The sequence below is a fragment of the Solwaraspora sp. WMMA2065 genome (assembly GCF_030345075.1).
Classification (GTDB): domain Bacteria; phylum Actinomycetota; class Actinomycetes; order Mycobacteriales; family Micromonosporaceae; genus Micromonospora_E.
Genome location: NZ_CP128361.1, coordinates 6,491,313 through 6,548,569 on the forward strand (window position 1 = coordinate 6,491,313; position 57,257 = coordinate 6,548,569).

Consider the following 57,257-nt stretch of genomic DNA (forward strand, 5'->3'; position numbering starts at 1 on the left):
TGGGAAGAGCACCAGCGCAGAGGAAGGTCCCCTGTCCGGGCCGAGGAAGTGTCACGAGTTCCATGGGCGGGAACGGGATGACCCTGGTGGCGAGGGTCAGCCCGTGCAGGCGGACGGGGACGCCTTCGAGGAGCGGCATCAGCCGGACTCGCCAGGCTCCGGGCTTGGCGGTGGGGATGGTTGCCGGTGGCGGGCCGTCGCGCCACCACCAGATACCGTCGCCGCCGGCCGACGGGCCGGCGCCGATGGGCTGGCAGGAGCAGACGACTCCGGTGCCTTGGTCGACGATCGCCCCCAGTGTGGCGAGGTCAGCGGTGCCGTCGCTGATGACCGACGGTGCTCGGGGAAAGCCGGCAACATCCCAGAGCGTGTCGATGACGGTCTTGTCTTCGAAGAGCCGCCACGAGGGTTGCCTGACGCCGATCCGTTTACGGACGCCGGCGTGCGGCGGATCGAGCGGGTCGGGCAGGACGAGCGTTGCGGTGTTGTCGGGATCGAAGGTGTCTGCCGGCCCGGCGAGCCAGCCGGAGCCGTCGAGCCCGCCGATGGCGTGGTGTTGCCAGGCGAGGTGGCTGGATGCGCCGGGCAGTGTGCGGCGGCGGGTCTCGGGTGGCGCGTCGTCCAGGGCGAGGGCGAGGCACCGGGCTGGGCCGAGCAGATCCTGCCAGGCTGCCGCGTCGTCGGCGCGTCCGCAGACAACGATGACCTTGCCGTCGGGTAGTAGCTGGTTGATCGGTGGTCCGGGTCTGGTCATCGGCGTCGCCGCCATGGTCGGTCTGTTCGGTGCAGGATCAGGTTCGCTGGTGTCTCGTGGACCAGTTCGTAGGTGTCGGAGCCGAGGTGGCGGTGGATGGTGCGGCGGTGCCGGTCGGGGTGGTCGTCGTCGAACTCGACGATGACGATGGCTGGCCGGTGGCGGGTGTGGTCGAAGGAGTCCCAGACGTCGAGTTCGGTGCCTTCGACGTCGATGCTGAGCAGGTCGATCTGGTCGATGTACCACTGGCCGAGGAGGTCTTCCAGGGTGCGGCACGCGACGAGGATCTCTTGGTAGTCCGTACCGCGCCGTTGCAGACCTGACCAGGATGGTTTGTGGGCGTACAGGCCGAATGGCCAGAGGCCGGGGGTGGCGGATACGGCGCACGTGTCCACGGCGCAGCAGCGGCATCGGAGCCGTGGGTGGTTGCGGGGGTCGGCGTCCACGCAGAGTCCGCGCCAGCCGCGGTTCTCGAAGTAGAGGCTGTTGCTGCCGCGTACGCCGTCGCCAGCGCCGATGTCGACGAAGACGCCGTGCGTCGGGAGGTGGTAGTGCTCGGCGAGCCAGCGGTCCTCGCCCCATTGGGAGTGGTACGGCGCGGGTTGGGTGTAGGGCAGCATGTCGTCACCCCCGCCACCGCTGGATCAGGTCCCGTTCGCGGGCGTGGTCGAGCCAGCGCTGTGACCAGCCGCGCCGTAGCGCCTGCCAGCCGAGGGCGTCGGTGATGCTGTCGGGAAAGGGCCGGAGGGTGAGGCCGGCGTCGGTGGCGCGGCTGTTGTTGACCGACATGAGTGCCAGTTCGGGGCTGCTGGCGGGTAGCCACAGTGGGATTTCGGTCCATGGTTGTAGTCGGTGGGTGAGGGCGAAGTCCTCGCCGACCCGGCAGGGGGTGACGGCGCGGCCGGCGCGGGTCAGGACCGTGTCCACCAGGGTCCGGGCGTCGGTTCGGGCGCCGGCGACGTTGACGACGCCGGTGAGTTTATGGTCGACGGCGTCGCGCAGAAAGTGGGCGACGTCGGTGGCGTCGATGAGTTGGATGGCCTGTCGGTCATCCATCGGGACCAGGACGTCGCCGCCGCGCAGGGCGCGTTCCAGCCAGTAGGCGAGGCGGTCGCTGTCGTCGTACCGGCCGATGACCAGGCCGAGGCGGGCGATCAGCAAGGGTCCGTTGATCCGGTCGAGGCGACGCCGGACGTATCGCTCGCAGCGCAGTTTGCGGGTCGCGGATGCACGTACCGGGTGGGAGGCGTCAGCTGGGATCGTGGCTGCTCGTTCGGTCAGACCGTGTCGGCTGGGTGCTCTGCGATACACCCCGCAGGTGGAGAGCAAGGTGTATTGACCGGCGTCGCCGAGCAGGGGCAGCACGGGGCTCAGGTCGTCGACGTCGCGGGCGCTGGTGTCGATGACCGCGTCCCACGGTTCGGCGAGGACGGCGGCGGCTTCGACGGTTGGCGCGCGTCGGTCGGTCAGGACGTGGCGGGCGATTCCGGTGAAGGGTGACGGGGAGCGGCCCCGGTAGAGCACGGTGACGTCGTCTCCGCGTCGGAGGCATTCCTCCACGATGTGCCGGCCGACGAATCGGGTGCCGCCGAGCACGAGGATCTTCATCGCGGCTCCCCGTTGTCCGGGTGGGCGGGGCTGTAGCCGAGCACGAGTAGTCGACGTGGGTGGCCGGAGGTGTTGGGTCCGCTGGCGTGGACCAGGGCGGCGTCCCAGATCAATACCGTGCCGGGTTCGGCGATCAGGGTCAGGGCTGCCTCGTCGGGTGCGGCGGTGTCGGGTACGACGGGTCCCTGATTGGCGGTCGGGATCATCGTGATGGTGTGGCGGTGGCTGCCGGGCCAGACCCGCAGCGCACCGGCCGTTTCGGTGCAGGGGTCGAGGCAGACGGCGGCGGTGAGCACTCGCGGGTAGCCGCAGGTCGCGTAGTAGGCGGCGTCGGTGTGCTTGCGGACCTCTTCACCGAGTACTGGAAGCGTCGCCCACCCGGCGGTGATGTCGACGGTCTGCTTGTACATGAGCTTGTTGTCCATCAGCTTGGGTGGCGCGCCGAGCAGGTCGGCGACGACGCTGCGCAGCGCGAGGCTGTCCGCCATCGCCGTGGCGGCTGGGGACAGGTCGACCACGGGCTTGACCTTGAGGACGTACGGCACACCGCTGGCGAGACGCCACCAGGTGACGCGTGGGTCGAGTGTCCTGCTGGCGACCATCCGGGCAAGCCGGTCCCGGAGAAGCGTGTCGGCCTCGACGCGGAGCTTCTGGATGGTGGCGGGCGGGAACAGGTCCGGCAGGACGAGGTATCCGTGGGAGGCGAACCGGTCGATCTGCTGTGCGGAGACCGCCGGTGCGATCGGAGAGGCCATCAGGCGCCGCCTTTCGTGGCGATCGGGACGAGGAAGTCGCGGCTGGGTTTGGTCCAGTGCGGTGGGGTCTGCTCTGCCGGCATGGTGTGCGGGTAGGCGGTCCATCTCGCGAAGTGCCGGTCGAGGACGGCGCGGCGGGCCGGGCCGATCGAGGTGCCGCTGTGGAAGAAGCTGAACCGGCCGCCCGGGCGGAGGCAGCGCATCGCGACGTGGGCGACGAACTCGGCGAAGTCGGAGTCGGCGTGTCCGTCCGGCGGCCAGGTGTCGTACATGATCGCGTCGAAGGCGTCGGCTGGCAGTGTCACCAGCTGCCACGGGTCGACGAGCACCCGCACCGGCACGTCGAAGGCGTCGACCACCCGTGTGCGCGCCATCAGCGCGACCTCTGGGTGAGGTTCGATCGCCGTGAACGAACCGACCTCACGCTCCAGAAGCTGGGTGGCGAACACGCCGAGGCCGAGCCCGACCTCCAACACGTTGGGGCGGGTGAAACCCTCGGTGAGGCGGGTGACGTGCTCGCGCATCAGGTCGGCCTCGGCGAAGAACATCACGTACTGCGAGCCGATGCGTAGGCCTTCCGCGTCGATCACCGCAGACTGGGCGCGGAGAGCGGCGAGGTGCATCATGTGCGCATCGGACAGTGCCTTCGTGGTCATAGCGGGACTCCGTTGCGGAACCGGGCCAGCGGCTCGGCGGCGAGGAACCGTGAGGCGAAGGTGGCAGCCCCGGCGACGGCACGGCGCACCGCCTCTTCAATTTCGGCCACGGTCGCGGCGTCGACCTCGCGGTCCACTGAAACCAGGACGTGTGCCGGATCGTCGAGCTGGCCGCCGTTGCGGGCAGCGATGGTGACCTCGGCGTACACCGAGGTTTCGGCCAGCACCCGCTCAGCGGCCTCGGCAGCGAGCGCGGTGTAGATCTTGCCGGCGTGGTGAACCGGGTTCTTGCCGGCAGGCGCCTCGCCGCTCGCCGGGCGCAGCGGCTCAATGGCTCCGCTGTACCGGTTGCCTCGCCCGACCGCACCGCAGTCGCCCTTGCCCAGCGACGTGCCGAACGGCGCCAGGTAGCCGCGGCCCGGCACATCCTTCGTGTTGAGATGCAGCGACAGTCCGGTCACGTTCCGGGACCGGGGATCCTGGTCGAGCAGAGACTTCAACTCGGCGGAGACGGTGCTCTGTGCCTCGGCGAGCGCTGTGCGGTACGTCGTCCAGGAGCCGACCAGTTCGGGATGGAACGGCACAGCGGCCGTGACCTCCAGCGCCGACCCGATCCGGACCACCATGACCTTCACATCGGTGCCGGCGCCCGGCACGACCTGCCGGAATCCTTCGCTGGTGAGCCGTCGTTCCAGCCGTATCGCAAGGTCGGCGGCGAGTCCGCGCCGGCCGACGCCGACGCAGACGACGGTGTCGTTGGCGACGGACTCGGTCGCGAGCACGGCGTTGATGTCCAATGCCTCGTCAGGGCGGTAGAACCTCGGGTCGTGGTCAACGGCGGTGCCGCGCGTGTTGTTGATGTGCAGGCGTAGGTGTTCGAGGATGCGGTAGTCGCCGAGTGCGGTCGGGAGGATGTCGAGGACGACTGCCCGAAAGATGTCCTCAACGGGCACCTGCGTGTCACCGACCTGATCGGTGATCTTGCCGAAGAGGTAGCAGTCGGCTGGCTTGAGGATGTCGAAGCCGCCGAAGCGGACGTCGGCTGCGGCACCGACGAGGTTGACCTTGTCGACCCAGTGGTTGGGGATGGCTCCGAACTCGCGCAGGCACCAGGATGAGTAGCGCTGGGAAAAGGCGTCGGCGACCAGGTCGGCGAGGCTGTCCGGGTGGCCGACGCCCTTGCGTTCGGCGACATCGAACGGCTGGTCGTCCGGGTCGACGCAGGCGTGACGAATCGAGATCTGCATGGGGAACGCCCTTCGTTGTCAGCGGTCGTCCGAGTCGACGCCCAGCTCGGGGCGGACCGGAGGATCGACGAGGTAGGACAGGCACTGCGACAGGACCAGCACCCGCTTGGCGGGGCACGGCTCGTTGACGTCGGCAGGCCGGAAGGTGCCGTCGTAGAGATTTCCGTAGCCGGTAGGCACGGAAGCGCATCGGCGTACATCACCGGTGACGGTGACCTTGAACGAGGTGACACCGGCGGTGCACGCCTGGCCTCGGAAGGAGAGCATCCCGTCGAGGTAGGGCCGGTTGAAGACGTACTCGCCGGAGTTGGCCAGCACCAGCGCCTTCTGCTCGTCGGTGTAGCCCTCCGGATAGCGGATGCCCTCGTGGACGCCCTTGAACACCTTGGCTCGGATGTGGTCCACACCCAGCTCACGCAACCGATCCAGATCGGCGGCGAACCGACCGAGCAGCGGCGGATACAGCACGTACAGGGCGGTCACGTCGAATCCGCCGCGTCGCAGGATCAGGTAGTTGCGGGCGTAGGCGTCGAGTTCCAGCCCGCGCAACTCGCGTTCGGGCTGGTGGATCGCGGCGACGATCTTCGCCACCCGGCCAGCCGGGACACGGTCGGCGAATTCCGCGATGTCGTCGGAGGCGAGGTTGGTGTTGATGCTGATGAAGTGGTTGTCGGCCAGCCCTCGGCACAGTTCGACGAACCCGGGGAACATGAACGGCTCCCCACCGGACATGTGCACCAGGCAGACCTTGCCCAGCTCGTCGAAGCGACGGACCACCAGGTCCGGGGTCGGCTCGTCGAGGTGCTTGCGGTTGAGCACGAAACGAATCTGCGGGTGGCAGTACTCGCAGAAGAAGTTGCAGCGGTTCGTCAGGTGCCAGTCGAACTCCCAGTCCCATGGAGGTTTGGTCTGGGTCATCGCCGAAGTGCGCATCAGGTCCTCCGCTCGCCCGTCGAGGTGTTCACCCGCCGGCGCAGCCCTTCTCGGCGGTACGCCGGCGGGGACGCATCCAGCAGACCGCGAACCGGTACCGCCGAGGCAGGGGATGAACGCGTCAAGAGCGTCAACTTGCATTGGCCACAGCGGACACATGATCTGGCGGCTTCGCGGTACCGTCGGTTGACCCCTGCGGAGGAGCCGATGGGATCGCCACCCGACCGCACCAACCAAGCCCTCGCCGCGCACATGGCCGAAGCCGGTCTCACCCCGCGCACTCTCGCTCGGGAGATCAACCGGCGCTTCGGACCCGGCACACTCGCCGAAACCGCGCCCTACCACTGGCGCGACGCCGGCGGCGTCCCACGCCCGCCGCTACCGGCGTTGACCGCCTACGTCATCTCCCGCCGCCTCGGCCGCATCGTGACCGCAGGGGACCTTTGGCACGGGCAGCCCGCCGCCACAGATGGCACGCTGGTGATGGCGGCCAGCACCGGCATGAACGGATCGTGGAACCTCGCGAGCACCATGCTGGTCGCAGAAGACTGGCTGTTGGGAGGGCTCGTGGACAGGCGAATGTTCCTCGCGGTCTCCGGGGCCGCCCTTGCCCAGGCAGTGAACATCTACCTCGACGTACACCTCCCGGCCGGCGGGACCACACTCCCGACCGCGACACCGGACGATCCACTCGTCGAACAGATCGAAGCCAGCGTGCCGCGCCTGCAACTACTCGACGACGAACGCGGCGGCGCGGCCGGCCTCGGCTACGTCGGTGCCCAGGTCCGCGCGGTTCTGCTCGTACTCCGCGACGGTGGCCACACCGACGCCACGAGCCGCCGACTCCTAGTCGCCCTCGCCGACCTCGCCCAACTCGCCGGCTGGAAGGCGTTCGACGCCGGACAGCAAGGGCTTGCCCAGCGGTACTACTTCACCGGCCTGCGCGCCGCGCACGACGCCGGATACCGATCCATGGAAGCGCACATCCTCGCCGACCTGTCATTCCAAGCCGCCTCACTCGGCGACACCGACGACGGCCTACGCCTCGGCAATGCCGCCCGCCGGATCTCCGACCGATCCGCCGCGACCGTCCAGGCGTCCGTGCTGTCCCGCCTCGCGTACGCCCACGCCGCCGCCGGACGCGTCGACCAGTGCGAACGCACCTGGGCCGAGTCCCACGACCAGCTCGCGAAACGGCATCCCAACCGCGACCCGGAGTGGATGTACTACCTCACCCCGAACCACCTCGACTGCCAGGCCGGCTACGCCATGATCCTCGCCGGACGACAAGTAGTGGCCGACGGCCGAGGAACCGACGGGCGAGCCCTGCTCCGTAAAGGCGAAACGCTCCTGCGCACCGGCGCCTACGCCCGCCGACCAGACGTCCCCTACCAGCGACGCGCCCTCTACGAAGGAGCCTGGCTCGCCCTCGGCTACACCGCCCACGGCAAACTCGACGACGCCTGCGCAGTAACCCGAATGGCCATACCCCGGCTCGAACAGGTCCGCTCACCCCGCAGCACCGCACTGCTCAGCACACTCGCGCAGGAACTCCGCCGACGGAAGCGGAACCACAGCGTCGCCGACCTGCTCCCCGACCTTGAGAACGCGCTCGCGCGACAACCCGCCTGACACTACGGTCAAACAATGGCCCGCACCGATCTCGACGCCCTGGTCATCGGCGCCGGCGTCTCCGGCCTCACCACCGCCATCTGCCTCGCCGAAGCCGGCCTACGGGTCAAGATCTGGGCCGCCGAGCCACCCGAGCAGACCACCTCGTACGCCGCCGGGGCAATGTGGGGCCCGTACCTCGTCGAACCCGTCGACCGGGTCCGCGTCTGGAGCGCCCAGACACTGGAGGTCTTGAAGCAGCTCGCCACCGACCCGGCGACCGGGGTACGGCTCGTCTCCGGCATCGAGGCATCCCGCAAGCCCGTCGAACCGCCGGAGTGGGGCAACCAACTCGACGGGTTCCGGATGTGCAAGCCGAGCGAGCTACCGGACGGATTCGCCACCGGCTGGCGGTACACCGTCCCGTTGGTCGACATGCCGGTCTACCTCGGCTACCTGCGACAGCGGCTGGAGGCAGCGGGTGGGGAGATCGCCCTCCGCCGGATCGGCTCCCTCGACGAGGCCGTTCAGGTCGCTCCGCTGATCGTCAACTGTTCCGGAGTGAGCGCCCGTGACCTCGTGCCGGACCCAGAACTCACCTCGATCCGAGGCCAACTCGTCGTCGTCGAGAACCCCGGCATCACCGAGTTTTTCTCTGAAGACACCGTGCTCTCACCGGACCTGCTGCACTTCTACCCGCAGGGCGAGGCTCTCATCCTCGGCGGCACCGCTCAACCTGGCGACTGGAGCCGAGAACCAGATCCAGACACAGCAGCCGCGATCATCGCCCGCTGCGCCGATGTCGAACCACGCCTCCGCAACGCCCAGGTCATCGAGCACCGAGTTGGCCTTCGACCCACCCGGCCGTACGTCCGTGTTGAGGAGCAACAGCTCTACGAGACCCGCGTAATCCACAACTACGGCCACGGCGGAGCCGGCGTGACCGTCTCCTGGGGCTGCGCCTTCGAGATCGCACGTCAGATCTGATGGTCTGATACGAGGCTTGCTTCTGGGAGCGCACCTGTTGGCAACGGTCTCCGTCTGGCGGATGACCAGGTCGACGGCGGCGTATCCGTGGCCCGGCGGGCAGCGGAGCGGGCCGGCAATCGGCGGCGGATGTGGATGTGGACGCGGTACGCAGCTTGGCTGCGTACCCGGAGTACGACGAGGGACGCCGAGACCACCGCGCACCGTACCCAGGTCGCCTAGGCGCCGAGTCGTCCTACCACCGGACGACTGACCGGCGTAGACACGATGACGGTGGGGCGACCCGCGAGATCAACCCGGACCGAGCCGATGCTCGATGGCCCCAACCTCAACCAAGGTCCGCTGCCGGACGTCCACCGATGTCCAGCCGCGCCTAACCATCGGCCCACCGCTGCCACCGGCGGATAACCTCGTTGACCTCCAAACCGTCGCCTCGGCTATGTCCGCCAGGTCCGACCCGGCCAACAGAGCCGCGAATCATGGAAGGGCTGCCAGCTTATCCACCGCCCAGCACCCACGGTGTCGGCCTAGCAGATAGCGGACCGGCACGGCGTGACGGCGACACGCATCGGGTCAGCGCAGCGGGCCGATCCGGGCCTCGATCTCCGCCCGCAGTTCGGTGCCGGCCACCACCGCGCGCGTCGCCTCCAAAGCCGGGGCCAGGAAGATGTCCGGCCCCGGCTGACCGGCCAATGCGCCGACCAGCTTCACCGCCGCCTGGCCGGCCGGCGACGGCCGTAACGGGGCGCGCAGCTGCAGACCGCGTACCGCCGCCAGCAGCTCCACCGCCAGCAGGCTGGTCAGGTTGTCCAGCACGGTACGCAGCTTGCGGGTCGCCGCCCAGCCCATCGACACGTGATCCTCCTGCATTCCGGAGGTGGGCACCGAGTCCACCGAGGCCGGTGCGGCCAGCCGGCGGTTCTCCGCGACGATGCCGGCGGCGGTGTACTGGGCGATCATCAGCCCGGAGTTGACCCCGGCGTCCGGGGACAGGAACGCCGGCAGGCCACGGGACCGGTTGACGTCCAGCAGCCGGTCCACCCGGCGTTCGCTGATCGACCCGACCTCGGCGGCCGCGATGGCCAGGAAGTCGGCGGCGAAGCCGAGTGGCGCGCCGTGGAAGTTGCCGGTCGACTCGACCCGCCCGTCCGGCAGCACCACCGGGTTGTCCACCACCGACCGCAGCTCCCGGCCGGCGACCGTGCCGGCGAACGTCAGCGTGTCCCGGGCCGCGCCGGCGACCTGCGGCGCGCACCGCATCGAGTAGGCGTCCTGCACCGCGTGCATCAGGTCGTCGCGGTGCGAGTCCATCACCGCCGAGCCTTGCAACAGCCGGTGGATGTTGCCGGCCGACACGCCCTGACCGGGATGCGGCCGGATGGTGTGCAGGTCGGCCTGGAACGGCCGGTCCGAGCCGAGCATCGCCTCGATCGCCAACGCGGCCGTCACATCCGCCATGGTGAACAGGTGCCCGGCGTCCTCGACCGCCAGCAGCAGCATGCCGAGCATGCCGTCGGTGCCGTTGATCAGCGCCAGACCCTCCTTGGCGGCCAGCTCCACCGGGGCCAGCCCGGCCCGACGCAACGCCACCGCGCCGTCGACCCGGTCTCCGGTGTCCGGATCCCGCACCCAGCCCTCACCCATCAGCACCAGGGCGCAGTGCGCCAACGGTGCCAGGTCCCCGGAGGCACCGAGCGACCCGTGCTCCGGCACCCACGGGGTGATCCGATGGTTGAGCAGGTCCAGCAGCGCCTGCGCCAGCAGCGGCCGTACCCCGGAACGGCCCAGCGCCAGCGACCGTACCCGCAGCACCAGCATGGCCCGGACCACCTCGTCGGGCATCGGCGCGCCGATCCCGGCCGCGTGCGAGCGGATCAGCGCGTGCTGCAGCTCCGAACGCCGGTCCGGCGCGACGAAACTACTGGCCAGCGCGCCGAACCCGGTGGAGACGCCGTACACCGGGCGGCCGTCGCGTTCGATCGACTCGACGATGTCCCGGCTGCGGGTCATCGCCGCGACCGCGCCGGGGCTCAGCTCGACCCGCGCCCCGTCCCGGGCCACCGCCCGCACCTGGGCTGCGGTCATCCCGTCAGGTCCGATCATCACAGTAGACATGCTGGTGCTCCGTTATGCAGGACATGATGGACCAGTGGCACCCCCGGCCGGTAGGCCAGGTGCAGATGCGACGGTGCGTCGAGCAGCAGCAGGTCGGCGCGGGCACCCGGGCGCAGCACGCCGACGTCGGCGCGACGCAGTGCCCGGGCGCCACCAGCGGTTGCCGCCCAGACCGCCTCCGCCGGGGTCATTCCCATCTCGCGTACCGCCAGCGCGATACAGAACGGCATCGACGTGGTGTACGACGAGCCCGGGTTGCAGTCGGTGGCCAACGCCACCGTCGCACCGGCGTCGAGCAGCCGGCGGGCATCCGGGTACGCCGCCCGGGTGGAGAACTCCGCGCCCGGCAGCAGCGTCGCCACCGTCGCCGATCCGGCCAGCGCCGCCACGTCCGCGTCGGACAGATGAGTGCAGTGGTCGGCGCTGGCCGCCCCCAGCTCCACCGCCACCGCAACCCCAGAGCCGCGCCCCAACTGGTTGGCGTGCACCCGCAGCCCCAGGCCGGCGGCGGCCCCGGCGGCGAGTACCGCGCGGGCCTGGTCGCCGTCGAACGCGCCGCGTTCGCAGAACACGTCCACCCAGCGGGCGTACGGGGCCGCGGCGGTTAGCATGTCACCGGTGACCAGGTCGACGTAGTCGTCCGGGCGGTCGGCGTACTCGGCCGGCACCACATGGGCGCCGAGGAACGTCGTCTCGTCGGTGACCTCCGCCGCCACCCGCAACGACCGGGCCTCGTCGGAGACGCTGAGCCCGTACCCGCTCTTGATCTCGATCGTGGTGCTGCCCTGCCGCAGCGCTTCGCGGCGCAGCCGCCCGACGGTGCCGCGCAGCTCGTCGTCGCTGGCGGCGCGGGTCGCCGCCACCGTGGTCCGGATGCCGCCGCCGTCGTAGCGGACCCCGGCCATCCGGGCGGCGAACTCGCTCGCCCGGTCCCCGGCGAAGACCAGATGCGCGTGGCTGTCCACGAAACCGGGCAGCCCGGCCCGGCCGCCCGCGTCGAGCCGGCAGTCGGCCGCCGGGGCGTCGGCGCTGCGCCCCACCCAGGCGATCCGGTCGCCGTCGACCAGCACCGCCGCGTCGGTGAGCAGCCCCAGCGGGCCGCCGTCGTGGGTCGGATCGTTGGTGACCAGCTCGCCGATGCCGGTCACCAGCAGGGTGCCCGCCGCCGTCGTCATCCGGTCGTCACCGCCCGGATCGCGGCGGCCAGCTCGGCCGGTACGTCGAGGTGCAGATGCCGGCCGTCGGCGACCACCGGCCGGCCGTCGACCACCACGTCGGTGACGTCGGCGGCGGTCGCCGCGAACACCAGGCCGGCCGGGTCGACCCCGGCGGTCCGTACGCTGTCGCACCGGACGGTGACCAGGTCGGCGCGGGCACCTACCGCGATCCGGCCGGCATCGGCCCAGCCCAGCGCGGCGTGCCCCGCCTTGGACGCCATGGTCAGCAGCTCACCGGGGGAGAAGTGTCCCCGCCGTCCGGTGCGCAGCCGCTCATGCGTCTCCACCGCCCGCGCCTCCTCGAACAGGTCGATCACCGCGTGGCTGTCACTGCCCAGGCTCAGCGTGACCCCGGCGGCCGACAGCGGCCCGGCCGGGCCGATCCCGTCGGCCAGGTCCCGTTCGGTCGTCGGGCAGAGACAGACCCCGGCCCCGGCGTCGCCGAGCAGCGCCACGTCGGCGTCGGTCAGATGGGTGGCGTGCACGGCGGTCGTCCTCGGGCCGAGCACCCCGGCGTCGGCCAGCAGCGCGGTCGGGGTGCGGCCGTGCCGGGCCAGACAGGCCTCGTTCTCGGCCGGCTGCTCCGACAGGTGTACGTGCAGCGGGACGCCCCGCTGCGCCGCTGCCCCGGCGACGACCGGCAGCCCGGCGGCCGGTACCGCCCGTACCGAATGGACCGCCGCCCCGGCCCGGACATGGTCGCCCGCCGGTGTCCACGCCTGCGCCCGCCGCGCCCAGGCTGCCGCGTCGGCGTCGCCGAACCGGCGCTGCACCCCGGTCAGCGGTGCCCCGTCCACCCCGGCGGTCAGGTAGCAGGTGTCCAGCAGGGTGAGCCGCACCCCGGCGTCGGCGGCCGCCTGCGCGAGCGCGTCGGCCATCACGTTCGGCTCGGCGTACCGCCGGCCCTGCGGATCGTGGTGCAGGTAGTGGAACTCGCCGACGCAGGTCACCCCGGCGAGCGCCGCCTCGGCGTACACCGCGCGGGCCAGCGCCAGGTAGCTGTCCGGGTCGAGCCGCCCGGCGACCGCGTACATCCGGTCCCGCCAGGACCAGAAGCTGCCCCGGTCGTCGTGGGTCCGCCCGCGCAGCGCCCGGTGGAAGGCGTGCGAGTGGGCGTCGGCCAGGCCGGGCAGGGTCACCCCGGCGAGCCTCGGTACGCCCGGCGGTGCCGCCACCCCGGCGGTGACCGCGGTGAACCGGCCCGCCTCGGCCTCGATCAGCACCCCGGCCGCCGGTGCCGGCCCGCCCAGCCAGGCGTGCTCGGCGTACCACCTTGTTCGGGCCGCACTGGCCGCCGGCACCCGCGTCCGGGCCGCCCGATTCGCCGGCACCCGCGTCCGGGCGGCCCGATCCGCCGGCCGCCTCATTTGCCAGCCAGGTCGGCCAGCGCGGCGGCGAGGGCCCGCACCCCGGTGGCGCAGTCGTGGTCGGTGGCGTGCTCGGTCGGGGCGTGCGACACCCCGGTCGGATTCCGTACGAAGATCATCGCCGTCGGCACGTGTCCGGCCAGGACGCCGGCGTCGTGCCCGGCGGCGGTCGGCAGCACCGGCACCGCGCCGGTCAGCTGCGCACCCACCGCCGTGGCGATCCGGTCGGTCAGGTCCGGGTCGAAGGCGACCGGCGGGCTGTCCGACTCGCGGACCACCGCCACCGACGTACCGTCCGCCTGCGCCCGGGCCGCCGCCTCGGCCCCGACCGCCTCGACCAGTGTGGTCAGGGCGGTGTCGTCGGCGGCCCGCGCGTCCAGCCAGGCGTGCACCTGGGCTGGGATCGCGTTGGTGGCGTTGGGTCGCACCGCGACCCGGCCGATGGTGGCGTGCGCGCCCAGCCGGCGGGCCTGCGCGTCGGCGGCGAGTACGGTGTGCGCGCAGGTCAGCATCGGGTCCCGGCGGTCGACCATCCGGGTGGTGCCGGCGTGGTCGCCGGCACCGGTGAACTCCAGTCGCCACCGGCCGTGCGGCCAGATCATGCTGGCCACCCCGACCGGGGCACCGAGGTCGACCAACGCCCGGCCCTGCTCGACGTGCAACTCGACGAAGACCCCGACCCGGGCCAACCGGTCCGGGTCCGGCCCGGCCGCCGCCGGGTCGGCACCGGCCGCCTGCATCGCCTCGGCCACCGTCACCCCGTCGGAGTCGGTCAGCGCCAGCGCGTACTGCGCCGACACGCCGCCGGTGAGCAGCCGCGATCCGAGGCAGGCCAGGCCGAACCGGCCGCCCTCCTCCTCGACGAACGCGGCGACGGTCACCGGCCGGGCCGGGGTGAAGCCACGCTCCCGCAGTTCGTCGACGGCGAGCAGCGCCGACACGATGCCCAGCGGTCCGTCGTAGCCGCCGCCGTGCGGCACCGAGTCGAAGTGGCTGCCGGTGACCACCGCCGGGCTGGTCGGGTCGACCCCGGACGGTATCCAGTCGGCCCACAGATTGCCGTTGCCGTCGGGGCGCACCGCCAGCCCGCGTCGGCGGGCTTCGGCGGTGAACCACTCCCGGCAGGTCAGCTCCGCCGCCGACCAGGCGTAGCGCAGGTATCCGCCGGTACCCGGATCACGGCCGATGCCGGCCAGCTGCGCCCACATCGCCCGGAACCGTTCGACCAGCGGGTCAGCGGTGCTCACCGGGGCCGGGCCGGTCATCGGCGGCCCATCGGCACCGGCAGGTCATGCGCGGCGGCGACCTGACCGGCCAGCTGGTAGCCGGCGTCGACGTGGCGCAGCACCCCGGTCGCCGGGTCGTTGCGCAGCACCCGCTCGATCTTCTGCCCGGCCAGCGCCGACCCGTCGGCGACGCAGACCTGACCGGCGTGGATCGACCGGCCGATGCCGACCCCGCCGCCGTGGTGGATGCTCACCCAGGACGCGCCGCTGGCCGTGTTGACCAGGGCGTTGAGCAGCGGCCAGTCGGCGATCGCGTCGGAGCCGTCGGCCATCGCCTCGGTCTCCCGGTACGGCGACGCCACCGAACCGCAGTCCAGATGGTCCCGGCCGATCACCACCGGGGCGGCCAGCTCACCGCGGGCCACCATCTCGTTGAACCGCACCCCGGCGAGTTCCCGTTCGCCGTACCCGAGCCAGCAGATCCGGGCCGGCAGCCCCTGGAAGGCGACCCGTTCGCCGGCCAGCCGGATCCAGCGGGCCAGCGCCTCGTTGTCGCCGAACAGGTCGAGGATCGCCCGGTCGGTGGCGGCGATGTCGGCCGGATCGCCGGACAGCGCCGCCCACCGGAACGGACCCTTGCCGGCGCAGAACAGCGGCCGGATGTACGCCGGCACGAAACCGGGGAAGTCGAACGCCCGATCGTAGCCGCCGAGCCGGGCCTCGTCGCGGATCGAGTTGCCGTAGTCGAACACCTCGGCACCGGCGTCGGCAAAGCCGACCATCGCGGCGACGTGCCGGGCCATCGACTCCCGGGCCCGCTGCGTGTACTCCTGCGGTGCCCGGCCGGCGTACGCCGCCGCGTCGGCCAGCTCGACCCCTTCCGGCAGGTAGCTCAGCGGGTCGTGCGCGCTGGTCTGGTCGGTGACGATGTCGATCTCGACGCCGTCGGCGAGCAGCTGCGGCAAGACGGTCGCCGCGTTGCCGACCACGCCGACCGACAGCGCCCGCCGGTCCCGCCGGGCGGCCTGGGCCAAGGTGACCGCCTCGGCCAGCGAGGCGGCGACGGTGTCCAGGTAGCCGGTGGCGACCCGGCGGGCCAGTCGCTGCGGGTCGACGTCGACGATCAGGCACACCCCACCGTTCATGGTGACCGCGAGCGGCTGCGCGCCGCCCATCCCGCCGCAGCCGGCGGTCAGCGTCAGCGTGCCGGCCAGCGACGCGGCACCGACCCGGTCGATCCAGGCCGGCGGCGCGGTGGGGTCGACCGGCGTGGTCGTGGTGCCCGCCGCCAGTTTGGCGGCGACCGCCGCGAACGTCTCGTAGGTGCCCTGCAGGATGCCCTGGGTGCCGATGTAGATCCACGAGCCGGCGGTCATCTGCCCGTACATGGTCAGGCCGAGTTGCTCCAGCCGGCGGAACTCCGGCCAGGTCGCCCAGTCGCCGACCAGGTTCGAGTTGGCCAGCAGCACCCGGGGCGCCCACTCGTGGGTGCGCAGGACGCCGACCGGCCGGCCCGACTGGACCAGCATCGTCTCGTCGTCGGCCAGCTCGTTAAGCGTCGCCACCAGTGCGTGGTAGGACGGCCAGTCCCGGGCCGCCCGGCCGGTGCCGCCGTACACCACCAGGTCGTCGGGGCGTTCGGCGACGTCCGGGTCGAGGTTGTTCATCAGCATCCGCAGCGCGGCCTCCTGCGGCCACCCCTTGGCGGTACGGTTGGCGCCGCGCGCCGCCCGGATCAGCTCAGCCATGTCGCGGTCCCTTCCGGGTGGTCAGCCGATGAAGACATTGCGCTGGGCGGCGGAGCGCTCGAACTGCTCCAGCCGCCGCTGCGCCTCGCCCGGTGCCGCGTCGCAGATCGCCTGCAGCAGGACCATCGCCAACGCCATCGGCGCGGCGTGCAGATCGAACACCAGCTGGTCGCCGACCGGGGCGGGCAGCACCAGGTCGGCGTGTTCGGCGGCCGGGCTCAACAGGGAGTCGGTGATCAGCACCACGGCCAGGCCGACGGCGCGCGCTTCGACCAGCGCGTCGACGGCTTCCCGAGGGTAGCGGGGCAGCACGATGGCCAGCAGCGCGGTCGCGCCGGCTTCCCGGGTCTGTTCCAGGCGCTCCGGCAGCAGGCTGCCGCCGCTGTCCAGCACCCGTACGTCCGGGCGGACCTTGGCGGCGAAGAACCCGAAGTAGGTGGCCAGTGGGGCGGCGGCCCGCAGCCCCAGTACCGGCAGCGGGGTGCTGCCGGCCAGCAGGGTGCCGGCGGCGGTGAGCCGGTCCCGATCGCCGAGCTGGTCGGCGAGCATGCTCAGATGCCGGGCCTCGGCGCGGACCGCGCGCTGCATCTCGTTGTCGGCGGCGTAGGCCCGCCGCCCGCCGCGCCGGGACTCGCCGCGCGGTACGGGCAGGCCGGCAGCGCCGCCGGGCTGGCCGGTGCCTGGTGGGTTGACGGCGAACTCGCGTAGTCGGCGGCGCAGCGCCGGGTAGCCGTCGTAGCCGAGCGCCATCGCGAACCGGGTGACCGACGGCTGACTGACCCGGGCCAGCTCGGCGACCTCGGCGGCGGACAGGAACGCGGCGGATCCGGCGTGCTGCACCAGGCTGTGCGCGATCCGACGTTGGGTGGGGGTGAGGCGGACCCCGGTGAACAGGTCGAGCACCCGTTCGGCCGAAGCGGCCGGGACGACCTCGCTGTCATTCACCCTGACACTGTATGCAATATTTCATTCAGCCGGCAACGGTGGCCGCGCCGGCACCGGCGGCGGCTGTGGTAGAACCAGCGCGTGGAACGCCTGTCGCCGTGTCGCAACCCGGTCCGCACCCGGCCGCCGTCGTGACCGGCGTCCGGGTCGCCGCCCTCCACACGTACCCGGTCAAGGGGTGTCGCCGGCTCGACCACGACGACGCCCGGGTCGAGCCCTGGGGCCTGGCCGGGGACCGACGCTGGATGATCATCGACCCGGACGGGGTCGGCATCACCCAGCGGGAGGCTCCGGCCCTGGTCCACATCCACCCCCGGCCCGTCGCCGGTGGACTCATCCTGCACACCGGCCGGCCGACGCCGGACGTTCCCCCGCCGGTCGCGCCCAGACTGGATGTCCGCGCGCCGGTCGCCGGCCCGCCGGTGCAGGTCCGTGTCTTCCGGGCCAAGACCCCGGTGCCGGCCCGGCTCGCTGCGGCCGCCGCACACGACTGGATCAGTACGCTCATCGGCAGGCCGGCCCGACTGGCCTGGCTGGCCGACCCGGCGGTACGGGCGGTCGACCCTGACCACGGCCGCTCCGGCGACGTGGTCAGCTTCGCCGACGGCTATCCGGTGCTGCTGACCAACGCGGCCTCCCTCGATGCGGTCAACGACTGGCTCGTCGAGTCGGGCGACCCGGCCGCGCCGTTGCCGATGCACCGGTTCCGCCCCAACGTGGTGATCAGTGGAGCGCCGGCCTGGGCCGAGGACGGCTGGCTGGGGCGTCGGATCCGGATCGGCGACGTCACCTTCCGGGTGGCCAAGACCTGCACCCGCTGCGTCGTCACCACCACCGACCAGGACACCGGCGAACGCGGCCAGCAGCCGCTGCGGATCCTCGCCCGACACCATCGTGGCCCGAAGGGTGTCCTGTTCGGGATGAACCTCATCCCGGACGGCACCGGGCGGATCACCGTCGGCGACAACGTGGTGGTTGCGGCCGGTCCCGACTCTTAGGTCTCACTTAGGACCGTTGCCCGGGTACGTCGCAGTACGGCAGCATCGCTGGACGTGACCGACGACGGACCCGCCTTCCATGCCCGCCGGCCTTTCCCGGCCGGCCGGACCCGCTGGCTGGCCGGCGGCGCGTCGGCGGCCGGGGCCGGCCTGCTCGGCCTGCTGCTGGCTGCCCAGGTCGGTGCCAGCCCGGCCTGCGCGGCACCACCCGCCGGCGGCGGCACCAACCAGGGCAAGGCCACTTTCTACGACGCGCAGGGGCAGGGTGGCAACTGTTCGTTCGACAGTGCGCCGGCCGACCGGATGTACGTCGCGCTCGGCCCGGACGAGTACGCCGACGCCGCCGCGTGCGGCGGGTACCTCGACGTCACCGGTCCCCGCGGCACCGTCCGCGTCGTCGTCATGGACCAGTGCCCGGAGTGCGCCGCCGGCCACCTCGACCTGTCCCGGGAGGCGTTCGCCCGGATCGCCGACCCGGTGCGGGGCATCGTCGACGTCAGCTACCGGGCGGTGGTCGACCCGCCGACCGGGCCGCTCGCAGTGCGGGTCAAGGAGGGCGCGTCGCACTGGTGGTTCGCGGTACGGGTCACTGACCACGGCAACCCGCTCGCGACGGTCGAGGCCCGAACCGGATCGGGGTGGCGCGGACTTGTCCGGCACGACTACAACTACTGGCTCGCCGACGACGGACTCGGCCCCGGCCCGTACTCCCTGCGGGTCACCGACGTGTACGGCAACCGGACGACCGTGCCGGGGGTCCAGCTGGCCCCGGGGCGGACCCAGCGGACCGACGTGCGGCTGTACGGCAGCGGATCGGGTTCCAGCTCCGGCTCCCGGTCGGCCGGGTCGTCCTCGGCCGCCGACGGCTCCGGTGACCGGCCGCCGCCGGCGCAGGCCACGGCGGCCGCCGAACCACCGTCGCCAGGTCCAACGCCCACCGGGTCGGCCTCGCCGGGTCCGTCGCCAACCGCCGGTGCAGCGGGTCTCGGCGCGGCCGCCAGCCCGTCGACGGTGCCGGCCGCGGCTGCTGCCGAGTCGCCGTCAGTCTGCGGCTGACCGACCCCCCGTCAGCCTGTCGCCGGCCTGCTGGCTGATGCGCCGCTCAGTTCCCGCCACATGATGATCTCGTCCCGGTCGTCGCCGTCGGCCACCCGCAGCGCGCCCGGCAGCCGGCCCACCTCCCGGTAGCCGCACCGCTGGTAGAACGCGGGCAGCCCGTGCCCGTCGCGGATGGTGACCTGCAGCGCGGAGAGCCCCATCGACCGGCCGACCCGCTCCGCCTCGGCCATCAGAGCCAGCCCGTAGCCGCGCCCTTGCCGGTCAGGCGTGACCACCACCCGCTTGAGTACCCGCCAGTGTTCCTTGAGGTCGAACCGGTTGCTGGTGACGAAGACGAACGCGGCCAGCCCGGCATCGTCGTGGCCGACGAGCAGCCGGTCGATGCCGGCGGCGACCCCGGCGAACGCCGCCTCGGCGGTCGGGCGTACGTCGGCGACGGTCACCGGGGCGACGAAGCCGACCGCGCCACCGGCGTTGGTCGCGTCCGCCCAGACCGCGATGATCCGCTCGCGCAGCTCGTCGTCGAGCGGCGGATCAAGGACGAAGCCCAGCCGTACGTGGAGTGGGTGCATCATTGCGGTGTGTCGACTCCGGGTGGCCTGGGTGACAGGCGTTGTGTAGGGCCGGCGGGACTTGAACCCACACTGGTGCGATCCTAAGTCGCATGCCTCTGCCAATTGGGCTACGGCCCCGAGCGCTCCTAGGTTACGTGCCGAGGACAGGTTAGCCGAATCCCGGTCGGCCGGAGCCGGAGCCGGCGGCGGCTGCCGCGTCAGTCGAGGCCGAGGTCGCGGCGGAGCTTGGCGACGTGGCCGGTGGCCTTGACGTTGTACAGCGCTCTGGTGATCCGCCCCTCGGCGTCGATCACGAAGGTCGACCGGATCACCCCGGTGACCGTCCTGCCGTACAACTGCTTCTCGCCGTAGGCGCCGTACGCGGTGAGCACGGCCTTGTCCGGGTCGGACAGCAGCGGGAAGGTGAGCCCGTCCCGCTCGCGGAACTTGGCGAGTTTCTCCGGTTTGTCGGGAGAGATACCGACCACCTCGTAGCCGGCGGCCTGCAGCCCGGCGAGCGAGTCGCGGAAATCACATGCCTGCTTGGTGCAGCCCGGGGTCATCGCCGACGGGTACGCGTACAGCACCACGTTGCGCCCGCGGAGCTCCTTGAGGGACAACTGGTCGCCGCTGTCGGTCCGTAAGGTGAATTCCGGGGCGGAATCGCCCGGCGCGAGGCGGACCGGCCCGTCGGTGGCAGCTGAGGTCATGGCGGGAGCCTACTCCCGCCGCTACCGGTCGGGTTGGGCCGCCAACCGTGATCAGTTGCATCCTCTATGCAAGAGCAGCGATGGCGAAATAGGCTGGCCGCGCCACCAACGGACTGCCCAGCCGGGAGGAACCACGTGGACCCCCTCGCACTCCACATCCAGAACGGGGTGCTCAACGGCCCCGTAGCGATCAGCTGCGCCGTCCTTGCCGCCGTGGCCTTCGGGTACTGCGTCGTCCGCGGCCGTCGGGACCTCGACGACCGGCTCGCCCCGATGGCCGGCCTGGTCGCCGCGTTCATCTTCGCCGTCCAGATGCTCAACTTCCCGGTGCTGCCCGGAGTCAGCGGGCACCTGCTCGGCGGCGCGCTGGCCGCGCTGCTGGTCGGCCCATGGGTCGGCGCACTCTGCGTCTCGATCGTGCTGATCGTGCAGGCACTGCTGTTCGCCGACGGCGGGGTCACCGCGATCGGCCCGAACGTCACCAACATGGCGCTGGTCGGCACCGCCGCCGCGTACGGACTGATCTTCGTCCTGCTACGGGTGCTGCCACGCACGCCGACCGGGCTGGCGGTCACCGCCTTCGTCGCGTCGGTGGTCAGCGTTGTCGCAGCCGCGTTGAGCTTCGTGCTGCAGTACGCCATCGGCGGCACCACCGCGCTGCAGGACTTCGGCCTCGGCCAGGTGCTGGCCCTGATGACCGGTACCCACGTCCTGATCGGCGTCGGTGAAGGGCTGATCGCCGCGGTCACCGTGCTGACCGTCGCCCGGACCCGGCCCGACCTGGTGTACGCCCTGCGCGGCCTGCGCCGCCCGACCAGCCCGACCCCTGACCCGACCGGCCCGACCACCAGCCATTCCGTTTCCGCCGGAGGTGCCGCATGAAGCGCAACACCGGTTTCATCCTGGCCGGCCTGTTCGTCTCGCTGCTGCTGGCCGGCGTGGTCAGCAATTTCGCCTCCGGCTCGCCCGACGGGCTGGACTCGGCGTCGACCCAGGGCTGCGAACTCGACGGCGAGGAGATCGTCGGCGGGGCCTGCATGGGCTCCGGCGCGCAGGACCACGAGCTGGCCGACAGCCCGTTCGCCGACTACGGCCTGACCGCCGTGGACAACGGTTTCATCGGTACGGCGGTCGCCGGCGTCGTCGGGGTGCTGCTCACCTTCGCGGTCGCCGGTGGGCTGTTCTGGCTGACCCGCAGCCGCCGGCCGGCCGGCGAGGCACTGGCCGCCCGGGCGCCGGCCGGCGGACCGAAGAGCTGACCAGCGGTGGGAGCCGGGCACGCGCAGTTGCTGCACCTGGAGCGGGACAGCCCGGTGCACCGGCTCCCGCCGGAGACGAAGATCGCCGCGATGCTGGCGTTCACCCTGGTGGTGGTGGCCACCCCGCGCGAGCGGCTGTGGGCCTTCGGCGGCTATCTGCTGCTGGTCGTGGCGGTCGCCGTCGTCGCCCGGGTGCCGGCGGGCTGGCTGGCCCGGCGGTCGCTGATCGAGGTCCCGTTCGTGGCCTTCGCGTTCGCGCTACCGCTGCTGGCCGGCGGTGAACGGATCCCGCTCGCCGGTCTGAGCCTGTCCGTCGAGGGCCTCTACGGCGGCTGGAACATCCTGGCCAAGGCCACCCTCGGGGTGCTCGCGTCACTGCTGCTGGCGGCCACCACCACCAGCCGCGAACTGCTGGTCGGGCTGGACCGGCTGCGCTGCCCGTCGATCGTCACCCAGATCGCCACGTTCATGCTGCGCTACGTCAACGTGCTGGTCGACGAGGCCCGACGGATGCGGATCGCCCGGATCTCCCGGGGCGACGACCCGCGCTTCCTCTGGCAGGTACGCGGGTTCGCCGCCGGCGTCGGCGCGTTGTTCCTGCGGGCGTTCGAGCGCGGCGAGCGGGTGTACCTGGCGATGATCTCCCGCGGGTACACCGGTCGGATGCCGGTGGCCTGGCAGGCCACCGGCGGTGCCACGGCCGGCCAGTGGATGCTGGCCGCGTCGGTACCGGTGACGGCCGCTACCATCGCCGCCGTGGCGGTGTTGTCGCGGTGAGCGATCCGGTCGACGCGGGCTCGACGCAGCCGGCCGGCGACGGCGGTCCGATGCCGTCTGTCGGCCCGGTGCCGCCGTCGCTGCGGGTGCGTGACCTGCGGTTCAGCTACCCGGACGGGCATCCGGCGCTGCACGGGGTGGATTTGACCGTGCCCGCCGGGGCCCGGGTGGCGTTGCTGGGGCCCAACGGTGCCGGCAAGACCACGCTGGTGCTGCACCTCAACGGCGTACTTCGGGGCGGGTCCGGTCAGGTCGAGGTCGGTGGGCTGCTGGTGGATCAGCGGCGGGCGACCCTGGCCGAGGTACGCCGCCGGGTCGGCATCGTCTTCCAGGATCCGGACGACCAGCTGTTCCTGCCGAGCGTCGCCGAGGACGTGGCGTTCGGCCCGGCGAACCTGGGGCTGCGCGGTGCCGAGCTGGCGGCGCGGGTCGACGAGGCGCTCGACGCCGTCGGGATGGCGCAGCACCGGGACCGGTCCCCACAGCACCTGTCCTTCGGCCAGCGGCGGCGGGTGGCGGTGGCGACGGTGCTGTCGATGCGTCCGGAGATCCTGGTGCTGGACGAGCCGTCGTCGAACCTCGACCCGGCGGCCCGTCGTGAGCTGGCCGAGGTCCTGCACCGGCTGCCGGTGACGATCCTGATGGTCACCCACGACCTGCCGTACGCGTTGGAGCTGTGCGACCGGTCGGTGATTCTGGACGGCGGCCGGGTGGTGGCGGACGGTCCGACCACAGACCTGCTCGCCGACGCGGAGCTGCTGGCCCGGCACCGGCTGGAGCTACCGTTCGGCTTCGACCCGCTGCTCGCCGCGCGCCAGCTCGCCTCCGTCCGGGCCGGTGCTGCCCGGTCCGTCCCCGGCGGCCCGCCCGACGCTTTCCGGGCCGGTGACGGGCTCCGCGCGCAGGCGTAGCACCGCGCCGAGCGCCACGGCGACCCCGCTGACCAGGACGGCGGCGACCACGATCCGCGGCCACCAGGCCGGTCCGGGCACCGGGGCGATCGCCCGGGTGAACACGGCGGCGTTGGCCGCCCCAACGAAGACCGCCAGGCAGGTGCCGGTCAGGGCGAGGGCCAGCTCGGCACCGGCTCGGCGGCGTGCCGCGTACCCGGCGGCGGCCAGCGCGGCCAGCCCGGTCAGCAGAGCCCAGACCGGGCCGTCGAGCAGTACACTGAGCAGGCCGGCCGGGCCACCGGTGCCGGATTCGACGGCGCGGGCCATCGCATAGCCGACGGCGGCCGCCGCGCCGACGGCGAGCCCGCCGGCGGAGACCAGCTGTGCGGTCCGCGGATCATGGCGGGCGGTAGCCACCAGAGCGACCATCATCAGTACGGCACCGAGCAGCGTGCCGCCCCACCAGTGCAGCAGGTCGGGCGGCGGGATCCAGTCCAGCGTGCCGCGCAGCTCGACCGGGGTGACGCCGTCGCGCAGCGGCACCACCCAGTCGCGTACCCGGTGCACCTGGTCGGGTGCGGCCCGCACCGCGTCCGGCGGCGCGGCGTCCAGCCAGTAGGTCCGTTGGTCGTGCCAGCGGACCACCGGCCGGTCGGCGATCCGTCGCCAGTCCGGCGGCGCGGCCGGGTCGGCGTCGGCCGGCACCGGGGTGTCGCCGGCCAGGGTCTCGCTCTGGTACGCGGTGGGGGAGCGCCGGTTCTGGTAGACCCCGTCCGGTCGGATCTCCAGGTACGGCTCCCCGGCGTAGCCGAGCACCTCGACCGGCCGGCCGCTGTGGTTGGTCAACTCGAGCCGGGCACCGGCCTCGACGACCCGCACGGTGAGCCCGTCGACTGCCGGCACGGTGCCGGTCACCGCCACCCGGTAGTCGGAGGCCGCAGGGGCGTCCGCGCCGTGCGCGGTGGCCGGCGTCGCGGCACCGGTGAGCAGCACCGCCGCCACGCCGACGAACACCGCAAGCCGGCCGGCCAGTCGGGTGGCCCGCACCTGCGCCAGCCGCCGGGTGAACCGCACGTCAGCCGGCCGCGTCGACGGCGGCGGTGATGGCCTGGGCGCTCGATGCGACGGTCTCGCCGTCGACCATCACGGTCGGGGTGCCGCTGACCCCGGCCCGGCCGGCCTGCTCGGTGACGTGGGCCGGCCAGCCGCCGTAGGTGTCGTCCCGGACGCACTGGCCGAAGCTGCCGGTGTCCAGCCCGACCTCACCGCCGACGGTGATCAGCTGCTCCTCGCTGAGCCCGGGGCCGCCCTCGGCCGGCTGCTGCTCGTAGAGCGCGGCGGCGTACTCCTCGAACTGGCCGCCGGCCGCCGCGCAGCCGGACGCCGCCGACGCCCGCGTCGAGTACGCGTCGTCGCTGAGCCGGTCGAGGATCGCGACGGGGTGGTACACCAGGGTGATCCTGCCATCCTCGACGAGCTGGTCCAGGGTCGGGCCGACCTGTTGTTCGAACTGCCGGCAGGCGGGGCAGAGGAAGTCGGCGTAGAGGTCGACGGTGACCGGGCCGTCGCCGATCGGGATGCCGGAGTCGTCGGCGACCGCACCGGGTGGCGCGGTGTACTCGCCGCCGCGCTGGGTCTGGTAGACGGCCCAGCCGATCATGCCGGCGAGAACCAGCGCCACCACGGCCGCCACCGACGTCCAGAGGGCACGCTGGCGCCGCCGCTCCCGGGCCAGCTGGTCGCGGACCACCCGGGCTGCCTTCTTCTGCTCCACTCGTCGGCTCATCGCCGTCACCCGCCGATCTACCTAGAAGATGACTATCTGTTGCTGTTCAGCCACGAATCCGTCGACAGTGCTGTGCGCGGCCACCACACCAGGAACCCGGCGAGCGTCAGGAACGCAAGGTCGCGGGCGATCTCCGGGCCGTAGGCAGGGGTCTGCCCGGCGGCCAGTTCACCGCCGACGCCGAAGCAGCCGCAGTCGATCCGCAGCCCACGCACCCACGCGGAAGTGATGCCGGCGATGAAGACGACCAGCAGGCCGGCCGAGACGACCGCGCAGAGCCGGGTGGCCAGCCCGATCAGCAGCAGCACGCCGAGCGCCAGTTCGACGAAGGGCAGCGCGGCGCCGATCACCATCGCCAGGTCGTACGGAAAGACCTGGTAGGCGTTGACCGCCCGGCCGGACCCGGCCAGGTCGGTGACCTTCGACCCGCCGGCGACCAACCAGACGGCAGCCAGCCCGAGGCGGACGGCGGCTCCGATCCAGGGTCGTACCCTCATGTCTGTTAGTCGCTGCGCACCCGATGCCGAGTTCCACGGAGGCGGGACATCAAACCGGAAGATCCGATGTCGTACGTCACATCGAGCATCGCGGAACTTCGGCCACCGACCAACCGACCAACCACCAATGAGGGGAGGCCGGGTCGCGTGGACCCAGGTGGACCGGCGAGCATATTGCCCATGACTGCCGCAACGAATAGATGGACGTCGCGCCTCGTGGTCGTCGCCGGCCTGCTGCTGGCGGCACTGCCCGTGGTCCTGCTACCCGCCGCAGCGCCGGCCAGCGCGCACGCCGTCCTGGTCAGCACCAGCCCGGTGACCGACTCGGTACTGCCGAACGCCCCGGCCGAAGTGGTGCTGACCTTCTCCGAATCGGTGCGGCAGGTCCCCGACCGGGTCCGGGTGATCGCCCCGGACGGGCAGCGCGTCGACCAGGGCGAGCCGGTCTTCGACGGCGCGGTGGTCACCGTCTCCGTCGAACAACAGACGTCGCGTGGCACCTACCTGGTCAGCTACCGGGTGATCTCCGCCGACGGACACCCGGTAAGCGGCGGCTTCACCTACTCGGTCGGCGCGCCGTCGGCGGTGCCGACCGACGACGGCGGCGCCGACACCGATCCGCTGGTCAGCGGGCTGCTGCAGGCGGCCAAGTTCGTCGGGTACGCCGGACTGCTGCTGATCGTCGGCCCGGTGCTGGTGCTGAGCATGCTCTGGCCGCGCCGGCTGACCCGCAGCGGGCCGGGCCGCCTGACCTGGGCCGGGCTGGGACTGGTCGCGGCGTCCACCCTGGCCACCATCTGGCTGCAGGCACCGTACGTCACCGGCGGCGGGATCGGCGACGCCGACGGCGCGGCGCTGCGTGACGTCCTCGGCAGCGGGATCGGCGCAGCGCTGCTGGTCCGGCTCGGGGTACTGGCCGCCACGGCGGTGCTGCTGCGGCCCTTCCTGGCCGGCTCGGAAGGCCGCAGCGACCAGATCCTGCTCGGCGTCCTGGCCGTCATCGGGGTGTTCACCTGGCCGTTGGCCGGTCACCCGAGTGCCTCACCGGTACCGGCCGTCTCAGTGGTGGTCGACGCCGTGCACCTCAGCTCGATGGCGGTCTGGCTCGGCGGTCTGGCGATGCTCGCGGTGTTCCTGCTCCGGCAGGCCGAGGAGCGGGAACTCGCCGCGATCCTGCCGATCTGGTCGCGTTGGGCGGCGCTGGCGGTCTGCGCACTGCTGCTCGCCGGTACGGTGCAGGCGCTGATCGAGGTGGGTACCTTCGAGGCGCTGTTCGGCACCACGTACGGCCGGTTGCTGCTGGCCAAGATCGGCCTGTTCGGGCTGGTCCTCGCGGTGGCGGCGTACTCGCGGCAGCTGGTGCGCAACCGCAGCGCCGCCGGACGTCCCGGCCGGATGCGGCAGGCGATCGTCGCCGAACTGGCCGTCACCGCCGTGGTGCTGGCGGTCACCGCGGTGCTGGTGCAGACCACCCCGGCCCGGACCGCCATCGGCGAGGACCTGCGGGCCGACAGCGGCTACTTCTCCACCACGCTGACCAGTGACATCTACTCGCTGCAGGTGGAGGTGGACCCGGCCCGGCGGGGCAACAACTCGGTCCACCTGTACGCCTACACCGAGGACAACCGGCCGCAGCCGGTGATCGAATGGCAGGCCACTGCGGCGTTGCCGGCCAGCGGGGTCGAACCGATCGAGATCCCGCTGCTGCCGCTGACCGACAACCACGCCACCGGTGAGATCAGCCTGCCGGCTGCGGGAGACTGGGAGCTGCGGATCACCGTCCGGATTTCCGACATCGATCAGGCGACCGTCGCCACCACGGTGGAGATCAACTAGAAAGGGCTACTTCATGCTCCGTCACCGACGCACACCGGTCCGCGTTGCGGCGCTCGCCGGTGCGGCCGCCGTCGTCGGCATCCTCGGTCTGGCCGCCCCGGCGGCCGCACACATCACGGTCCACCCGACGCAGGCGCCGTCTGGCGACTACGCCCGCCTCGACTTCCAGGTGCCGAACGAGAGCGACGAACACAGCACGGTCAAGGTCGAAGTGGTGATGCCGGAGGACACGCCGATCGCCTCGGTGTCACTGGCCCGGGTGCCCGGCTGGACCGTCGAGGTGCAGACGGCGCCGGTCGATCCGCCGCTGGAGGTACACGGTGCCCAGGTGACTGAGGCGGTGTCCCGGGTCGTGTGGACAGCCGAGACCGCGGAGGCCAGCGTGCAGCCGGGCGAGTTCCTGGATCTACCAATCCGGATGGGCCCGCTGCCCGACGCCGAACAGCTGGTCTTCAAGTCGCTGCAGACCTACTCCGACGGCACCGTGGTGCGCTGGATCGAGGTGCCGGTGCCCGGCGAGGAGGAGCCGGCCACCCCGGCGAGCGTGCTCACGTTGACCTCGGCTGAGCAGGACAGCCCCGCCGTCGGCGGCGGTCAGGAGCCAGTCGACGACGAGGCACCGGCCGACGACGCCGCGACCGGCAGCGACACCGGCGGCAGCGGTGCCGCGCTCGGGGTGGGGATCGTCGGGCTGCTCGCCGGCCTCGGCGGGCTGGTACTCGGCGGGCTGGCGTTCGCCCGGACCCGCCGCCCGACGCCTGCTCCGGCGGCTGCCCCAGCGGCCGCTACCCGCCCGGAGTCGACGTCGGGTGACGGCGGATCGGCAGACTGACCAGCAGCAGCGCGGCGGCCAGCACGTACAGGTTGCGCAGCACGAAGGTGGCCGGATCGTCGGTCGGCTCCTTCGCATGGCCCCAGTCGATCAGTGACACGACACCGACGACCAGCGCCGCGAAGATGACCGCCGCCAACGCCAGTGCCGCCGACGCCGCCGGTCCGGCGGCCCGGACTCCGCTCCGGGCCGCCGCCGGCTGCGGCCCGGCGGCGACCGGCGGGCGGGCCGGCAGCGCCGCGTCGAGGAGCACGATCAGCGCCGGGACGAACCAGTAGACGTGGTGCGGCCAGGTGATCGGTGCGATCAGCGCGGCCACCAGGCCGGTCAGGGTCAGCCCGGCCAGCTCGTCACCGGCCCGTGCCGCCCGGGCCGCACGCCACAACCCGTAGCCGGCGGCGACGGCCACCAGCACCAGCCAGACCAGCCGGTCCGGCTCGGCCGGAGCGGCCAGCCGGGCGAGCAGCCCCTGCAGCGACTGGTTGCCGGTGTAGTCGCTGCGCCCCACCCGCTCGGTGCTCCACAGCTCGGTGAACCAGAACCGCCACGACTCGGCCGGGGCGACCGCCGCGGCGAGCCCGGTGGCGGCCGCCGCCGCCAGGCAGGACACCAGCGCCGCCTGCCACCGACGGGTGACCAGCAGGTAGACGATGAAGATCCCCGGGAACAGCTTGATCGCCGTCGCCAGGCCGATGCCGACGCCGGCCCAGCGGGACCGCTTCGGTACGGCGAGCAGCAGGTCGGCCAGGATCAGCACGACCAGCAGCATGTTGATCTGCCCGAGGAAGATCGTCTCCCGGGTCGGCTCGATCAGTACCACCAGCGGTACCGCCAAACCGGCCAGCCACCAGCGCGGCAGGCCGCGTCGGCGGGCGATCGGCGTGACCAGCCAGACCGTGGTGACCACCACCGCCAGCAGCGTGCCGACGGTGAACACGGCGGCGGCGGTCCCGGCGCCCACCGCCGCGAACGGGCGCAGCAGCAACGCGGTGAACGGGGGATAGGTGAAGTAGAGCTGGCCCTGCACGATGTCGGGCTGGACGTAGTCGTACAGCGGGTTGCCGTCGGCCCACCAGCGCATCGCGCTGAGGTAGATCTTCAGGTCGTAGAAGTCGTGCCGGTTGCCGTACCAGATCAGGGCGGCGACCACGGCGGCGCTGAGCGCGACGACGACCGCGATCCGGCGCGGCGTACGTGATCTGTCGTCGACGGGGCGCGGCGCGGGGCCGTCCGGGAGGGTGTCGGCGGGCACGCCCGCGAGCCTAGCGGGGGCCGCCGCCGGTGACCTGGTCGGCTGCTGGACGGTGCCGCGTAGGCTGTCCGCGTGGCGGATCTTCTTGTCTGGATCGACTGTGAGATGACCGGGCTCGACCTCGGCAGGGACGCGTTGATAGAGGTGGCCGCGCTGGTCACCGACTCGGACCTCAACGTGCTCGGCGACGGCGTCGATCTGGTGATCCACGCCGATGAGGAGACGTTGGCCGGGATGCCGGACGTGGTGCGGGAGATGCACGCCAAGTCCGGGCTGACCGAGGAGGTGCGGCGCTCGGCGGTCACCCTCGCCGAGGCGCAGGACCGGGTACTTGAGTACGTGACGAGCTTCGTGCAGGAGCCGAAGACCGCGCCGCTGTGCGGCAACTCGATCGCCACCGACCGGGGCTTCCTGGCCCGGGACATGCCGCGACTCGACTCCTACCTGCACTACCGCATGATCGATGTTTCGTCGATCAAGGAGTTGTGCCGGCGCTGGTACCCCCGGGTCTATTTCGGGCAGCCGGCCAAGGGGCTGTCGCACCGGGCGCTGGCGGACATCCGGGAGAGTATCCGGGAGCTGGAGTACTACCGGCGGTCGATCTTCGTGCCGCTGCCCGGCCCGGACGTCGACGCGGCCAAGGCGATCGCCGCCGGCCTCTGACCGTCGCCGAACGACCGGCCGCTGGGTGGCGGCCGGGCCGGCCCGGCGGAACCCGCTCGACGTGATGCCTGCCGGTAGGGCTATCATTGGTCGGCACCCCACGCGGCAGTCTGCCGGGTGTGGTTCTTGGTGGCTGTAGCTCAGCAGGTAGAGCACCGGGTTGTGGTCCCGGGTGTCGAGGGTTCAAGTCCCTTCAGTCACCCCATACCGAAGCGCCCGGCCAGGATCTGATCCTGGCCGGGCGCTTTTGCTCGGTGCCCGTTCCCGGGTGGGGACGGGTCAGGCCTGCGGGTCCGAGCTGGTTCCGGACCCGCCGGCGGCACCGCCCGGCGTCGACTCCGTCGTTGCCAACTCGGTCGACTCCGGCTCGTACGGCAGGGCGCTGCCTTCGACGAGCTCGTCCCAGCTGAGGTTCCACACCGTCCAACCGTTGCCGTTGGCGAGCTGGACCTCGGTGCCCTTGACCGTGACCGGGTCACCGACCCTGGTCTGGTTGAACAGCCACTTGGCGTTGTCCACCGACATGTTGACGCAGCCGTGTGAGACGTTGCGTACCCCCTGGTCGGCCACCGACCACGGGGCGGCGTGGATGAACTCGCCGCCCCAGGTCAGCCGTTGGGCGTACTCGATGTCCGTCCGGTAGCCCTCCTCCGGGCCCAGCTCCTCGTACGTGTCGAAGACGGTCTCCTTCAGCTTCTCCATCACGATCATGGTGCCGCTGGAGGAGGGCGTCTTCGGCTTGCCGAGACTGACCGGGATCTCCTTGATCGTCTCGCCGTCCTTGGTGACCACCATCGTCTTGCTGGTGTTGTCGACCGTCATCACCAGCGCCGCACCGACCTCGGCGTCCACGGTCAGGTCGTTGCGGCCGTACCAGCCGTCGCCCATCGGCAGGCCACCGGTCTGCGCCTTGTAGAACAGCTGGGTGCCGGCCTGCCAGAACTCGCGTGGCCGGAACTGGACCTCGGTAGGGCTCACCCAGTACCAGATGCCCTCCTGGGCGGGCTCGGTCTCGACGCTCAACCGCCGCTGCACGTCGTCGCGGTAGTCCTGCGGGATGTCCCGGCTGAACCGCAGAATCAGTGGCATCGCGACGCCGACCACGTTGCCGTCGCCCAGGAAGCTGGACACTCGTACCTGATTGCCCGGCTGGGCCATGGTCCGGAAGTTGTGGCTGGTCACGGTGGTCTCGCCGTCGTCGCCGGTCACCGTCACCGTCGCGGTGTACGCGGCGTCGTACTCCAGCTGCCCGTCGGGGAGGAAGACAGAGCCGTCGGCGTCGACCTCGCCCGGCACCGGGTTGCCGTCGACGTCGGTCAACTCAACCGTTGTCCGCGTCGCGTCGGTGGTGGTGAAGGTGATCGCCGTCGACGCGGGCACGTCGGTGGCGTCGGCGGCCGGCTCGGTGATCGTGGCCTGCGCATTCGGGCTCGGGTCGGACTCCGTGCCGCCCTGCCAGGTGGGAGCGTCGCCGGTGCCGGTGCAGGCACCGGTGAGGGCGAGCGCGGCGGCGAGCGCGACGGCCGTGACAACCCGCGGTACGGGCGGTCGCGCCCGCCCAATCCGCGGCTCTACCTGAAAGCGGCTGACTCGCATGATCCCCTCACGAAGTTCGGTCCCCGGATCCCATCGTCCAACAAAGACGCGGTGGGGCAACTCCCGGGTTCGTGCCCCAAACGTACGCAACGGCGACACGGCTGACCGGTATTCCCCGGATCGTCCGGTACATTCGGTCAGCCGTGTCACATTCGTCCGTTGTTGGCAGTCATTCAGATGTCATACTGTGCCCCCCGTGTGGACGGGAAACGCATCGACCGTCACCCGGACGTCGCTGTCGGTGCTGGAGCCGGCGTCGTCGGTGCCGGTGAACCAGCCCTTGCCGGTTGTAGATCGGCCGGCACCGGCAACGCACTACCTTTGACGAACTCGTCCCAGGTGAGGTTCCAGGCCGTCCAGCCGTTGCCGTCCGCCAGCTCCCGCTCAGTGCCCTTGACCGTGATCGGGTCACCGACCTTGGTCTGGTTGAACAGCCACTTGGCGTTGTCCATCGACAGGTTGACACACCCGTGTGACACGTTGCGTACTCCCTGATCGCCGACCGACCACGGGGCGGCGTGGATGAACTCGCCACCCCAGGTGATCCGCTGGGCGAACGAGATGTCCGTCCGGTAGCCCTCCTCCGGGCCCAACTCGGCGAAGGTGTCGAAGACGGTCTGCTCCTGCTTGTCCATCACCACCATGGTGCCGCTCGACGACGGCGTACTCGGCTTGCCGAGACTGACCGGCATCTGCTTGACCAGCTTGTCATTCTTGAACATCGACAGCTGCTTGGTGGCGTTGTCGACCTCGACGGTCACCTTCTCGCCGATCTTCGCGGTGGCGCCCCGGTCCATGTCCCCGTACCGGCCGTCACCGGTCGGGTGGCCGTCCAGCGCGATTCGGGTGGTCAACGTCGTGCCGGCCTGCCAGAAGTCCGGAGCCCGGTAGAACGCCTGGGTACCGTTGGACACCCAGTGCCAGGTGCCCGGCTGTGGCGGGTCGGTCTCGACGAACATCCGCTTCTGTACGCTGGCCCGCTCCTGCTCCGGAATGCCGGGGAAGAACTCGACCACCACCGGCATCGCCACCCCGTACGTCCGCCCGTCGAACAGGTAGAGGCCGGTGCCGGTCTGCGACCCGGACCTGCCCATCGTGGTGAACGAAGTAGTCTTGGTCTCCTCCTCCCCGGTGCTGCTGGTCGCGACGACGGTCGCCGTGTACTTCTTCTGATTCTTGAGTGGTTTGTCCGGCACCCAGGCGGTGCCGTCCTCCCGCATACTGCCGCTGACCTCGCCGCCACCGTCCTCGACGAGGGTCACCGAGGTGACCTCCCCGCCGCTGACCGTGGTGCCGATCTCCGTACTGATCGGCAGGTTCTTCGCGTCCGCCTTCGGCGCGATGGCGAACTCGAACGGCTCCGGCGGGGGTGTCGGACTCGCCGTGGCCACCTGGCCGTTGACGAATCGTGGCGTCTTGTCCGATCCACACCCTGCCAGTGCCGCCGGTGCGATGACTGCCAGTGTCACCGCGACCGACCAACCCCTCCTGACCTTGTGCATGCCAGTCCCCGTTCCTTGTTCCGTCCCTGCCGACATCGTGCATCACCCGCCATGCCCTTCGTGCCTGATCCGGAAGGGTGCCAGATCCGCGCACATGGGCAGGTCCGCCGGACAGACGGCTCGTTGCCGGCAACTGGTTGGAAGCTGGACGGCCGGACATGCTAGGGTTGCCCGCGTTGTCAGCGAGCGCCGCTAGCTCAACTGGCAGAGCAGCGGACTCTTAATCCGCGGGTTGTAGGTTCGAGTCCTACGCGGCGTACCAGACACCAAGGCCCCGACCGGCGGTTTCCGCCCGCTCGGGGCCTTTTGCCGTACGCCGTACGGGCGGCTGGGTGCTCGACGGGCGCTCGGGAGCCGCTGGACCGGCCGACCGCTGGCGGGACAGCAACGGCATTGACGGGACGTTCCATCCCGACCCGCCGCCGGGCTCGTCGAACGGGCGGATGCCAGGCTGGGATAGTGATGAAGGTGAGCCCTGGTATCGCCGCATCGCCCGAGCTCGTCATCTTCGACTGCGACGGGGTGCTGGTGGACAGCGAGCCGATCGTTGCCCGGGTGCTCACCGAGTGGATGCGAGACCTCGGTGTCCGGATCACCTATGAGGAGTGCGCTCGGGAGTTCGTGGGGCTGGCGCAGGAGGTGGCGGCGCAGCGAATCACGGACCGTCTCGATGGCGAGGTGCCAACGGGCTGGTTCGACGGGCTCACCGCTGCGGTTGATGCCGCGTTGCGGGCCCAGGTCCGGCCGGTGCCGGGCGTCGCTCAGCTGCTTGAACGGCTCAGGGTTCCGTTCTGCGTGGCGTCGAACGGCCGGCCAGCCAAGGTCGACTTGACGCTGAGTGCGAGTGGCCTGGCGAGATACTTCGACGGGCGGATCTTTACTGCCTCGCAGGTCGCCCGAGGCAAGCCGGCCCCTGATCTGTTTCTGCTGGCGGCGTCCCGGATGGGTGTACAGCCTGAACGGTGTGTGGTGGTCGAGGACAGCGAAGCCGGCGTTGCAGCCGGCCTGGCTGCAGGGATGCAGGTTCTGCGGTACGCCCCGGACGGATCTCGGACGGGCTCCACCGAGGTGTTCCACAGTATGGATGGCCTTCCGCCGTTGCTTGGGCTGGTGACCGGCGGCTGACCGATTCCAGGTGTGTTCCGAGCGCAGGGTGCGGTCAGAAGATCGACGTGGCCGCGCGGTAATGTCCTACCTATGGGGTCGACGGCGCGTAAGGTTTCGCTGACTGGTATCAAGCCGACCGGTGAACCGCATCTGGGCAACTACATTGGCGCGATCCTTCCCGCACTGAAGTTGGTCGATGACTATGAGTCCCTGTACTTCATCGCGGACCTACACGCGCTGACGACGATCCGTGACCGTGATCTGTTGCGGCACTACACCCGTTCGGTGGCCGCGACGTGGCTCGCGGCCGGACTCGATCCCGACCGCACCACCTTCTATCGCCAGTCGGACATCCGGGAGATCCCTGAGCTGACCTGGGTACTGTCCTGCCTGACCGGTAAAGGGCTGATGAACCGGGCGCACGCGTACAAGGCGGCGCGCGACCGTAACCGTGCGGCCGGCAAGGAGGATCTGGACGCGGGTGTGAACATGGGCCTGTTCAACTACCCGATGCTGATGGCGGTCGACATTCTCATCATGGACGCCGATGTGGTGCCGGTTGGCCGTGACCAGGTCCAGCACGTCGAGTACGCAGCTGACATCGCCGGTGCCTTCAACGCCGTCTACGGCGATCGATTCAGGCTGAAGATCCCAGCTGCCGTCATCCCGGATGAAGGCTCGGCGCAGACCCTGCCCGGCGTCGACGGACGGAAGATGAGCAAGTCCTACGGCAACACGATCCCGCTGTTCGAGTCCGAAGCCGGTCTGCGCAAGATGATCCGGCGGATCCCGACTGACAGCGTGCCGCTCGATGAGCCGAAGGATCCCGACTCGGCTGCGGTCTTCACGCTGCTGGAGCGGTTCGGCGAGGCGGACGTCGTTGCCGAGACCCGAGCCCGGCTGATGGCCGGTGGGATGGGTTGGGGCGAGGTGAAGGCCCAGCTCACCGACGCGTTGAATGCCCAGTTCGCGCCGCTGCGGGAGCGCTACGAGGCGCTGATGGCACCTGGCAGCGAACTGGACGACCTCCTCGCGCACGGCGCGGACAAGGCCCGTAAGCAGACCCGACCGTTGCTGGAGCGGGTGCGCGACGCCGTCGGCATCGGGTAGGCACTGACAGCGCGCCTCGCCGTCAAACGAGTGCGTCGACTACCTGATCGGCGCAGTGCCAGGCGGTCGTCCATTTGCCGGGCAGCGCGACCAGCAGGTTGGCCGCTGGGGTCCAGCCGGTTGGTGGTTTCCTGAGATCGACGACCAGGCTCGATGGGTCGGTCTGCGGGCTGGCCGGCTCGCACACGGTGCCCCACAGCAGGCTGAGGTCACGGCCGGGCCGTTGAACTCCGCGCAGGTGGAGGGCGGTCTGTAGCCGGGCATGTTCTTCCTCGGCCGGTCCATACTGGCCGTCGACTGCGGGCAGGCCAACACGGGTGCCCCCGAGATCTGGACTGAGGGCGAGGAGGTCGCCGTCCAGCCAGTAGGTCAAGCTCCGTACGCGGGTGCCGGCCTGCCGTCCCCAGGCGATGCGCCGGGTGCGGAGCGTGTGCCGGATCCCGGCTCGGGCCAACAGTCGCGGTGTACCGGCGCCGGCTGCCAGGACCAGCATGCGTGCCCGTGGGGCGGCACGCGGTGCGTTCTGTGCGATGGAGACGAGGCAACTGGCCGGATCTCGACGTAGGGTGACCTCCCGTCGCAGTACCGGCGGTACGCCTGCGGTGTGAGCCAACGCGACGAGGCTGGTGTGCAGTGCGGGTAGGTTCACGCTGTAATCCGGGATGTGGAAGGCTGCGGCCGGTGGGGGAAGAGAGCCGCTGGCCACGGGAGCCGCTTCCGAGGCGGTGATGCCGATCCGGTTCCAGGCCTTCAGATACCGGTCGACGGCGTCGGCCGAGTGGAACAGCGCCAGTCCGGTGGCGGCTCCGATCCGTACGGGCCGGGTCAGGTCGTACCAGCGGCTCCGCTCCCGCCAGCAGGCCTCACTGAGCGAGGGCAGCACCGGGGCGTAGACGGCACCCGAATGCAACTGTCCGAAGTTTGCGAGCGACGCCCCAGCCTGCCCGTCGCCGACGCACCGCACCCGCAGACCACGACGTGCCGCCGCCACGGCGATGGCCAGACCACAGAGTCCTGATCCGACGATGAGAGCGTCAAGGGTGTCATCTGACACGCGCCGCCTCGTTCCCCTTTGATGCAGTTGCCTCGGACCGTTCATCGATGACGGCGATGCGATGGCGGTCGGCGAATCGGCGTACCAGCTCACGCGGTGCGACATGGTGGTCGACGCGGAGTCGGATGCGTCGGGGCCAGAGGCGCAGCCGGCCGCGGGCCGCAGCCCGGTGGGCCTGCATCGAGTCGCGGTCCAGCAGGAGGCTGCGCAGATGGGCCAGGATCGTCGAGCCAGCGACGGAGATGAGGCTGGCTTCGGCATTGATCGCTGGGTCTGGGACGACCGGCACCAGCATGGCGAGGTCAGGTCGGACCGGTGTCGTCGCCGCTGCTGCGACGATCTTTTGGGCTGCCTGGTCGAAGGGCCAGACCGGTCGAGGCGTCGGTTCGTCCACCGGCTGTGGCGTCAGTTGTGGTAGCAGCAACGCCATGCCGGGGATGCCGGATCGGGCGTATCTGACGACCTGTCGGCGTTTCGCGAGCCCGTACGGCGTCTGGTACAGACCAGGTGCCAGCACCGCCGTCGTGCTCGCGGCGATCAGCGTGATCTCCCGACCGCTGGCGAGAAGTTGATCGCGCAGGTGTAACACGGTTTCGGTCGCGCCGTGCACGCTGCGTCGCATCGACTGCACCCCGCTGCGGTCGAGAACGCTGTCTACGACGCAGACCCGACCGCGAGAGGCAGCAAGGATGGCCGTCGTGACGGCAACGCGGGCGCGGTGCTCGGCAACCGTCAGATCCGCGAGAATCCAATGCGCGTCGGCGGATGCCTGGTCCGCTGGGCGGCTTCGCGCGACGGCGACGACGGTGAAACCGGCTGCGACGGCCAGCGGCGCAATGGCACGACCAAGGCGTCCGGACGCGCCGAGCAGGACGAGGAGTGGGCTCATCGAGTGCACCACTGCCAGGTCTCGGCGAACTGGGTGAAAGAGCGGCAGTACTCTCGGCGTGCCTGGCGCCAGGGGCCTGGCCGGAGAAGCCGATCGGCGAACGCCTCACGGGCGCGGGTGATGTCCGTAGCGTCCCAGCCGCTGCTCAGCTCGATGGCCGACAGCAGCGGTGCCTGGCTGGCCTCGTCGTCGCGCATCACCCGGTCGGTGATCTCGGCCGGAGCCATGTTCAGATGGATGCTCGACGCCGGGATGCTCTTGGACATCTTCGGGTAGCCGGCCAGTCCTTCAAGGACCCGGAAATACAGGGCGCCGATCCCGCCCTGCCAACCGAGACTCAAATCGCCGGCACCGGCCTGCCGGTGCAGCACCAGCCGGGCCAGGTCGGTGAAGTAGGACTCTTCCACGCCGGAGACCATGAGGACGTCACCTGCGCCGCCCTCGAAAGGGCCGAGAATGTCGGCGACCGTGTACAGCGAGTCGACGACCACTCCAGTCTCACTGCCGAGCAGCCCGTGGTCGGCGTACAGCTCCAACAGGCTTTCCCGGTGTTCCTGGAAGTCGGCCCGAGACAGGTAACGGGCCACCCGCCCGGCGCGGACCAGGTTGGCGTGGTCAAGGTGAGACCGCAACTCGGCCCCGTCCGGATTCAGGCCGATCGCGACGAGGAACGCGAACATCTGATCCCTGACCTGGAGCAGCGTCTGCCAGGGCACGTTGCGGGAGTTCCACGCGCCGAGGTCCGAGATGACGACTGTCATCGGCGCGCCGAGCCGGCGTTGCAGCTCGACGATGCCGAGCATGACCGACAGGGTGCCGGCGGTCGGTGCGTTCGTCGGACCGAAGCCGGTCACGACCGACATCGACTGGCGCTTGTACGGGTCCAGGACCGTAAGCGCGTCGTCGGCGTGGGTGAATCGGGCTGCGGTTGGTCCGAGTTGTTCGGCCAAGACCTCAGCCGATCGCAGATCAATTGACGCTGGTGGCATGTGTGGCTCCCTACCTGAGATTGGTGAGCATGGTCAGCAGCCGCATGGCGTTACCGGAGCGGCGAGCGTGACGAACCCGGGTGCTCGCTTCGTCGATGTCGACTCCGCTTGCTCCCACGACGAGCGCGGCGTTCAGCTCGACCAGCATGGTCGCGGCCGTGTCGTCTCCAGGGGCGAGCGCAGCGGTGACGAGCGCGGCGTTCCCGGCGTGTGTGGGTTGGTGCGCGACGGCCTGACGCCATGAGGACGTCGGCTCGGTGCCCTGGTGGATGCCGCAGGTGATGAGCCCGTCGGTGAGACGGGCCAGTCGCGCCTGACCGACGCCGGCGTACTCGTCGACGGTCTCGCCGGGGGACAGCTCCGTGCAGGTGACGACGCCGAGGGCGAGTTCTGGCCTGATTCTCTGTAGCGCTGCGGCCGCGAGCGTGACGTCGCGGTGCGCCAGGCCGAGCAGGTAGCTGCTCGCGCGGACGCAGAGAGCGGCGACTGGCATGAAGAAACTTGCCGGATTCAGGGTGTCGAAGACGTCGTCGTACCGGTCTGCGTAGCGCCGGCAAAAGACTGGGTAGCCGACGAAAGCGATGCCGTAACGCTCCAGCACTTCAGGAATTTCCGTTGGCTGGCTGACCGGTCGTACGCCGAGGAGATCCAGGACGTCGGCGGCTCCGGAGACTGCGGATACCGATCGCGAGATTCCCTTGACGACGCGGGTCCCGGCGGCGGCGGCAAGGATCCCGGCTGCAGTGCTGACGTTGAAGGTCTTGTACTGCTCCTTTCCGCTGCCGGCGACGACGACAGTGCCCTCGGGCACGTCGACCGGCTGGCTGGCGTAGTTGGCGAGCACCGGGTCGAACTGTGTGATCACCGTCCACCACTCGGACAGTTCCGCCGGGCCGAGGCGGTCGGCGCGGAGCAGGTCGGCGCACCACCGCCGCCATTGCATGTTCGCCGATGGTGATTCGTCCCGAAGAAACGCGTGCAGCTGATCGGGCGACCATCTGTCAGACGGTGCGGCAAGGGACGGGGTGTTCATTTGGTCCACCACGAGCGCGTCGAGCCAGCCGTGCGGGCACCGGACAGCTCAGGACGAGACGCTCCAGGCGTACGCCGAGGCAGGTGTGCAGACAGGCTGAACACCCGCGCCGCCCGTTCGTGCGCCGCGCACGGTCCGAGCGTTCCGCATGCCAGGCACTTCCCATCGGCGCACGACACCACGTGCTGCGTCAGGACGGCCTGCGCCTCCTCCAGCTGCCCGCCGCCGAGATACGTCGCCACGGTTCCTCCAAGGTCATTTGTTCAATGGGTGGTGTGGCGGGCACGTCGTGCGCGTCGCTTCCATCGACGTCGCCTGCCGTCGCCGTCACCGGGACTCAACGGCTCGCCGTTCGCATCCCTCGATGAACAGGTTGGTCGCGCCGATAGATCAGCTGAAGTGGTTCTCCGTCAGCCGGTGTCAGCCGACACCGGGCACCCATGGCGCGCGGGGGCCAGCGAAGCGGCGATAGGGTGCGGCATATGAGTACCGGTGCTCGGCGGGCAAGTGAGTGGACCATCCACGACGAGCGGGTCATCGACGACACGAGGCGTGCCGTGCTGAGCGTCGCGGATGTCGAACTACCCGACGGCGTCCGGTTCGAGCAGTACGTACTCAGGGTGCCGTCCGCCGCGATGGTGATCGTCCTGGACGACGCCGACCGCGTGCTGATGATGTGGCGGCACCGGTTCATCATCGGCCGGTGGGTCTGGGAGTTGCCGGGTGGCTACCTTGACCATGACGAGGACCCAGTCGTCTGTGCGGCGCGGGAGGTCGAGGAGGAGACCGGCTGGCGGCCCAGGAACATGGAGCCGCTGCTGGGCTTCCAGCCCATGGTCGGCACCATCGACCAGCAGAACATCATCTACCTGTCCCGAGGGGCCGACCCCACGGGCACCGTGCCTGACATCAACGAGACCGCGCGAATCGGTTGGATCCCGCTGGCCGAGGTAGAGCAACGAATCCACGCCGGGGAGATCGTCGGTGCGGGGTCTGTCGCCGGTCTGCTCGCTGTGCTGCTGGCCAAAGCAACAGGGCGAATTTAGGCGGCTTGGAGTAGCGGCCGTACGCGCGCGGAGAACTCCTGCACCGTGGGCAGCCCGGCGTACGGCGTGAGGCGGTCCGCGAGAGTGGCGAGGTAGGCGCGCGCCCGTTCGGAGCTCAGACTCTCAGCGGCTTGTGCTGCCTGCACCCCCACCGCGCCGGCTTGCTCCGGCTCACCGGACTGCACGTGGGCAAGCGCCAACAATGCCAGGTTGAACTGCTTGCCGCGGGCATAGGCGCTGCCGTCCATCTCCAACGACCGCACCGCGAACCGGGCCGCGAGCTTGCCTTGGCCGAGCGCGGCGAAGCAGTGGCCGAACTTGGCCGAGAGATACGCTTCGTCGAAGTAGCCGATCCACTGTGGGTTGCTCGTGTTCTCCGCGCGGTCGAAGGCGCGTTCAGCGCGGTCGAGCGCTGCCGTACACGCCGCCTCGTCACCGCCCACGGCGTGGCCCTGCGCCTCCAGCACTGCGGATTCCGCCTGGATCGCAGCCATCCCGGACTCGGCCGCCGTGCGACCTGCGGCACGCGCCAAGTCGACCGCCTCTGCCGACGCCCCCAAGTAGGCCGCCTGGTGACTCATCGCCGCCAGGATCTCCGCGCCCAGCGGGCGATCGCCTGCGGCTGTGGCGAGCCGTAGCGCCTGGACCATGTACCGCTGCGCCAAGCCGTTCAGCCCAGCATCGTACGAGGCCCAGCCCGCGAGCTGGGTGGCCTCGGCCGCCGCTGAGTACAGCGCGATACCGGTGCGGGCGTCGTACCGACCCCGCAGGAGCGGAGCCACCTCGGTATCAAGGAACCGGACCAACCCGTCACGGACGTGGCCGCCACCATAACGGTTGTCGAGCGACCGGTAGACGCCGGAGATATGCCGAATCGTCTCGACGTGAGGTTCACCAACGAGGCTGTCACCGTGGCCGACGGGCTCCTCTTCGAGTCGAGCGGTCAGCCAGCGGAGCGCCGGCGTCAGGAACGCCGCCGCATTGAATCCCGCACCCACCAGGAGATCTCGCCGTTGCATATCTCCCCGCCACAGCTCTGCCGCGACCTCCGCGCCGTGTCGCCAGTCCTGCGGGAAGTCTAGTCCGACCGCCGCGTCGGGGCCCGGCTCAGCGGGACCCGCGAGCAGTTCGCCGCTGTCAGCCGACACTTCGCTCACCAGGGCGGACAACTCGCCGTTGGCACCGAGCGCCGTGTCGAGCAGCGCCACCACGGACGCGCTGGGCCGCTTGCCGCCGGCCTCGAGATCCCAGAGGTATCCGTGCGAGCAGTGGACCACCTGCCCGAGCCGGCGAAGCGACAGGCCTCGCTCCTCGCGTAGCGACCTCAAGCGCGGCCCGAAGGCCGGATCGACGACAACGTGCTGTCGCGGCATGGCACGCTCTCCTCGGAAATGAGGTCACGATTGGCCGATAGTCCTGCCGGAGCGAAGACGTGGCTTGACAGTACTCCTTGGATCGCAATCGTAGGACCACGAGACCCACCGGCTATCACAGTGGGCAATCTGGACTCACGGCGATCTCGCTCGGCGCGGATGTTGCTATAGGAGCTGACCGAGGTGGCCCGGGTGGCCCGGCGTCGGTGTGGGCCGGGTGAACGTCGCTGACGAACCGACGTCTCACATCGTGAGACCAGAAGTCGTGCGTGCCAAGATCTTTTCGCCTTCTTGGGCGGCATCTCCGTCCTGGCTGAGGGCGGCTCGGGTCGCCTGGACCGGGGGAGTCCCGCTGAGTCCAGAGGGGCCGTGGTCGGGGGCTGACGATGGTGGTTGACAGGGTGCTGCTGGTGGGGCGTACTGGGATGCGTGCGACCGTTCGGTGGTCTACCTGCCGGGTTCGATCGGCTGGTCTGGTGGCGCTCCTTCGCGGGGCGTCGTCGATCGTTGTGAGCCGGGTGTGGGGTAGGCCGTCGATGGTCATGAGCGACAGGGGGCCGTCATGAAGGATCTTCTCCCGGCTGGGTGAGCCGGTGGGTAGCCAGCGCCGTAAGCAGCTGACCGCGTCGGCGTTGCCCTGTCTCTGAACTGTGCTCGACCAGTCCCTGCCAAAACCGCCGGCGTGTCGGTTCGGCTACGTCGTCGCGTATCCACAGTGGTGTTTGTGCTGCCTTGCCCTCGGCTTGGGGGCGTTGCGCTGCTGCCGCTGCCTGTCGGGCGTCGCCTGCCGCCTGGTGGGCGCGGTCTGCGGCTTTCATCCATCCGATGCCGGCTTCGCTGGTGTCGGTGTCGTCTTCGACAAGGAGTTTCTGTTGTTGTTCCCCATGTTTTCGGCCGCTGCCGTGGCTGGTGGCGGTGACAGTTTCCGGCTTGACCCCCGTTCGGGGGTCGGGCTTGCCATCCGGGTTGGGGTCGGTCTTCGACCGGCCCCCCGGACGGACCCCTGGTGTGGTCTCACACCGCAGGCCGGGCGGTCTGTCAGCGAGGGCTGGTTGTCCTGCGACAGACCTGTGCTGGTCTCGGGTCCCTCCCCCTGGGGGGGAGTCGTATGCGTATCGGAGAGGAGGTGATGGTGGATGGATGATCCGGTTCTGCGGGTGCAGCCGCAGTTGACTGCCCGGGATCGGGTGTTGCTGGGCTGGCTCTACGACCACGGGGTGCTGACCTCGTTCCAGATCGCGTACGCCCTGTTCCCGTCGCTGGATTTCTGTCAGCGCCGGTTGCTGACGTTGTACCGGCTGCGGCTGGTGGGGCGGTTCCGGCCGCAGCGCGCCGACGGCGGCGCGTACCCGTATCACTACGTCATCGACCAGCTCGGCGCGGAGGTCGTGGCCGCTGGCCGTGATGAGCGGCCACCGCGTCGGGATCATGCCCGGGTGGAGCGGCGTCGGTGGACGTCGAGCCGCACCTTGGAGCACCGGCTCGGCGTGAACGGCTTCTTCACCGACCTCGCCGGCTACGCCCGCACCCACCCTGAGGCCCGTCTAGGGCGGTGGTTGTCGGAGGCGGCGTGCCAACGCTCGGGGGCGTTCACCCGGCCGGAGGATCCGGGTCTGGTGCGCGCCTTTCAGCCTCGGGTACGCCCAGACGGGTACGGCCTGTGGACGGTGCGGGATGTCGGGGTGCCGCTCTTCGTCGAGTTCGACACCGGTGGTGAGCAGTTGTCGGTGCTGACCCGCAAGCTGGCCGGCTACGAAGAGTTGTTTGGCAGGCTGGGGCGGGTGTGGCCGGTGCTGTTCTGGCTGCACTCCGCCGCCCGGGAACGCAACCTGCGCCTGCTGCTGGCCGAGACGCCGCCGCTGGTGCCGGTCGCCACCGGAGCCCGTGACCACGCCACCAGCGCGGGCCTGAGCCCCGCCGAGGGCGGTGTGGGCCGTGGCCGGCGGCGACGGACAACGACAGACGCTCGCCGACCTGGCGGTGTGGGTCGTTGACGACCGTAAGTATCGACGCGTGGTCACTCTCGGCTGATACCCGAGACCTAAACGGTGGCACATCCGGCTGCTCGGCGCTCGGGAGCCGCCGGACCGGTTGCCCTTCGACGGGACCGTAGCCGCCCCGGCGGACGCCACCGGCGCAGCCCTCGGGGTGGTTCTCACCTTGTCGTCGGCGGGTGGGCGACGATCACGGCGTCGGGCGGTGAGCTATGACATGGCCAGACGAGACCAGGGCTCGGCGGCGCCGAGGGAACCCACACGGTTGTCTCAGCGCCGATTTGACGACAACGACGGTTCCCTCGACGGCCGGATCAACGTACGAACTGGAGTGGGCGGACCTGCGTTCAACTGCTCGGTCGACCATCCAGGTGACGGAGCTGCTCGGACAGCTCGGTAGCCACCTGCTCCGGTTCGGCCAGGCAACGCCACGCGGGCACCCGGCGGACGGTGCCGTGGTGGGCGGCGACGTCGAGGCGGGCAAGGACCTTGCGCAGGGCGCGGCCGGACGGATCGCCGGCCGGGTCGTCGACGTACACGGCGATCTCCCGACCGGCCTGGCGGATGACGAGATCGGCGGTCTGCCCGGCCACGGCGATGTCCCGCTGTACGGCGACTCCGGCCTCGCGCAGGGCACGGTGCAGCTGATCGGCGGGCCCTGGGACGGCGTCCGGCAGCGCTGCGGTCGACCTGTGGCCGAGGGCCACGGCGGTGAGCAGGCCCCGTTGGCCCGACCACCACGACCGGTCGCCGACGACGACGAGCTGGGATCGGGCCCGGGTGATGGCGACGTTCCACAGGTTCGTCTGGTGGGCGAGCCAGTCCCGGGTGCGGTCACCGATGCCGTGGGCACCGACCGGTGAAACGACCATGATGTCGCGTTCGCTGCCCTGGAACCGGTGGATGGTCGCGCAGAGCAGGTTCTCGGACAGGCCGGCGGCCTGGAGCGCGGACTTCAGGCCGCGCTGCTGCGCGGCGAGCGGTGTGACCACTCCGATGGACGCCTCCGGGAAGGCCGCGCGAAGTTCGGCCACCTCGGTCACCACCGCCGCGATCTCGACGTCGTTGCGTCCGGATCCGGTCGGTCCGTAGTTGTACGTACCCGGCACGTCGCGCCACCGTACGGCCGGTTCGGCGGGCGCGGTCAGTCGGGCCGGATCGGTCAACACGGTGAGCCGGCCCTGGTACACCTCCCGGTTCGGAGCGTCGACGATGTCCGGGTGGCAGCGGTAGTGCTCGTCGAGCAGATAGGCCGAGCCAGCCGCTGCGGCGAACGCGTCGTACGCCGAATGGCGTGCGTAGCGCAGCCGTCGGGTGTTCAACCATCCGGTGCCGAGCCCGGCCTTGGCCTGCTCGGCGAGATCGTCGGCGTCGGCAAGCTCGACGACGGGTGGCAGCTGCCGGGGGTCACCGATGATCAGTGCCCGTTTGGCGCGGTACAGCATGGGCAGGATCGCCGGCACGGTGCACTGCGCGGCCTCGTCGATCACGACGAGGTCGTACATGGCCGGTTCCCGCCGTATCCATCGCACGGACAGCGCCGTGACGGCCCAGCCCGGCAGCACCCGGAGCAGCTCCGGGAAGTAGGCCCAGCTGTCCGGCTTGGCCTTGGCCATCTCGTCGGCCCGGTTCTGCAGCAGCCGGCCTCCCGACGTCACCCGACGGGCGATCTGGGCGCGCAGCAGGTCGATGCTGCGCCGGGGCCGCTCGACGCCGATGAGTTCGGTCAACCGTTGCCAGGACGTCTCGGCGGCGGGCAGCGCGTCGGCCTGTCGCCGGCAATCCCGCCACCGCAGCTCGATGACGGCACGTTCACCGAGGGCCCGGATGGTGTCCGGGTCGCCGGTGCCGTGCCGACGCAGCCGCCAGCGATACCACCAGCCGAGCCACCGGCTGGTCAGCGCACGGTCGGTGAGTCGGTACAGCCGCGCGAGCGCCGCGTCGTCGTCCGGCAGCCCGGCAGTTGCGGCATCGCGGCCGGCACGGTGTTCGTGGCGCGGCCCCGGTCGGCGCTCGGCCGCGAGGTCGGCCAGATCGCGTTCGAGTAGCCGCTGATCGTCCAGGCTCTGCCGCAGGCCGTTGATCTCGTCGGCGATCAGGCGGAGTTCGTACAGCGGTGTCCGATCGTCGGGCGCCAGGTGGCTTTCGGCCGACGGGTACGCGGCGATCAGGTCGGCGATGTGCTTCGGCTCCTGCAGCCGGTGCTCCTTGTTTCCGGTGCGCAGCACCAGCCCGGGACCGACCAGCTCGCCGACCCGGCCGAACACCGCGTCCACCGCCTGGTTGCTGGTGGAGCCGATCAGCACACTCTGGCCGGCGGCGGTGGCGGTAGCGAGCAGCGCGGTGACCAGTTGACTCTTACCCGTCCCCGGTGGACCCTGCGCGACGGTCAATGGCTGCGACATCGCGGCGCGGATGATCTCCTCCTGCGCCTCGTTGGCCGGAGCCAGCGCGACGGTCGCGATCGGCACCGGAGCCTCCTCGCCCGGGCCCGCCGCGAGGGTTGCCAACGCCGTCCGGTCGATGAGCCGGGGATTCTTGATCATGCCCTGGAGGTCGACGACGAGCTGCTGCTGTGGCGAGGCCTTGGCGTCGACGGAGTAGAGCAGTGCGGCGTTCTGCACCCGGTCCAGTGGCCCGGGACGCGGTGGGCCGACCAGCGCCATCGGGTCGATGTCCGCCACCGGAGTCAGACCGAACGTCTTCATCAGCAGGTCGACGGTGGCGGTGAGGGCCGCCGCGTCACCGGGTACGAAGACCTGTCCGACCCGTTGCAGCAGTTCATCGGACTCCACGTCGGACAGCTGCAGCAGGTCGAGCAGCGCCGGGCCGGGCCGTGGCGGGAAGGAGGCGTGCACGACGTCGTCGGTGCCCACCGTGACGTCGCAGATCAGCAGCGGCGTCAACCGTACCGGCTGCTGCCTGGCGGGTCGGACCGCGACGACCGGATAGCCGTACTGCAACTCCTTGCCGTCGGCGCGGGCCCGGGTGGCCAGCGCGGCGGCCCGGCCGGTCAGCCGGACCGGGGAGGCCGCCGTGAACACCGCCTCGGCACCGGTCGGTGCCGGAGCGTACGTGCTGACCGCCTGTGGGTCGATGAAGGACCGCAGGGCGGCCGAGCGCTCCATGCAGTTGACGTAGTAGGTGACCAGGCGGCGCCACTGGTCGGCGTCGAACGGGGCGTCGTCGGCGGGGCTGGTCGGGCCGGCGTCAGGTCGCGCCCGGGCGGCCGCCGAGTCCGGCGCGGTGACCAGCCGGATGGGTTCGGTCACCCCCTCGCTCGATTCGACCGGCGAGTGCTGCCGACGTCGGGCCATCTCGGTCATCGCGTAACGGGCGAGGTCGTTGGTGGTGACCCAGCCGTCGGCGGACCCGTCGGCTGCGCCGCGCAACCCCTCGAGCAGCACCTCGGTGAACACCGACGGCCGATCGGACCCCTGCGCCTTCGACGCCTTCATGTGCGTGCTGGAGGTCAGGACGAAGGTGCCTCGTTCGCGCTTGCCCCGGCGAGGTTCCTCCCGTACGCCGCCCCGGAACCGGTGCCGTGCGGTGAAGGCTCCGGAGAAGCAACAGTCCAGCAGGACGACCTTCTGACTGGCCTTGGTGCTGTTCAGCAGATGCCGCAGGGTGCCGTCGACATCGAAGGCGGTGGCGTGCAGCTGCCCGGCGTGGGCATCCGTGGCGGTGAGAAACAGCGACTCCCGGTCCTCGTGCAGCACGCCGTGCCCGGAGTAGTACAGCAGGGCCAGGTCGTCTCTGCCGCACCGGCCGTAGAACTCCTCAACGACCTGGCGTAGGTGTGCGACCGGCAGGTCCAGTTTGGCGTCGACGGTGTCGAAGCCGCCGCTGCCGTCGAGTAGCGTCTTGAGCTGGGTGACGTCCTGGCGTACCGAGGGCAGCGCCGGGAGTCGCCGATCGGCGTGGTAGCTGGCTGTGCCGAGCAGCAGCGCGTGCCGACCCATCAGCGGTGGCCCGCTTCGATCGCGACCCGTACCGTCTCGATCAGTTCGGCGGTCTCTCCCCGCGTGGGCTGGTCGATCGTCAACTCGACGTCGCCGACGCGTAGCTGGATGCGGCGGCCGGTGTGGCGTTGCAGGAACGCCACGATCACATCGACCAGCGACTGTACGTATGAGGGGTCGACGCTGGTCAGTACGGTGACGGCTGCCAGGGCCAGCTCCGCGATGCCTTTGCTCGCCGGATCGGGGGCGAGCGGGATGCGCCGTACCTCCCCGACCTCACGAAGATCGCCTGCCAGCTCCTCGGTGAGCTGGTCGAGCACGAAATCGTCATCGCCGGTCAGCGGTGTGAAAGCGACCTCGACACGTACCTGCGACACGCAGCCTCCTCCTGTTTCGCGACGAGAAGGCTACGGAGTCGCCGATGCGGCCGGGCGCGTCTGTCGGCTATCCGATCGTACCGACAAACCAGTCAATGCCCGCCGTCGATGATTTCATCGACCTTGGTCGAATAACTGTTGGTTCAAGGACAGAAGTCTCGCCAGCGAGGAGGAGACGATGAAGATTCACCTATGGGAGTACGTCCGAGTAGAGGCCATCGGACACCCACCTCATCATCGGGAGGTTCCATGGAAAACAGGGCGCGCCGGACGCTCGGTGTCCTCGTCGCGACGGCGGCGTTGGCGCTGGCTGCCGCGGCGACACCCGCCGCGGCCACACCCACCAGCACCGTCGACATGGTCACCCCGGTCTCCGACACGGGCGGAACGATCAACCCGGCGGTCCTCGCCGAGCGGATCGACGAGACGATGGTACGGGCCACCCGTCCTGCGGCGCGGCGCGGCGCTGACGGGACGGACCGAGGGCCCGCCGCTGAGGTCGAAGGCAAGACCGAGCCGGGCGAGATCGGCATCAGCAGCATCATCGGTACGGACAACCGTTACCAGACGACCCCGGCGGACTGGTGGCCGGCGAGCTCCACGGTCCAGATCACCCGTACCTCCGGTGGGGTCACCCGGGGACACTGCACCGGTTGGATGATCGGTGCCGACACGCTGATCACCGCCGGGCACTGCGTCTATCCCCGTAACGGCACCGCGTGGTACCCGCGCAACGAGTTCACCGTCTGGCCGGGACGCGACGGCGGTTCCACGCCGTACGGCTCGTGCAGCGTAGCCAGCCTGCACTCGGTTGCGGGATGGGTGAACAGCTTCATCAACGGCTACGACTACGGTGCGATGAAGCTCAACTGTACGGTCGGCAACAGCACCGGAACCTTCGGGTTCATGTGGACCTCCGCCAGTCAGAATGGCACGTCGACCTACAACCGGGGCTACAGCGGGGACAAGTCCTTCGGCACCCAGTGGGCCAGCTCCGACCAGATCCGGGTGACCCAGTCCACCGAGCTGTTCTACCACCACGACACGGTCGGCGGTAACAGTGGCGGACCCGTCTACACGTACTCCGTGACCGACTGCGGCCCCTGTGCCGTGGCGGTGCACGCGCACGGCCTACACGGCAGCGGTGCGCCGAACAACAACCACAACAGCGGACCGCGGATCACCGAGTCCGCGTTCAACAACTTCATCTACTGGCGGGACCTGTAGTACGAAGTCGACAGCCGTCCGGTGACCGCACAACCCGGTCGCCGGGCGGGGGTCGGCGCGGCGCGACGAGCCGCACCTCACCCAGAGTTCTGATACTCTATGTGATCAAACAATGACGTGATTCGAGGACTGGCCATGAAACGAGGACTGGCCATGAAGTCAGTACGACGTGCGCTTCTGCCGGTGCTGATCGTCAGCTTGCTGGTGGCGGGCTGCGCGACTGAATCATCGAATTCGCCCGGACCGTCGGTGCCGACCGGCCCGGACACCCCCGTCTCCGACCAGCGATCGCCTGAGGGGCCCTCGGCATCGCCGGGTACGGTAGCTGGTCGCGGTACGGCGATCATCGAGGTACGGAACCCGGCGGGGGAACCGTTACCGGTGATCCCGGTGGAGGTCCGTACGGTCGGCTGGCCGATGCCCGCAGAACTGTCCGAGGACATCGCCCGGATGACCGACGCGCGTGGCGAGTACGCCTGGACCGACCTGCCACCGGGGGAGTACGAGTTCACCGTACGGGTTCCGGGCGAGGACGTCGCCGCAGCCCAGCGGGTGGCGGTGGTGGCGGACGAAACCAGCCGGGTGCCGATGACCCTCGGCTGAGCGGGAGCGCGGTGACGCCGTGCCGGGGTGCCCGCCCGTCCCACCCGGCGAGCGGTGCTGTGATCGATAACACCATTGGCCAGCCGGTCCGGCGCGGATGGTGATCACCGGTAGGTTCCTGCCGGTGCCGGCCAGCTGTTCACTAGGAATCTACCTCGATTATCGCTGCCTCCATTCGTCCACACGTATCATGCGAGCGATCCACCATGAGCACTCCGTGCCCTTGCGTCGGGCTCGGACGGTGCCTCTACCTGGTGCTGGCTGAAAGGTGTGGGACCGGTGTCGAACAAGGCGTGCCAATGAGTATCTCGATGAGGAGTCAGGTCCGGGTCCTCGCGGGGGCAGTCATGGGCCTGGTCACGATGGTTGCCCTGACCGCCTCGGTGGCACCCAGCCCGGCCGACGCCGGTGAGCCGCTGCCCGGCACCAGGGTGTCCGACGCGGATCTCCGGCTGCTGACCGAGGCCGCCAAGTCGTGTCCGACCTTGACCCCGGCGCGACTGGCCGGTCAGGTGATGGTCGCGTCCCGGTTCTCGGGGTTGCCGGTCGAGGCGGTGCGCTCGGTCGGCGGGCAGGGCGTCGCCGGGTTGGTGCCGACCGTGTGGCAGAAATGGGCGCCGTGGGAGGAAGCGCTGCCGGCTGACCGGGAAGCCAGCGTCGCCGCCCTCGCCCACCACATGTGCCAGCTGGTCGGCCAGCTTCGGGTGCTGCAGATCGACGGCGACCGGTGGCAGTTGGCGTTGGCGGCACACTGGGTCGGTATCGAGCCGGTCGTCGACGCCGGGGACGTCCCGGCCGGTGCCCAGGAGTACATCGATACCGTGGAGCGGTACGCCACCTGGTACGCGTTGCAGCCGGACTTCGGCGGCAGTGGTGACGCGGCACCCGAGACGTTCATGCCGGCCGTCGTGCGACTCTCCACCGATACCGCGCCGTTGCCGGTGCCCGATGCGTACCTCGAACTGATCCAGACTGCTGGTGCCGTCTGCCCGCAGCTGCCTCCGGCTCGGGTCGCCGCGCAGCTGATGGCGACCTCGGCGTTCGATCCGCAGCGGCTCGGCCCGTTGGGCGAGCAGGGCATCGCGCAGTTCCTCCCCCAGGTGTGGGTGACCTACGTGCGGCCGTCGGCGACGGCGTCGCCGTGGGTCCCGGCCTCGGCCGTTCCTGCTCTCGGCGAGGCCATGTGCGCGCTCCTGGAGGCCATACCCGGAACCGGGTCAGACGACTACCCGCTGGCACTGGCGGCGTTTCTCCGCGGCGACCCGACGGTACGCAACCTGGCCGACGTGCCGGGCGGCGACGGGATTTCAGCCCTCGCCGAGCAGGTGAGCCGATTCGAGACCGAGTACGCCAAGGACTCGCGGCTGACCCCGCCTGCCGGTGCCTCCCCATCGGCGAGCCCGACCACCGAGCCCAAGGCCGAGCCCAAGACCGAGCCGACCACCGGTGCCACGACCGCACCACCTGAGCAGCCGGCGCCGACGAAGCAGCCGACGAAGCCGAGCAGCCCGGCGCCGAGCGCCTCCGACCAGCCACCGGTCAAGGCCAAGGACGCCGACGGGACCAACCGTCCGTACGGCCCGTTCTTCGTCTACAACCTGGGCACCGAGATGTGCCTGGACATCCCGGGGACCGGCCCCGGGCCACGCGACGGAGCGGTTCAGCAGAACCTCTGCTACGTGCACAGCCAGGACAACCAGGAGTACGCCTTCGTCCCGCGCCGGGTCGATTCCGCCGGCAACCAGCTGTACTGGGTCCGTAGCGTCACCTCCCAGTACTGCCTGGACCTGCCCGGCCTCGGCTCGGTTCCGGCGGGAACCAGGGTGTACGAGACCGGCTGCTTCGACGACGAGAACCAGTACTGGCGGCTGCAGCCGACGGTGAAGTCCGGTGACACCCAGTTCTACCGGCTGATCAACACCGCCTCGAACCTCTGCCTCGACGTGCTCGGCACCGCGACAGGTGGACTGGACGAGCGTATCGAAGTGACTGTCTGTAAAGGTAACGACGACCACGACTGGGCACTGATCCGACGGGTGAACTGGTGACCGGGTCACCGGCCCGGGCGGCGAACGCGTTCGCTGTCACCGTTGCCGCAGCTCGCGGCGGGACAGACCGAAGGCGAACGCGGCCAGCAGAGTCGCCCCGCAGGCCAGGAAGACCGCTGTGCTGCCGTACCGGTCGACCACCAGGCCGGCGGTCACCGTGGACAGCGGGAACAGGCTCAGTGCCGCGAAGACGATCGCGCTCATCACCCGGCCCAGCAGGTGCGGCGCGGTGCTCTGCTGCATGGTGGTGATCACCAGTACGTTCGTGACGGTGCTGGCCAGACCGGCCACCACCAGGGCGAGCACGGCGCCGAGGTAACCGGCGAACGGCACGGCCGCGATCGCCAGGCCGAGCACCATGCCGGCGAGCATGGCCGTCGCGCCTCGCCGGGGCAGCCCGGCCAGGCCGGCGGAGAACAGTCCGCCGACCAGGGAGCCGGCGGTGAACGCGGCCAGCAGCCCGCCCAACCCACCCGCGCCGGCGGCCAGCTCGCCGTTGCTGAGCGACGGTAGCCCGATCCGGACCATGCCGCCGACGGTCAGGTTGGCGGCGGCGGTCACCAGCAGCACGGTACGCAGCAGTGCAGACTCGCGTAGCAGCCGCCAGAAACCGACCGGTGGCGCGTCCGCCGCTGGTGGCGGTGGCGGTGGCACGGTGCCCCGTCCGACGCCGCCGATCATCGCCAGGCAGACCGCCGAGACGGCGAACGTCGCCGCGTCCACCCCGAACGCCACCGCCGGGGAGAGCACGGCCACGACGAGCCCGGCGACCCCCGGGCCGATCATCCCGGCGGTGAAACTCGCGGTGCTGTGCAGCCCGTTGCCGGCCTGCAACTGGTCGGCGGGCAGCAGCCGCGGGGTGATCGCGTAGGCGGCCGGCTGGAACAGGCCGGCACCCAGGCCGGTGCCGGCGACCAGGACCGCGATCACCGGTACGGACGGGTCGCCGGCCACGGCGGCCGCGACGATGCCGGCGGTGAAGACGACCCGGCTCAGATCGGAGATCAGCATCACCCGCCACGGGCCGATCCGGTCGGACAGGATCCCGCCCAGTGGTGTCGTCGCCAGGCGGCACACTCCGTACCCGGCGACCAGCATGCCCAGCTCACGCCCACCGCCGCCGAGCTGGTAGACCAGGAACGGCAGGGCGACGGCGTGGAACGCGTCGCCGAACACGGACACCAGTTCGGCGGCGAACAGCAGACGGTAGCCGCGCGAGCGCAGCGGCGCGAAACTGAGCTTCGGCCGGAACCGCCGGGCCGCCGTCGTGGCCGCCGTCCCGCCCGCCGCGGTCTCCGACGTCAAATCAGTCGCCGAGTCGGTCAAGGAGTCAGCCATCGAGGGCCACCGGCAGCGACTCCAGCCCGCGGAGCATGATCGTGTTCCGCCACGGTAGTACGTGCTCGTCGGCAGCGAGGCTCAGGCCGGGGTGTCGGTCCAGCAGGGCGCCGAGCGCCAGCTCGCCTTCGAGTTTGCCGAGGAACGCGCCGAGGCAGCGGTGCAGACCGTGGCCGAACGCCAGGTGCCCGGTGTCGCCCCGGTCCAGGATCAACCGGTCGGGGTCGGGGAACCGGTCCGGATCCCGGTTGGCGCCGCCGAGCGAGACGAGCACGAGCTCACCAGCGGGAATCCGTACACCGTCGATGTCGACCTGCTCGGTGGTGAACCGCAGCGTCGCCATACTGACCGGCGACTCGTAACGCAGAAACTCGTCGATCGCGGCCGGCAGCGCCGGCCGGTTCGCCAGCAGCCATCGGAGCTGGTCGGGGTGGCGCAGCAGGGCGAGGGTGGCGGTGCCGAGCAGGTTGACGGTGGTCTCGTGGCCGCCGATGAGCAGCAGGAAGACCATCCCGACGATCTCGTCGTCGGTCAGTTCGCCGGCGTCCCGGGCGGCCAGCAGGCCGGTCAGGATGTCGTCACCGGGATGGGACCGCCGGTGTCGCAGCTGCCCGCTGATGTAGTCGGTCATCTCACTGAGCGCGGTGGCGAAGTCCGCCGGGTCGTCGCTGTGCGTGAGGATCGCCGTCGACCAGGCGCGGTAGGCGGCCCGGTCCTCGGCGGGAAAGCCGAGCAGCTCACAGATGATCAGCATCGGCAGCGGGAAGGCGAAGTCCTTCACCAGGTCCACCGTCCGGCGTCCGGCGATGTCGTCGAGCAGCGACGTGGTGATCCGGTCCACCATCGGCCGCATGGCGGCCACCCGCCGGGCGGTGAACGCCGCGTGGATGAGCCGCCGCAGCCGGGTGTGGTCAGGCGGGTCGCTGTTGAGCATGTGGACGACGTCACCGCCGAGGGTGACCCCGGCGACCCGGTTGTCGGCGAGCGCCTGGGCGCGGCGGGCGTCCTGCCCGAACCGCGGATCGGCGAGCGCCGCCCGCACGTCCCGGTACCGGGCGATCACCCACATCGGCAGCCCTTCGTCGCTGTGCAGGATCGACACCGGGCCGTTGGACCGGATCCGGGCCAACGTCGGGTACGGGTCGGCGATGTACGGCACCTCGGGCTGCGTCGCCGTACCGGTCACGGTGTCCATGGCCCTCCTCGCGGAGATGGTTGGTGAAGGGAAACCTCGGTGGTGCTCATACGGCCAGCGCCGGGAACGGCCAGCGGTACGCCGGGGTCGGCAGCCACCACAGCTGCCCGGCCTGGGCGGCGATCAGCCGGGCGTCGGCCAGGTCACGGCGCACCGGCGCGGGCACCTGCCTGGCCGGTACCCCTTCGAGCAGCTGTCCGATGGCAGCCAGATGTTCCGGCTCGTCGATGGTGATCAGCTCCAGCGCACCGGCTCGCCGGTCCCGGACCTCGACGAACCCGGGCCCGCGCCGGAACACGCACTTGCCGAGGAAGAACGAGTCCCGCCAACCGCGTATCGCCGGGTCGCCGGCACCGGCGGCGCCGTCGACCCGGTCCGGCGGGTACAGATGGTCGAACAGGCCCTGTCCGGCGCAGCCGTCATGGCAGCGGGCCACCCAGTCGACCGCGACGGCACGGGCGGTGAGTTCCCGGATCAGCACCAGGGCGCGGCCGGCCGCGGCCCCGGTGTCCGGGCACAGGTCGACCGGGTCGGGCAGTCGGGCATGCCGCACGCCGGCCCGGTGCAGCTCCGCCACCAGCGGCCGCCACGCGCCGGTGATCCGCCGGGTGCCGAACGACATCCCGCTGACCTGGGCGGCGTCGGGCAGGTAGTCGCGGGACAGCTCGATCTCGATCGCACACCTGGTCCAGTCGGTCGGGCCGGTGGACCTGGGTGGGCTGCTCGGGCTGAGCTGCGTGGTGACGTCAGCCGACGACGACGGCATGCGGTTCCTCCTCGCTGTGCCGAGCGGCGGTGGTCCGGCGGTGGTCCGTCCGGGCCAGCACCTGGTTGTCGGACTCGACCGCGAGATGCACCTGGTAGCCGTCGTCGTGGAACAGGATGCCCAGCTTCGACCAGCGGTCCAGCAGCGGTCCGACGACCGCCGCCCCGCCGGGCACCTTCGCGGCGAGGGTGGCGGCGGTACGCGGCTGATCGAGCAGCCGGAACAGGGCGATCTCCGGTTCCGTGGTCAGCTGCAGCACTGTCCAGTCGTAGGCCTCGCGTTGGCTGACCAGCACGATGCGGTCCGGCAGTTCCTGACAGGTGAGTCGGCTGACCGGGTACCGCGCCTGCCAGGTGGCGAGGGCCGCGTCGAGGTCGGCGGCCCCGGTCCGGTCGATGCCCTGCGGCACCGACGTGAAGATGTACGCCAGGTCGGCGAGCTCCGCCTCGGGCAGCCGGTAGATCTCGGCGTACTGCGGTGCCGGCCGAAGGTCGGCGAATCCCAGCTCCGGGCGGTCGAAGTAGGGGCTGAACCGTTCGATGGCGATCCGGGCGGCCCCCATCGGCGGCTCGAGGTGATGCAGCGCCGGCAACTGGTCGATGATGCCGGTGTAGTCCTGCGCCGTCTCGCCGGGGAACCCGTACAGGTAGTTCCAGCTGGCTGTCACCCCGGCGCTCTGCGCGTCGCGCAGCGCCCGCACGTTCTGGCAGCCGGTCACCCCTTTGTCCATCAGCCGCAGCACGTGGCTGCTGAGGTTCTCCACGCCCGGCTGGACCTGCACCGCGCCGGAGTCGTTGAGCTGCTGGAAGTGTCGGCGGCGCAGGTTGGCCTTGACCTCGAAGTGCAGGCGGACGTCGTACTCCGATTCGGCCAGGCGCTGCAGCACCGAGTCGAAGTAGGCCATGTCGAGGATGTTGTCGACCACGATGAAGTCGAGCAGCTGATGGCGTCGGGCGAGGTCGAGGACCTCGTCGAGGAAGCGGGCCGGGCTCTTGCTGCGGAACTGCATGAACGATCCGTTGAGTCCGCAGAACGTGCAGTGGTGCTTCTCGCCCCACCAGCAGCCGCGGGAGCCTTCGACGACCAGCCTGGGCGCCACCCAGTCGGCTGCCGTCGATGCGTCCAGCCGGTCCAGGTAGCCGGTGTAGTCGGGGGCGACGATGTCGGCGGGCGGCAGCGGCCGTGACGACATCGGGTTGGCCCGGGCGACGCCGTCGGTGTCGCGCCAGCACAACCCGGAAATGTCGGCGAGCCCCGATGAGCCGATCCGGCCGGACCCGTCGGCCGAGTTGAGGGCAGCGAGCAGCTGCGGGAAGGCGACTTCGCCTTCGCCGCGTACCACGTAGTCGACGTAGCGGAAGTTGCGGTGCAGCGCCGCTCCCTGCGGACCGTCGCAGTTGGCCCCGCCGAACACGATCCGGGTGCCGGGCCGTGCCTGCTTGACCAGACGGGCGACGGCGAGGCTGGCGGCGTTCTGCTGGAACGTGGTGGTGAATCCGACGACGTCCGGCGCGGCGTCAGCCAGTTCGGCGGCGAGTTCGCGGATGAAGCCGGGGACCAGCCGGTGCATCGCCCGGGTCAGCGCGATCTCGGCGTCGGTCGAGCCACCTTCGGTGAGCAGCCGGGCATACGGGTCGAACAGCCGATCCTCGTCGTCCAGCAGCCCGGAGAAGACCCAGTCCCCGGCGCCGAGGAAGTAGGAAGACTCAGAGAAGTAGCGGTAGTCGGCGAGCGTGAAGTTGGTGACCCCGGTCACCCAGTCG

General features: G+C 70.7%; 48 protein-coding genes, 3 tRNA genes and 2 pseudogenes (2 of these 53 cut by a window edge). 20 read left to right on the top strand and 33 right to left on the bottom strand.

All coding sequences use genetic code 11. The annotated features are described in order from the left end of the window. The 7 genes in view from O7610_RS29585 to O7610_RS29615 are tightly spaced (at most 18 nt apart) and all read right to left on the bottom strand, a layout consistent with a single transcriptional unit that may run on beyond the window. On the bottom strand, nt 1-754 hold the 5' portion of the coding sequence (locus tag O7610_RS29585) for a hypothetical protein (protein ID WP_289212322.1). 599 nt of this gene lie to the left of the window's left edge; only the first 754 of its 1,353 coding nucleotides appear in the window; it begins with the start codon at nt 752-754; the stop codon falls past the left edge of the window. Next, nucleotides 751-1,374: an FkbM family methyltransferase gene (locus O7610_RS29590; protein ID WP_289212323.1), complete on the bottom strand. Its 624-nt coding sequence runs from the start codon at nt 1,372-1,374 to the stop codon at nt 751-753. Before O7610_RS29590 ends, O7610_RS29585 begins: the two co-directional genes overlap by 4 nt. Before the next feature lie 4 nt (nt 1,375-1,378). Further along, nucleotides 1,379-2,362 (bottom strand): NAD-dependent epimerase/dehydratase family protein, encoded by a 984-nt coding sequence (locus tag O7610_RS29595; protein ID WP_289212324.1) that lies wholly within the window; start codon nt 2,360-2,362, stop codon nt 1,379-1,381. After that, on the bottom strand, nt 2,359-3,117 hold the full coding sequence (locus O7610_RS29600; protein ID WP_289212325.1) for a phytanoyl-CoA dioxygenase family protein: 759 nt from the start codon (nt 3,115-3,117) through the stop codon (nt 2,359-2,361). The genes O7610_RS29595 and O7610_RS29600 overlap by 4 nt, the downstream gene beginning before the upstream one ends. Next, nucleotides 3,117-3,773, bottom strand: a complete 657-nt coding sequence (locus O7610_RS29605; protein WP_289212326.1) for a class I SAM-dependent methyltransferase — start codon at nt 3,771-3,773, stop codon at nt 3,117-3,119. The genes O7610_RS29600 and O7610_RS29605 overlap by 1 nt, the downstream gene beginning before the upstream one ends. After that, nucleotides 3,770-5,020, bottom strand: a complete 1,251-nt coding sequence (locus O7610_RS29610; protein ID WP_289212327.1) for a methionine adenosyltransferase — start codon at nt 5,018-5,020, stop codon at nt 3,770-3,772. The genes O7610_RS29605 and O7610_RS29610 overlap by 4 nt, the downstream gene beginning before the upstream one ends. Nucleotides 5,021-5,038: 18 nt before the next feature. Beyond that, on the bottom strand, nt 5,039-5,938 hold the full coding sequence (locus tag O7610_RS29615; RefSeq protein WP_282233024.1) for a radical SAM protein: 900 nt from the start codon (nt 5,936-5,938) through the stop codon (nt 5,039-5,041). A gap of 222 nt (nt 5,939-6,160) precedes the next feature. Here O7610_RS29615 and O7610_RS29620 point away from each other — a divergent pair, with 222 nt between their 5' ends. Both O7610_RS29620 and O7610_RS29625 read left to right on the top strand, forming a co-directional pair. Then, entirely contained in the window at nt 6,161-7,585 is a 1,425-nt protein-coding gene (locus O7610_RS29620) for an NsdA family TPR-like regulatory protein (RefSeq protein ID WP_289212329.1), read from the top strand. A gap of 15 nt (nt 7,586-7,600) precedes the next feature. Beyond that, nucleotides 7,601-8,551: an FAD-dependent oxidoreductase gene (locus tag O7610_RS29625; protein ID WP_289212330.1), complete on the top strand. Its 951-nt coding sequence runs from the start codon at nt 7,601-7,603 to the stop codon at nt 8,549-8,551. Nucleotides 8,552-9,124: 573 nt separating this feature from the next. On the opposite strand, the gene hutH is transcribed toward O7610_RS29625, so the two are convergent. The 6 genes from hutH to O7610_RS29655 are packed head-to-tail and all read right to left on the bottom strand — an operon-like array spanning nt 9,125 to nt 17,169. Next, on the bottom strand, nt 9,125-10,666 hold the full coding sequence (gene hutH / locus O7610_RS29630) for a histidine ammonia-lyase (RefSeq protein WP_289212331.1): 1,542 nt from the start codon (nt 10,664-10,666) through the stop codon (nt 9,125-9,127). Further along, on the bottom strand, nt 10,654-11,841 hold the full coding sequence (gene hutI, locus O7610_RS29635) for an imidazolonepropionase (protein WP_289212332.1): 1,188 nt from the start codon (nt 11,839-11,841) through the stop codon (nt 10,654-10,656). The genes hutH and hutI overlap by 13 nt, the downstream gene beginning before the upstream one ends. Continuing rightward, nucleotides 11,838-13,214, bottom strand: a complete 1,377-nt coding sequence (locus O7610_RS29640; RefSeq protein ID WP_289212333.1) for a formimidoylglutamate deiminase — start codon at nt 13,212-13,214, stop codon at nt 11,838-11,840. The genes hutI and O7610_RS29640 overlap by 4 nt, the downstream gene beginning before the upstream one ends. Before the next feature lie 32 nt (nt 13,215-13,246). Next, on the bottom strand, nt 13,247-14,515 hold the full coding sequence (locus O7610_RS29645) for an allantoate amidohydrolase (RefSeq protein ID WP_289212334.1): 1,269 nt from the start codon (nt 14,513-14,515) through the stop codon (nt 13,247-13,249). Beyond that, entirely contained in the window at nt 14,512-16,224 is a 1,713-nt protein-coding gene (hutU, locus tag O7610_RS29650; RefSeq protein ID WP_281553610.1) for a urocanate hydratase, read from the bottom strand. The genes O7610_RS29645 and hutU overlap by 4 nt, the downstream gene beginning before the upstream one ends. A gap of 21 nt (nt 16,225-16,245) precedes the next feature. Beyond that, nucleotides 16,246-17,169, bottom strand: a complete 924-nt coding sequence (locus O7610_RS29655; protein WP_289212335.1) for a MurR/RpiR family transcriptional regulator — start codon at nt 17,167-17,169, stop codon at nt 16,246-16,248. A 98-nt stretch (nt 17,170-17,267) separates the two neighbouring features. On the opposite strand from O7610_RS29655, the gene O7610_RS29660 reads away from it, so the two are divergent. Continuing rightward, nucleotides 17,268-18,167 (top strand): MOSC domain-containing protein, encoded by a 900-nt coding sequence (locus O7610_RS29660; RefSeq protein WP_281553612.1) that lies wholly within the window; start codon nt 17,268-17,270, stop codon nt 18,165-18,167. Between the two features lie 54 nt (nt 18,168-18,221). Continuing rightward, a complete protein-coding gene (locus O7610_RS29665; RefSeq protein WP_289212336.1) occupies nt 18,222-19,223 on the top strand; it encodes an expansin EXLX1 family cellulose-binding protein in 1,002 nt (333 codons plus the stop codon). An 11-nt stretch (nt 19,224-19,234) separates the two neighbouring features. On the opposite strand, the gene O7610_RS29670 is transcribed toward O7610_RS29665, so the two are convergent. The 3 genes from O7610_RS29670 to bcp all read right to left on the bottom strand — a co-directional run bounded on the left by O7610_RS29670 (nt 19,235) and on the right by bcp (nt 20,490). Then, nucleotides 19,235-19,801, bottom strand: coding sequence for a GNAT family N-acetyltransferase (locus tag O7610_RS29670; protein WP_289212337.1), 567 nt, complete (start codon nt 19,799-19,801; stop codon nt 19,235-19,237). A gap of 43 nt (nt 19,802-19,844) precedes the next feature. Continuing rightward, nucleotides 19,845-19,918: transfer RNA gene (locus tag O7610_RS29675), tRNA-Leu, on the bottom strand. Between the two features lie 80 nt (nt 19,919-19,998). Then, nucleotides 19,999-20,490, bottom strand: coding sequence for a thioredoxin-dependent thiol peroxidase (gene bcp, locus O7610_RS29680; RefSeq protein WP_281553615.1), 492 nt, complete (start codon nt 20,488-20,490; stop codon nt 19,999-20,001). A 135-nt stretch (nt 20,491-20,625) separates the two neighbouring features. On the opposite strand from bcp, the gene O7610_RS29685 reads away from it, so the two are divergent. From O7610_RS29685 to O7610_RS29700, 4 genes and pseudogenes are all read left to right on the top strand, one after another. Further along, nucleotides 20,626-21,372, top strand: coding sequence for an energy-coupling factor ABC transporter permease (locus tag O7610_RS29685; RefSeq protein ID WP_281553616.1), 747 nt, complete (start codon nt 20,626-20,628; stop codon nt 21,370-21,372). Further along, entirely contained in the window at nt 21,369-21,749 is a 381-nt protein-coding gene (locus O7610_RS29690) for a PDGLE domain-containing protein (protein WP_281553617.1), read from the top strand. Before O7610_RS29685 ends, O7610_RS29690 begins: the two co-directional genes overlap by 4 nt. Nucleotides 21,750-21,755: 6 nt before the next feature. Next, a complete protein-coding gene (gene cbiQ / locus O7610_RS29695; protein ID WP_281553618.1) occupies nt 21,756-22,526 on the top strand; it encodes a cobalt ECF transporter T component CbiQ in 771 nt (256 codons plus the stop codon). A gap of 50 nt (nt 22,527-22,576) precedes the next feature. Next, a pseudogene (locus tag O7610_RS29700) lies at nt 22,577-23,326 on the top strand (energy-coupling factor ABC transporter ATP-binding protein); the annotation flags it as partial. Here O7610_RS29700 and O7610_RS30805 read toward each other — a convergent pair. From O7610_RS30805 to O7610_RS29710, 3 genes are read right to left on the bottom strand one after another with little or no spacing between them, the layout of a single operon-like run. After that, nucleotides 23,306-24,493, bottom strand: a complete 1,188-nt coding sequence (locus O7610_RS30805) for a hypothetical protein (RefSeq protein WP_353850306.1) — start codon at nt 24,491-24,493, stop codon at nt 23,306-23,308. The pseudogene O7610_RS29700 and the gene O7610_RS30805 sit on opposite strands and share 21 nt — an antisense overlap. A gap of 1 nt (nt 24,494) precedes the next feature. Further along, on the bottom strand, nt 24,495-25,205 hold the full coding sequence (locus O7610_RS29705) for a DsbA family protein (protein WP_281553619.1): 711 nt from the start codon (nt 25,203-25,205) through the stop codon (nt 24,495-24,497). Nucleotides 25,206-25,237: 32 nt separating this feature from the next. Next, nucleotides 25,238-25,702: a DoxX family protein gene (locus O7610_RS29710; protein WP_281553620.1), complete on the bottom strand. Its 465-nt coding sequence runs from the start codon at nt 25,700-25,702 to the stop codon at nt 25,238-25,240. A 171-nt stretch (nt 25,703-25,873) separates the two neighbouring features. Here O7610_RS29710 and O7610_RS29715 point away from each other — a divergent pair, with 171 nt between their 5' ends. Both O7610_RS29715 and O7610_RS29720 read left to right on the top strand, forming a co-directional pair. After that, complete coding sequence (locus O7610_RS29715) at nt 25,874-27,538, top strand: copper resistance CopC/CopD family protein (protein ID WP_475051331.1); 1,665 nt, start codon at nt 25,874-25,876, stop codon at nt 27,536-27,538. A gap of 13 nt (nt 27,539-27,551) precedes the next feature. After that, nucleotides 27,552-28,370 carry a YcnI family copper-binding membrane protein gene (locus O7610_RS29720; protein WP_281553622.1) on the top strand — a complete coding sequence of 273 codons (819 nt, stop codon included), beginning with the start codon at nt 27,552-27,554 and terminating at the stop codon, nt 28,368-28,370. Here the strand turns inward: O7610_RS29720 and O7610_RS29725 are convergent. Then, nucleotides 28,324-29,622, bottom strand: coding sequence for a glycosyltransferase family 87 protein (locus tag O7610_RS29725; protein WP_281553623.1), 1,299 nt, complete (start codon nt 29,620-29,622; stop codon nt 28,324-28,326). The two genes, O7610_RS29720 and O7610_RS29725, sit on opposite strands and share 47 nt — an antisense overlap. Before the next feature lie 72 nt (nt 29,623-29,694). Between O7610_RS29725 and orn the strand changes: the two genes are divergently transcribed. Both orn and O7610_RS29735 read left to right on the top strand, forming a co-directional pair. Beyond that, entirely contained in the window at nt 29,695-30,285 is a 591-nt protein-coding gene (orn, locus tag O7610_RS29730; protein WP_281553624.1) for an oligoribonuclease, read from the top strand. Between the two features lie 129 nt (nt 30,286-30,414). Further along, a tRNA-His gene (locus O7610_RS29735) sits at nt 30,415-30,490 on the top strand. A 74-nt stretch (nt 30,491-30,564) separates the two neighbouring features. Here O7610_RS29735 and O7610_RS29740 read toward each other — a convergent pair. Beyond that, nucleotides 30,565-31,881, bottom strand: a complete 1,317-nt coding sequence (locus tag O7610_RS29740; RefSeq protein WP_289212338.1) for a L,D-transpeptidase — start codon at nt 31,879-31,881, stop codon at nt 30,565-30,567. Nucleotides 31,882-32,102: 221 nt separating this feature from the next. Then, a complete protein-coding gene (locus O7610_RS29745) occupies nt 32,103-33,383 on the bottom strand; it encodes a L,D-transpeptidase (protein ID WP_289212339.1) in 1,281 nt (426 codons plus the stop codon). 186 nt (nt 33,384-33,569) lie between these two features. Between O7610_RS29745 and O7610_RS29750 the strand changes: the two genes are divergently transcribed. From O7610_RS29750 to O7610_RS29760, 3 genes are all read left to right on the top strand, one after another. Beyond that, nucleotides 33,570-33,645: transfer RNA gene (locus tag O7610_RS29750), tRNA-Lys, on the top strand. A 200-nt stretch (nt 33,646-33,845) separates the two neighbouring features. Beyond that, nucleotides 33,846-34,508 (top strand): HAD family hydrolase, encoded by a 663-nt coding sequence (locus O7610_RS29755; protein WP_289212340.1) that lies wholly within the window; start codon nt 33,846-33,848, stop codon nt 34,506-34,508. 72 nt (nt 34,509-34,580) lie between these two features. Further along, entirely contained in the window at nt 34,581-35,600 is a 1,020-nt protein-coding gene (locus tag O7610_RS29760; RefSeq protein ID WP_289212341.1) for a tryptophan--tRNA ligase, read from the top strand. A 22-nt stretch (nt 35,601-35,622) separates the two neighbouring features. Here O7610_RS29760 and O7610_RS29765 read toward each other — a convergent pair whose 3' ends face one another. The 4 genes from O7610_RS29765 to O7610_RS29780 are packed head-to-tail and all read right to left on the bottom strand — an operon-like array spanning nt 35,623 to nt 39,376. Next, on the bottom strand, nt 35,623-36,654 hold the full coding sequence (locus O7610_RS29765; protein ID WP_289212342.1) for an FAD-dependent oxidoreductase: 1,032 nt from the start codon (nt 36,652-36,654) through the stop codon (nt 35,623-35,625). Then, nucleotides 36,644-37,555, bottom strand: a complete 912-nt coding sequence (locus O7610_RS29770; protein ID WP_289212343.1) for a hypothetical protein — start codon at nt 37,553-37,555, stop codon at nt 36,644-36,646. Before O7610_RS29770 ends, O7610_RS29765 begins: the two co-directional genes overlap by 11 nt. After that, nucleotides 37,540-38,493 (bottom strand): nucleotidyl transferase family protein, encoded by a 954-nt coding sequence (locus O7610_RS29775; RefSeq protein ID WP_289212344.1) that lies wholly within the window; start codon nt 38,491-38,493, stop codon nt 37,540-37,542. The genes O7610_RS29770 and O7610_RS29775 overlap by 16 nt, the downstream gene beginning before the upstream one ends. A gap of 49 nt (nt 38,494-38,542) precedes the next feature. Further along, entirely contained in the window at nt 38,543-39,376 is an 834-nt protein-coding gene (locus tag O7610_RS29780; protein WP_289212345.1) for a hypothetical protein, read from the bottom strand. Nucleotides 39,377-40,047: 671 nt separating this feature from the next. Between O7610_RS29780 and O7610_RS29785 the strand changes: the two genes are divergently transcribed. Beyond that, nucleotides 40,048-40,611 (top strand): NUDIX hydrolase, encoded by a 564-nt coding sequence (locus O7610_RS29785; RefSeq protein ID WP_289212346.1) that lies wholly within the window; start codon nt 40,048-40,050, stop codon nt 40,609-40,611. On the opposite strand, the gene O7610_RS29790 is transcribed toward O7610_RS29785, so the two are convergent. Next, nucleotides 40,608-41,984 carry a helix-turn-helix domain-containing protein gene (locus O7610_RS29790; RefSeq protein ID WP_289212347.1) on the bottom strand — a complete coding sequence of 459 codons (1,377 nt, stop codon included), beginning with the start codon at nt 41,982-41,984 and terminating at the stop codon, nt 40,608-40,610. The two genes, O7610_RS29785 and O7610_RS29790, sit on opposite strands and share 4 nt — an antisense overlap. Nucleotides 41,985-43,120: 1,136 nt before the next feature. Here O7610_RS29790 and O7610_RS29795 point away from each other — a divergent pair. After that, a pseudogene (locus O7610_RS29795) lies at nt 43,121-44,015 on the top strand (replication-relaxation family protein). Nucleotides 44,016-44,325: 310 nt separating this feature from the next. Here O7610_RS29795 and O7610_RS29800 read toward each other — a convergent pair. Continuing rightward, nucleotides 44,326-47,940, bottom strand: a complete 3,615-nt coding sequence (locus O7610_RS29800; RefSeq protein ID WP_289212349.1) for a caspase, EACC1-associated type — start codon at nt 47,938-47,940, stop codon at nt 44,326-44,328. Next, a complete protein-coding gene (locus O7610_RS29805) occupies nt 47,940-48,317 on the bottom strand; it encodes a hypothetical protein (RefSeq protein WP_281553637.1) in 378 nt (125 codons plus the stop codon). Before O7610_RS29805 ends, O7610_RS29800 begins: the two co-directional genes overlap by 1 nt. A gap of 249 nt (nt 48,318-48,566) precedes the next feature. Here O7610_RS29805 and O7610_RS29810 point away from each other — a divergent pair, with 249 nt between their 5' ends. From O7610_RS29810 to O7610_RS29820, 3 genes are all read left to right on the top strand, one after another. Further along, nucleotides 48,567-49,544, top strand: a complete 978-nt coding sequence (locus tag O7610_RS29810) for a trypsin-like serine peptidase (RefSeq protein WP_281553638.1) — start codon at nt 48,567-48,569, stop codon at nt 49,542-49,544. A gap of 153 nt (nt 49,545-49,697) precedes the next feature. After that, a complete protein-coding gene (locus O7610_RS29815; RefSeq protein ID WP_281553639.1) occupies nt 49,698-50,147 on the top strand; it encodes a carboxypeptidase-like regulatory domain-containing protein in 450 nt (149 codons plus the stop codon). A 311-nt stretch (nt 50,148-50,458) separates the two neighbouring features. Continuing rightward, nucleotides 50,459-52,195 (top strand): RICIN domain-containing protein, encoded by a 1,737-nt coding sequence (locus O7610_RS29820; protein ID WP_289212350.1) that lies wholly within the window; start codon nt 50,459-50,461, stop codon nt 52,193-52,195. A gap of 36 nt (nt 52,196-52,231) precedes the next feature. On the opposite strand, the gene O7610_RS29825 is transcribed toward O7610_RS29820, so the two are convergent. The 4 genes in view from O7610_RS29825 to O7610_RS29840 are tightly spaced (at most 46 nt apart) and all read right to left on the bottom strand, a layout consistent with a single transcriptional unit that may run on beyond the window. Then, nucleotides 52,232-53,533, bottom strand: a complete 1,302-nt coding sequence (locus tag O7610_RS29825) for an MFS transporter (protein ID WP_289212351.1) — start codon at nt 53,531-53,533, stop codon at nt 52,232-52,234. Next, on the bottom strand, nt 53,526-54,728 hold the full coding sequence (locus tag O7610_RS29830) for a cytochrome P450 family protein (protein WP_281553642.1): 1,203 nt from the start codon (nt 54,726-54,728) through the stop codon (nt 53,526-53,528). Before O7610_RS29830 ends, O7610_RS29825 begins: the two co-directional genes overlap by 8 nt. A gap of 46 nt (nt 54,729-54,774) precedes the next feature. Then, complete coding sequence (locus O7610_RS29835) at nt 54,775-55,494, bottom strand: DUF5825 family protein (RefSeq protein ID WP_289212352.1); 720 nt, start codon at nt 55,492-55,494, stop codon at nt 54,775-54,777. Further along, nucleotides 55,475-57,257 carry the 3' portion of a RiPP maturation radical SAM C-methyltransferase gene (locus O7610_RS29840; protein ID WP_289212353.1) on the bottom strand. 131 nt of this gene lie beyond the right edge of the window, so 1,783 of the gene's 1,914 nt are visible here — the last part of the coding sequence; its start codon lies beyond the right edge, outside the window — the gene reads right to left on this strand; it ends in the stop codon at nt 55,475-55,477. Before O7610_RS29840 ends, O7610_RS29835 begins: the two co-directional genes overlap by 20 nt.

What these genes read in the sequence shown, in the direction of transcription:
- O7610_RS29590 (WP_289212323.1), bottom strand. Translation starts at nt 1,374, where the DNA reads ATGCTGCCCTACACCCAACCCGCGCCGTACCACTCCCAATGGGGCGAG.
- O7610_RS29595 (WP_289212324.1), bottom strand. Translation starts at nt 2,362, where the DNA reads ATGAAGATCCTCGTGCTCGGCGGCACCCGATTCGTCGGCCGGCACATC.
- O7610_RS29600 (WP_289212325.1), bottom strand. Translation starts at nt 3,117, where the DNA reads ATGGCCTCTCCGATCGCACCGGCGGTCTCCGCACAGCAGATCGACCGG.
- O7610_RS29605 (WP_289212326.1), bottom strand. Translation starts at nt 3,773, where the DNA reads ATGACCACGAAGGCACTGTCCGATGCGCACATGATGCACCTCGCCGCT.
- O7610_RS29610 (WP_289212327.1), bottom strand. Translation starts at nt 5,020, where the DNA reads ATGCAGATCTCGATTCGTCACGCCTGCGTCGACCCGGACGACCAGCCG.
- O7610_RS29615 (WP_282233024.1), bottom strand. Translation starts at nt 5,938, where the DNA reads ATGACCCAGACCAAACCTCCATGGGACTGGGAGTTCGACTGGCACCTG.
- O7610_RS29620 (WP_289212329.1), top strand. Translation starts at nt 6,161, where the DNA reads ATGGGATCGCCACCCGACCGCACCAACCAAGCCCTCGCCGCGCACATG.
- O7610_RS29625 (WP_289212330.1), top strand. Translation starts at nt 7,601, where the DNA reads ATGGCCCGCACCGATCTCGACGCCCTGGTCATCGGCGCCGGCGTCTCC.
- hutH (WP_289212331.1), bottom strand. Translation starts at nt 10,666, where the DNA reads ATGTCTACTGTGATGATCGGACCTGACGGGATGACCGCAGCCCAGGTG.
- hutI (WP_289212332.1), bottom strand. Translation starts at nt 11,841, where the DNA reads ATGACGACGGCGGCGGGCACCCTGCTGGTGACCGGCATCGGCGAGCTG.
- O7610_RS29645 (WP_289212334.1), bottom strand. Translation starts at nt 14,515, where the DNA reads ATGACCGGCCCGGCCCCGGTGAGCACCGCTGACCCGCTGGTCGAACGG.
- hutU (WP_281553610.1), bottom strand. Translation starts at nt 16,224, where the DNA reads ATGGCTGAGCTGATCCGGGCGGCGCGCGGCGCCAACCGTACCGCCAAG.
- O7610_RS29670 (WP_289212337.1), bottom strand. Translation starts at nt 19,801, where the DNA reads ATGATGCACCCACTCCACGTACGGCTGGGCTTCGTCCTTGATCCGCCG.
- bcp (WP_281553615.1), bottom strand. Translation starts at nt 20,490, where the DNA reads ATGACCTCAGCTGCCACCGACGGGCCGGTCCGCCTCGCGCCGGGCGAT.
- O7610_RS29690 (WP_281553617.1), top strand. Translation starts at nt 21,369, where the DNA reads ATGAAGCGCAACACCGGTTTCATCCTGGCCGGCCTGTTCGTCTCGCTG.
- O7610_RS29705 (WP_281553619.1), bottom strand. Translation starts at nt 25,205, where the DNA reads ATGAGCCGACGAGTGGAGCAGAAGAAGGCAGCCCGGGTGGTCCGCGAC.
- O7610_RS29710 (WP_281553620.1), bottom strand. Translation starts at nt 25,702, where the DNA reads ATGAGGGTACGACCCTGGATCGGAGCCGCCGTCCGCCTCGGGCTGGCT.
- O7610_RS29720 (WP_281553622.1), top strand. Translation starts at nt 27,552, where the DNA reads ATGCTCCGTCACCGACGCACACCGGTCCGCGTTGCGGCGCTCGCCGGT.
- O7610_RS29740 (WP_289212338.1), bottom strand. Translation starts at nt 31,881, where the DNA reads ATGCGAGTCAGCCGCTTTCAGGTAGAGCCGCGGATTGGGCGGGCGCGA.
- O7610_RS29745 (WP_289212339.1), bottom strand. Translation starts at nt 33,383, where the DNA reads ATGCACAAGGTCAGGAGGGGTTGGTCGGTCGCGGTGACACTGGCAGTC.
- O7610_RS29755 (WP_289212340.1), top strand. Translation starts at nt 33,846, where the DNA reads ATGAAGGTGAGCCCTGGTATCGCCGCATCGCCCGAGCTCGTCATCTTC.
- O7610_RS29760 (WP_289212341.1), top strand. Translation starts at nt 34,581, where the DNA reads ATGGGGTCGACGGCGCGTAAGGTTTCGCTGACTGGTATCAAGCCGACC.
- O7610_RS29785 (WP_289212346.1), top strand. Translation starts at nt 40,048, where the DNA reads ATGAGTACCGGTGCTCGGCGGGCAAGTGAGTGGACCATCCACGACGAG.
- O7610_RS29790 (WP_289212347.1), bottom strand. Translation starts at nt 41,984, where the DNA reads ATGCCGCGACAGCACGTTGTCGTCGATCCGGCCTTCGGGCCGCGCTTG.
- O7610_RS29800 (WP_289212349.1), bottom strand. Translation starts at nt 47,940, where the DNA reads ATGGGTCGGCACGCGCTGCTGCTCGGCACAGCCAGCTACCACGCCGAT.
- O7610_RS29810 (WP_281553638.1), top strand. Translation starts at nt 48,567, where the DNA reads ATGGAAAACAGGGCGCGCCGGACGCTCGGTGTCCTCGTCGCGACGGCG.
- O7610_RS29815 (WP_281553639.1), top strand. Translation starts at nt 49,698, where the DNA reads ATGAAGTCAGTACGACGTGCGCTTCTGCCGGTGCTGATCGTCAGCTTG.
- O7610_RS29820 (WP_289212350.1), top strand. Translation starts at nt 50,459, where the DNA reads ATGAGGAGTCAGGTCCGGGTCCTCGCGGGGGCAGTCATGGGCCTGGTC.
- O7610_RS29825 (WP_289212351.1), bottom strand. Translation starts at nt 53,533, where the DNA reads ATGGCTGACTCCTTGACCGACTCGGCGACTGATTTGACGTCGGAGACC.
- O7610_RS29830 (WP_281553642.1), bottom strand. Translation starts at nt 54,728, where the DNA reads ATGGACACCGTGACCGGTACGGCGACGCAGCCCGAGGTGCCGTACATC.
- O7610_RS29835 (WP_289212352.1), bottom strand. Translation starts at nt 55,494, where the DNA reads ATGCCGTCGTCGTCGGCTGACGTCACCACGCAGCTCAGCCCGAGCAGC.